The sequence below is a fragment of the Marinitoga okinawensis genome, assembly GCF_055387075.1.
Map to the genome: position 1 here is coordinate 1,268,774 of NZ_AP042422.1, position 57,671 is coordinate 1,326,444.

Annotated in this window: 57 protein-coding genes (2 of these 57 running past the window's edge); 25 read left to right on the forward strand and 32 right to left on the reverse strand. The window is 26.8% G+C overall.

Translation table 11 applies throughout. The features are described 5' to 3' along the window. Together ACZ5CK_RS06285 and ACZ5CK_RS06290 are read right to left on the reverse strand one after the other, a co-directional pair. Nucleotides 1–153 carry the 5' portion of a hypothetical protein gene (locus ACZ5CK_RS06285; protein WP_464580982.1) on the reverse strand. It extends 24 nt beyond the left edge of the window, so the window shows 153 of its 177 coding nt (coding positions 1–153); it begins with the start codon at nucleotides 151–153; its stop codon lies off the left edge, out of view. A 210-nt stretch (nucleotides 154–363) separates the two neighbouring features. Next, nucleotides 364–774, reverse strand: a complete 411-nt coding sequence (locus ACZ5CK_RS06290; protein ID WP_464580983.1) for a phospholipase D-like domain-containing protein — start codon at nucleotides 772–774, stop codon at nucleotides 364–366. Nucleotides 775–1,006: 232 nt separating this feature from the next. Here ACZ5CK_RS06290 and ACZ5CK_RS06295 point away from each other — a divergent pair, with 232 nt between their 5' ends. From ACZ5CK_RS06295 to ACZ5CK_RS06355, 13 genes are all read left to right on the forward strand, one after another. After that, complete coding sequence (locus ACZ5CK_RS06295) at nucleotides 1,007–2,026, forward strand: GntR family transcriptional regulator (RefSeq protein WP_464582966.1); 1,020 nt, start codon at nucleotides 1,007–1,009, stop codon at nucleotides 2,024–2,026. Nucleotides 2,027–2,276: 250 nt separating this feature from the next. Continuing rightward, complete coding sequence (locus ACZ5CK_RS06300; protein WP_464580984.1) at nucleotides 2,277–3,578, forward strand: extracellular solute-binding protein; 1,302 nt, start codon at nucleotides 2,277–2,279, stop codon at nucleotides 3,576–3,578. 50 nt (nucleotides 3,579–3,628) lie between these two features. Further along, nucleotides 3,629–4,498, forward strand: coding sequence for a carbohydrate ABC transporter permease (locus ACZ5CK_RS06305; RefSeq protein ID WP_464580985.1), 870 nt, complete (start codon nucleotides 3,629–3,631; stop codon nucleotides 4,496–4,498). After that, on the forward strand, nucleotides 4,498–5,301 hold the full coding sequence (locus tag ACZ5CK_RS06310; protein WP_464580986.1) for a carbohydrate ABC transporter permease: 804 nt from the start codon (nucleotides 4,498–4,500) through the stop codon (nucleotides 5,299–5,301). The genes ACZ5CK_RS06305 and ACZ5CK_RS06310 overlap by 1 nt, the downstream gene beginning before the upstream one ends. 28 nt (nucleotides 5,302–5,329) lie before the next feature. Further along, on the forward strand, nucleotides 5,330–7,960 hold the full coding sequence (locus tag ACZ5CK_RS06315) for a glycoside hydrolase family 38 N-terminal domain-containing protein (RefSeq protein WP_464580987.1): 2,631 nt from the start codon (nucleotides 5,330–5,332) through the stop codon (nucleotides 7,958–7,960). A 172-nt stretch (nucleotides 7,961–8,132) separates the two neighbouring features. Beyond that, nucleotides 8,133–8,957, forward strand: coding sequence for a DeoR/GlpR family DNA-binding transcription regulator (locus ACZ5CK_RS06320; protein WP_464580988.1), 825 nt, complete (start codon nucleotides 8,133–8,135; stop codon nucleotides 8,955–8,957). A 14-nt stretch (nucleotides 8,958–8,971) separates the two neighbouring features. Next, nucleotides 8,972–9,817 carry a PfkB family carbohydrate kinase gene (locus ACZ5CK_RS06325; protein ID WP_464580989.1) on the forward strand — a complete coding sequence of 282 codons (846 nt, stop codon included), beginning with the start codon at nucleotides 8,972–8,974 and terminating at the stop codon, nucleotides 9,815–9,817. Between the two features lie 28 nt (nucleotides 9,818–9,845). Next, nucleotides 9,846–11,198: an ABC transporter substrate-binding protein gene (locus tag ACZ5CK_RS06330; protein ID WP_464580990.1), complete on the forward strand. Its 1,353-nt coding sequence runs from the start codon at nucleotides 9,846–9,848 to the stop codon at nucleotides 11,196–11,198. A gap of 69 nt (nucleotides 11,199–11,267) precedes the next feature. After that, entirely contained in the window at nucleotides 11,268–12,191 is a 924-nt protein-coding gene (locus ACZ5CK_RS06335) for a carbohydrate ABC transporter permease (RefSeq protein WP_464580991.1), read from the forward strand. Then, complete coding sequence (locus ACZ5CK_RS06340) at nucleotides 12,188–13,054, forward strand: carbohydrate ABC transporter permease (RefSeq protein WP_464580992.1); 867 nt, start codon at nucleotides 12,188–12,190, stop codon at nucleotides 13,052–13,054. The genes ACZ5CK_RS06335 and ACZ5CK_RS06340 overlap by 4 nt, the downstream gene beginning before the upstream one ends. A gap of 11 nt (nucleotides 13,055–13,065) precedes the next feature. Further along, a complete protein-coding gene (locus tag ACZ5CK_RS06345; RefSeq protein WP_464580993.1) occupies nucleotides 13,066–14,166 on the forward strand; it encodes an ABC transporter ATP-binding protein in 1,101 nt (366 codons plus the stop codon). Nucleotides 14,167–14,174: 8 nt separating this feature from the next. Continuing rightward, nucleotides 14,175–14,885, forward strand: a complete 711-nt coding sequence (locus ACZ5CK_RS06350; protein WP_464580994.1) for a glycerophosphodiester phosphodiesterase — start codon at nucleotides 14,175–14,177, stop codon at nucleotides 14,883–14,885. After that, entirely contained in the window at nucleotides 14,878–15,597 is a 720-nt protein-coding gene (locus tag ACZ5CK_RS06355) for an FAM151A/B family protein (protein WP_464580995.1), read from the forward strand. The genes ACZ5CK_RS06350 and ACZ5CK_RS06355 overlap by 8 nt, the downstream gene beginning before the upstream one ends. A gap of 107 nt (nucleotides 15,598–15,704) precedes the next feature. Here the strand turns inward: ACZ5CK_RS06355 and iolG are convergent, their stop codons facing one another. Genes iolG through ACZ5CK_RS06405 form a run of 10 tightly spaced genes read right to left on the reverse strand, consistent with a single transcriptional unit; the run spans nucleotide 15,705 to nucleotide 26,567 of the window. Beyond that, nucleotides 15,705–16,718 carry an inositol 2-dehydrogenase gene (iolG, locus tag ACZ5CK_RS06360; protein WP_464580996.1) on the reverse strand — a complete coding sequence of 338 codons (1,014 nt, stop codon included), beginning with the start codon at nucleotides 16,716–16,718 and terminating at the stop codon, nucleotides 15,705–15,707. Nucleotides 16,719–16,727: 9 nt separating this feature from the next. Further along, entirely contained in the window at nucleotides 16,728–17,624 is an 897-nt protein-coding gene (gene iolE, locus ACZ5CK_RS06365) for a myo-inosose-2 dehydratase (protein WP_464580997.1), read from the reverse strand. Between the two features lie 14 nt (nucleotides 17,625–17,638). Continuing rightward, nucleotides 17,639–19,513 (reverse strand): 3D-(3,5/4)-trihydroxycyclohexane-1,2-dione acylhydrolase (decyclizing), encoded by a 1,875-nt coding sequence (gene iolD, locus ACZ5CK_RS06370; protein WP_464580998.1) that lies wholly within the window; start codon nucleotides 19,511–19,513, stop codon nucleotides 17,639–17,641. Then, nucleotides 19,514–20,308: a 5-deoxy-glucuronate isomerase gene (locus ACZ5CK_RS06375; RefSeq protein WP_464580999.1), complete on the reverse strand. Its 795-nt coding sequence runs from the start codon at nucleotides 20,306–20,308 to the stop codon at nucleotides 19,514–19,516. It abuts the gene before it with no gap. Between the two features lie 12 nt (nucleotides 20,309–20,320). Next, nucleotides 20,321–21,286, reverse strand: coding sequence for a transketolase family protein (locus tag ACZ5CK_RS06380; RefSeq protein WP_464581000.1), 966 nt, complete (start codon nucleotides 21,284–21,286; stop codon nucleotides 20,321–20,323). After that, a complete protein-coding gene (locus ACZ5CK_RS06385) occupies nucleotides 21,286–22,137 on the reverse strand; it encodes a transketolase (RefSeq protein ID WP_464581001.1) in 852 nt (283 codons plus the stop codon). The genes ACZ5CK_RS06380 and ACZ5CK_RS06385 overlap by 1 nt, the downstream gene beginning before the upstream one ends. 4 nt (nucleotides 22,138–22,141) lie before the next feature. Further along, the gene (locus ACZ5CK_RS06390; RefSeq protein ID WP_464581002.1) at nucleotides 22,142–23,215 is read right to left on the reverse strand and encodes a tartrate dehydrogenase; all 1,074 of its coding nucleotides are present in this window, start codon (nucleotides 23,213–23,215) and stop codon (nucleotides 22,142–22,144) included. 4 nt (nucleotides 23,216–23,219) lie between these two features. Continuing rightward, nucleotides 23,220–24,482 (reverse strand): phosphoglycerate kinase, encoded by a 1,263-nt coding sequence (locus ACZ5CK_RS06395; RefSeq protein ID WP_464581003.1) that lies wholly within the window; start codon nucleotides 24,480–24,482, stop codon nucleotides 23,220–23,222. A 58-nt stretch (nucleotides 24,483–24,540) separates the two neighbouring features. Then, nucleotides 24,541–25,566: a type II glyceraldehyde-3-phosphate dehydrogenase gene (locus ACZ5CK_RS06400; protein WP_464581004.1), complete on the reverse strand. Its 1,026-nt coding sequence runs from the start codon at nucleotides 25,564–25,566 to the stop codon at nucleotides 24,541–24,543. Between the two features lie 17 nt (nucleotides 25,567–25,583). Next, nucleotides 25,584–26,567, reverse strand: a complete 984-nt coding sequence (locus ACZ5CK_RS06405; protein ID WP_464581005.1) for a LacI family DNA-binding transcriptional regulator — start codon at nucleotides 26,565–26,567, stop codon at nucleotides 25,584–25,586. A gap of 318 nt (nucleotides 26,568–26,885) precedes the next feature. Between ACZ5CK_RS06405 and ACZ5CK_RS06410 the strand changes: the two genes are divergently transcribed. Beyond that, nucleotides 26,886–27,917 carry a glycoside hydrolase family 130 protein gene (locus tag ACZ5CK_RS06410; RefSeq protein WP_464581006.1) on the forward strand — a complete coding sequence of 344 codons (1,032 nt, stop codon included), beginning with the start codon at nucleotides 26,886–26,888 and terminating at the stop codon, nucleotides 27,915–27,917. A 402-nt stretch (nucleotides 27,918–28,319) separates the two neighbouring features. Here ACZ5CK_RS06410 and ACZ5CK_RS06415 read toward each other — a convergent pair whose 3' ends face one another. The 5 genes from ACZ5CK_RS06415 to ACZ5CK_RS06435 form a co-directional block, all read right to left on the reverse strand. Continuing rightward, the gene (locus ACZ5CK_RS06415; protein ID WP_464581007.1) at nucleotides 28,320–29,861 is read right to left on the reverse strand and encodes an ATP-binding protein; all 1,542 of its coding nucleotides are present in this window, start codon (nucleotides 29,859–29,861) and stop codon (nucleotides 28,320–28,322) included. A gap of 232 nt (nucleotides 29,862–30,093) precedes the next feature. Further along, nucleotides 30,094–33,879 carry an NACHT domain-containing protein gene (locus tag ACZ5CK_RS06420; RefSeq protein WP_464581008.1) on the reverse strand — a complete coding sequence of 1,262 codons (3,786 nt, stop codon included), beginning with the start codon at nucleotides 33,877–33,879 and terminating at the stop codon, nucleotides 30,094–30,096. Next, nucleotides 33,872–34,657 carry a hypothetical protein gene (locus tag ACZ5CK_RS06425; RefSeq protein ID WP_464581009.1) on the reverse strand — a complete coding sequence of 262 codons (786 nt, stop codon included), beginning with the start codon at nucleotides 34,655–34,657 and terminating at the stop codon, nucleotides 33,872–33,874. The genes ACZ5CK_RS06420 and ACZ5CK_RS06425 overlap by 8 nt, the downstream gene beginning before the upstream one ends. Before the next feature lie 216 nt (nucleotides 34,658–34,873). Further along, nucleotides 34,874–35,074 carry an IS3 family transposase gene (locus ACZ5CK_RS06430; RefSeq protein WP_464582967.1) on the reverse strand — a complete coding sequence of 67 codons (201 nt, stop codon included), beginning with the start codon at nucleotides 35,072–35,074 and terminating at the stop codon, nucleotides 34,874–34,876. Then, a complete protein-coding gene (locus tag ACZ5CK_RS06435) occupies nucleotides 35,032–35,625 on the reverse strand; it encodes an IS3 family transposase (RefSeq protein ID WP_464582968.1) in 594 nt (197 codons plus the stop codon). The genes ACZ5CK_RS06430 and ACZ5CK_RS06435 overlap by 43 nt, the downstream gene beginning before the upstream one ends. A gap of 87 nt (nucleotides 35,626–35,712) precedes the next feature. Here ACZ5CK_RS06435 and ACZ5CK_RS06440 point away from each other — a divergent pair, with 87 nt between their 5' ends. The 3 genes from ACZ5CK_RS06440 to ACZ5CK_RS06450 all read left to right on the forward strand — a co-directional run bounded on the left by ACZ5CK_RS06440 (nucleotide 35,713) and on the right by ACZ5CK_RS06450 (nucleotide 36,721). Next, complete coding sequence (locus ACZ5CK_RS06440) at nucleotides 35,713–35,910, forward strand: transposase (RefSeq protein ID WP_464581010.1); 198 nt, start codon at nucleotides 35,713–35,715, stop codon at nucleotides 35,908–35,910. Beyond that, nucleotides 35,870–36,124 carry a hypothetical protein gene (locus ACZ5CK_RS06445; RefSeq protein ID WP_464581011.1) on the forward strand — a complete coding sequence of 85 codons (255 nt, stop codon included), beginning with the start codon at nucleotides 35,870–35,872 and terminating at the stop codon, nucleotides 36,122–36,124. Before ACZ5CK_RS06440 ends, ACZ5CK_RS06445 begins: the two co-directional genes overlap by 41 nt. A gap of 99 nt (nucleotides 36,125–36,223) precedes the next feature. Continuing rightward, entirely contained in the window at nucleotides 36,224–36,721 is a 498-nt protein-coding gene (locus ACZ5CK_RS06450) for a hypothetical protein (protein ID WP_464581012.1), read from the forward strand. A gap of 72 nt (nucleotides 36,722–36,793) precedes the next feature. On the opposite strand, the gene ACZ5CK_RS06455 is transcribed toward ACZ5CK_RS06450, so the two are convergent. From ACZ5CK_RS06455 to ACZ5CK_RS06485, 7 genes are all read right to left on the reverse strand, one after another. Beyond that, a complete protein-coding gene (locus ACZ5CK_RS06455) occupies nucleotides 36,794–37,318 on the reverse strand; it encodes an IS3 family transposase (RefSeq protein WP_464581013.1) in 525 nt (174 codons plus the stop codon). A 95-nt stretch (nucleotides 37,319–37,413) separates the two neighbouring features. Beyond that, the gene (locus ACZ5CK_RS06460) at nucleotides 37,414–37,626 is read right to left on the reverse strand and encodes an IS3 family transposase (RefSeq protein WP_464581014.1); all 213 of its coding nucleotides are present in this window, start codon (nucleotides 37,624–37,626) and stop codon (nucleotides 37,414–37,416) included. 41 nt (nucleotides 37,627–37,667) lie between these two features. After that, nucleotides 37,668–37,943 carry a transposase gene (locus ACZ5CK_RS06465; protein WP_464581015.1) on the reverse strand — a complete coding sequence of 92 codons (276 nt, stop codon included), beginning with the start codon at nucleotides 37,941–37,943 and terminating at the stop codon, nucleotides 37,668–37,670. Nucleotides 37,944–38,049: 106 nt separating this feature from the next. Then, entirely contained in the window at nucleotides 38,050–38,880 is an 831-nt protein-coding gene (locus tag ACZ5CK_RS06470; protein ID WP_464581016.1) for a hypothetical protein, read from the reverse strand. Between the two features lie 56 nt (nucleotides 38,881–38,936). Next, entirely contained in the window at nucleotides 38,937–40,241 is a 1,305-nt protein-coding gene (locus ACZ5CK_RS06475) for a hypothetical protein (protein WP_464581017.1), read from the reverse strand. Next, nucleotides 40,242–40,574 (reverse strand): hypothetical protein, encoded by a 333-nt coding sequence (locus tag ACZ5CK_RS06480; protein ID WP_464581018.1) that lies wholly within the window; start codon nucleotides 40,572–40,574, stop codon nucleotides 40,242–40,244. A gap of 407 nt (nucleotides 40,575–40,981) precedes the next feature. Then, on the reverse strand, nucleotides 40,982–42,115 hold the full coding sequence (locus tag ACZ5CK_RS06485; RefSeq protein ID WP_464581019.1) for a phospholipase D-like domain-containing protein: 1,134 nt from the start codon (nucleotides 42,113–42,115) through the stop codon (nucleotides 40,982–40,984). 109 nt (nucleotides 42,116–42,224) lie between these two features. Here ACZ5CK_RS06485 and ACZ5CK_RS06490 point away from each other — a divergent pair, with 109 nt between their 5' ends. Both ACZ5CK_RS06490 and ACZ5CK_RS06495 read left to right on the forward strand, forming a co-directional pair. Beyond that, nucleotides 42,225–43,472, forward strand: a complete 1,248-nt coding sequence (locus ACZ5CK_RS06490) for a putative DNA modification/repair radical SAM protein (protein ID WP_464581020.1) — start codon at nucleotides 42,225–42,227, stop codon at nucleotides 43,470–43,472. Between the two features lie 2 nt (nucleotides 43,473–43,474). Beyond that, nucleotides 43,475–44,215 (forward strand): TIGR03915 family putative DNA repair protein, encoded by a 741-nt coding sequence (locus ACZ5CK_RS06495; protein WP_464581021.1) that lies wholly within the window; start codon nucleotides 43,475–43,477, stop codon nucleotides 44,213–44,215. Here the strand turns inward: ACZ5CK_RS06495 and ACZ5CK_RS06500 are convergent. After that, nucleotides 44,202–45,359, reverse strand: coding sequence for a hypothetical protein (locus tag ACZ5CK_RS06500; protein ID WP_464581022.1), 1,158 nt, complete (start codon nucleotides 45,357–45,359; stop codon nucleotides 44,202–44,204). The genes ACZ5CK_RS06495 and ACZ5CK_RS06500 overlap by 14 nt on opposite strands. Nucleotides 45,360–45,420: 61 nt before the next feature. On the opposite strand from ACZ5CK_RS06500, the gene ACZ5CK_RS06505 reads away from it, so the two are divergent. Continuing rightward, nucleotides 45,421–45,786: a chorismate mutase gene (locus tag ACZ5CK_RS06505; protein ID WP_464581023.1), complete on the forward strand. Its 366-nt coding sequence runs from the start codon at nucleotides 45,421–45,423 to the stop codon at nucleotides 45,784–45,786. Nucleotides 45,787–46,068: 282 nt separating this feature from the next. Here ACZ5CK_RS06505 and ACZ5CK_RS06510 read toward each other — a convergent pair whose 3' ends face one another. The 7 genes from ACZ5CK_RS06510 to ACZ5CK_RS06540 all read right to left on the reverse strand — a co-directional run bounded on the left by ACZ5CK_RS06510 (nucleotide 46,069) and on the right by ACZ5CK_RS06540 (nucleotide 53,230). Continuing rightward, nucleotides 46,069–47,316 carry an IS256 family transposase gene (locus ACZ5CK_RS06510; protein ID WP_464581024.1) on the reverse strand — a complete coding sequence of 416 codons (1,248 nt, stop codon included), beginning with the start codon at nucleotides 47,314–47,316 and terminating at the stop codon, nucleotides 46,069–46,071. Nucleotides 47,317–47,426: 110 nt separating this feature from the next. Then, on the reverse strand, nucleotides 47,427–48,410 hold the full coding sequence (locus ACZ5CK_RS06515; protein WP_464581025.1) for a LacI family DNA-binding transcriptional regulator: 984 nt from the start codon (nucleotides 48,408–48,410) through the stop codon (nucleotides 47,427–47,429). A 49-nt stretch (nucleotides 48,411–48,459) separates the two neighbouring features. After that, nucleotides 48,460–49,329, reverse strand: coding sequence for a D-ribose ABC transporter substrate-binding protein (locus ACZ5CK_RS06520; protein ID WP_464581026.1), 870 nt, complete (start codon nucleotides 49,327–49,329; stop codon nucleotides 48,460–48,462). A 14-nt stretch (nucleotides 49,330–49,343) separates the two neighbouring features. Further along, entirely contained in the window at nucleotides 49,344–50,264 is a 921-nt protein-coding gene (locus ACZ5CK_RS06525; RefSeq protein WP_464581027.1) for an ABC transporter permease, read from the reverse strand. Beyond that, nucleotides 50,264–51,742 (reverse strand): sugar ABC transporter ATP-binding protein, encoded by a 1,479-nt coding sequence (locus ACZ5CK_RS06530; protein ID WP_464581028.1) that lies wholly within the window; start codon nucleotides 51,740–51,742, stop codon nucleotides 50,264–50,266. Before ACZ5CK_RS06530 ends, ACZ5CK_RS06525 begins: the two co-directional genes overlap by 1 nt. Beyond that, complete coding sequence (gene rbsD / locus ACZ5CK_RS06535; RefSeq protein WP_464581029.1) at nucleotides 51,742–52,122, reverse strand: D-ribose pyranase; 381 nt, start codon at nucleotides 52,120–52,122, stop codon at nucleotides 51,742–51,744. Before rbsD ends, ACZ5CK_RS06530 begins: the two co-directional genes overlap by 1 nt. 169 nt (nucleotides 52,123–52,291) lie before the next feature. After that, nucleotides 52,292–53,230 carry a PD-(D/E)XK nuclease family protein gene (locus ACZ5CK_RS06540; RefSeq protein WP_464581030.1) on the reverse strand — a complete coding sequence of 313 codons (939 nt, stop codon included), beginning with the start codon at nucleotides 53,228–53,230 and terminating at the stop codon, nucleotides 52,292–52,294. Nucleotides 53,231–53,314: 84 nt separating this feature from the next. On the opposite strand from ACZ5CK_RS06540, the gene ACZ5CK_RS06545 reads away from it, so the two are divergent. The 5 genes from ACZ5CK_RS06545 to folK form a co-directional block, all read left to right on the forward strand. Next, a complete protein-coding gene (locus ACZ5CK_RS06545) occupies nucleotides 53,315–55,273 on the forward strand; it encodes an IGHMBP2 family helicase (protein ID WP_464581031.1) in 1,959 nt (652 codons plus the stop codon). Between the two features lie 85 nt (nucleotides 55,274–55,358). Further along, a complete protein-coding gene (queD, locus tag ACZ5CK_RS06550) occupies nucleotides 55,359–55,715 on the forward strand; it encodes a 6-carboxytetrahydropterin synthase QueD (protein ID WP_464581032.1) in 357 nt (118 codons plus the stop codon). Between the two features lies 1 nt (nucleotide 55,716). Next, nucleotides 55,717–56,463 (forward strand): GTP cyclohydrolase FolE2, encoded by a 747-nt coding sequence (folE2, locus tag ACZ5CK_RS06555; RefSeq protein ID WP_464581033.1) that lies wholly within the window; start codon nucleotides 55,717–55,719, stop codon nucleotides 56,461–56,463. Beyond that, nucleotides 56,457–57,653 (forward strand): dihydropteroate synthase, encoded by a 1,197-nt coding sequence (gene folP / locus ACZ5CK_RS06560; RefSeq protein WP_464581034.1) that lies wholly within the window; start codon nucleotides 56,457–56,459, stop codon nucleotides 57,651–57,653. Before folE2 ends, folP begins: the two co-directional genes overlap by 7 nt. Nucleotides 57,654–57,658: 5 nt before the next feature. Then, nucleotides 57,659–57,671 carry the start of a 2-amino-4-hydroxy-6-hydroxymethyldihydropteridine diphosphokinase gene (gene folK, locus ACZ5CK_RS06565; protein ID WP_464582969.1) on the forward strand. It continues 458 nt past the right edge of the window, so the window shows 13 of its 471 coding nt (coding positions 1–13); it begins with the start codon at nucleotides 57,659–57,661; its stop codon lies beyond the right edge, outside the window.

Sequence of the window (57,671 nt, forward strand, 5' to 3'; positions counted from 1 at the left end):
TGCTATATAATTAATAATTTCAGGAAGAATACCTTTGATTTTACCATTTTCTGCAAACATGATAGGCGGAGTTTCATATACTATAATTTTTAAATCTATAGAATATCCTACAATAAAAATGATTAAAAATATAAATAATAATATTTTTTTCATTTAATCACCTCAAAATCCAATTGGTGATTTGATTCCCCATATTCATTAAAAGTTAATGTGCCAAATGATGTTGAAAAGAAGTTATTTAATAAATAATTTTTTATTTTTTCAATATTTTTTCCGACATTTCTATAACTTTCTTCGATTATTTCTAAAGCTTCATAGGTTCCAAAAGCATAAATGTTAGGTTTTTCGATATATTTTTATTACTTATTGACTTTTTAGAGAATACACTCTACATATTTTATTGAACAAGCTAATATAATTCATTTTAATTTTATCATTAAATAAAAAAATAATATATTCATCATTTTTTTCTCGGGCTCTATATGTTAAGTTATAACTACCAAGTAACACACCTTTTTCATTAATCAACATTTTTAAATGCATATTTCCATCATTTTTTTTAATAATTTTTACTTCTATTCCTTTTAAATACTTCAATAATGAAAAATTTTCACTATTCCATTTGTCTACAACTATTTTTATATTTTTTGAAAGATGTGTTTTTTCTTTTATAAAATAAAAAAGTTCATGTGAAGGAGTTATGAAGATTTTATAAGAGAAAATATATGATGAAATGCATATTGTGACGAAAAATAAAAAAATTTTACCTTTCACAAAACCATCCTTTCTTTTCTTCAAAAAATATGGATAATTTATTAAAGCATTTATTTATATTTTATCAATTTTTTATAGTAATTACTTCATTTCTAAAAAATTTATACATAAATTATTTTGGAATATTTATTTATATTTATAATTTTTAAATAGGTTATGCTATAATATAAGTAAAAAGGTATAAAAAAATGGAGGTGATTTTATTCAACCCAAAGCTCCGTATCAAATAATTATTGAATATTTAAAAAGAAAAATAAAAAATTTATCTCCCGGAACCAAAATAATGTCTGAAAACGAACTCGCCAAGAAATTTAATGTAAGCCGTTTAACTGCTAGAAAGGCTATTGAAAATCTTGTGAATGAAGGCCTTCTTGTAAGAGTACAGGGAATAGGTACTTTTGTATCTGATATTGAAAAAGAAAATAAAAAGAAAAATAAATATATAGGAATTCTTATAAAAAACAGGTTTGATACAAGAGGATGGTCTATGATTTCAGGAATTGAAAAAACATTAAAACAATTCAATTATAAAGCTTTAATACTTGATTTAAAAACAGATTCACCTCAACAAATATCAAGGAAAATACATTCTTTACTAAGTCAAAATGTAGAAGGTTTGATAATAACGCCTACTCATAATTTATCGAATAGTAAAGTATTTGAAAAGCTAGTAAAACAAAATTTTCCAATAATTTTTGTTGATAGAAATATAGAGGGATTAGATATTTCAACAGTTGAATCGAGTAACTATCATGGTGGAAAAATTTTAGGTGAACATCTTAAAAATGTACATAAAATAAGAAATGTTCTTTTTGTAACTGAGGAAACTATGGATTTAACTAGTGTAAAAGAAAGACTTGAAGGATTTAAAAAAGGGTTAGGAAGCGGGAAAGTTGATGTTTTAATATTAGAAAAAAACAGAGAAAATAGAAGAAAATTACTTAGTACTTTAAAAAAGAAAAATTGTGAAGCAATTTTTTTCTGTCATGATTTGTTGGCGGTTTATGGAATAAGCATTTTGCTAAGAGAAGGGTATAAAATTCCTGAAGATATAAAAATAGTAAGTTTCGATAATAATCAAGTATCTAAGTATATATTACCAAATTTAACAACAGTGGAACAAAATTTTGAAATACTTGGTGAAAATGTTGCAATGATGATAATAAAATTGATAAATGGAGAAAAAATTCCTAAAATTAAACATATTCCAGTTCATTTAATAATTAGAGAATCATGTGGATGTAATTTATGATAAAAGTATAAAACATTAAAACCCCTCGTAAAAGTTAACGAGGGGTTTTAATGTTTTATACACATATTTTTAACATCTTATGGATTTACTTGTATATTCAAGTATAATCATCTATAAGTAATTGGAATTGCTTATAATATAATATAATCGTATTTGGATAATTATTAAATATATGATAACATAAAATTGTTTTAAAATATAACAGATGTATAATCAATATTAATTAATCTTTTAATAGGAGGGGATATGGATGTTAAAAAAAGTGTTATTAGTGTTGGTTATTATGCTGGGTATCGTTATTTTTTCAAAAACTATTTCTATTACTTATGGGGAACCATGGAAGGAGTTAATTCAAAGTGCTATTAAGGATTTTGAAAAAGAAACTGGAGTAAAAGTAGATGCAATGATGATACCTTACGGTGTAGATTTGATGCAAAAACTGACTACAGATTTAGCAGCCGGTGCAGGTAGTGATATTATGATGGTTGATAGCTATATGATTCCAGCCTGGGCAGAAGCAGGGTACTTATATCCACTAGATAATTATGTAAAAAAATGGAAAGATTGGGATTATTACTATTCGGGAATGAAGGAAATAGTTGAATTTGATGATGAAGTTTATGGAATAATGCTGGATTCTGATGTAAGAATGCTATGGTATTCAAAAGAAATATTTAAAAAAGCTGGAATAGCAATTCCGTGGGAACCTAAAAACTGGCTAGACGTTTTAGAAACAGCATTAAAAATAAAAGAAAAAGTACCTTCTGTTGATGCTCCATTATTTATCCCAATGGGGACAAAATGGGGTGAAGGCACTACAATGCAAGGTTTTTATATGCTGCTTTTAGGTGGAGATGTAGAAAAGGATTATAGAAATAGACTAAGAGACTGGAAAGATAAGAAATGGATTGTAAACAGTCCTGCTATTGAAAATGCATTAAGATTTTATAGAGATGTTTTTGTTACTTATAAACTTTGTCCTACAGATCCACATTATGTTCCAGATGTTTGGGGAAAATGGAGAGAGTTAATGAGAAATGGAGATATAGGGATAGGACTAGGTGGTTCCTGGGAATGGAGAGAATTTTGGCCTTCGAATAGACTACCTTCAGTTAAAGAACGGGAAAAATTAGTAGGTTGGGCTCCAATGCCAGGAATTAATGGAAAAACTGTATCAGTATCAGGTGGTTGGGCTATCGGTATAAATGCAGATACAAGATTTCCAGACCTTGCATGGAAATTTTTGGAAATATTAAATTCTAAAGAAAGACTCGTAAATTGGTTGGTAAATGCAGGTAAAATAAGTCCTAGGGAAGATGTTGTAAGAGATCCTCGATATTTAAAAGATGATTATTTGAAAAAAGCAGTTTCATTAATGAAATATACATCTTACAGAGATACATATCCAGGATACTCTATGGTTTCACAATTTATTCAGCAAGCTACAGAAGAAGTTTCAGTTGATGAGTTGAGTGTAACTACAGCTATGGAGAACCTGAGAAAGAAAATGATAAATGAATTTGGTTTGAAAAAAATAAAAGTAATCCCATAGAACTAAAGGGCGATTAACTCAATCGCCCTTCAATATAAGAGGTGGTGAGTTTGAGGAATTCTAAAAAAATTTTATTATATGCTTTACCTGCATTTGTTTTGATTTTGTTTTTAATTATAGGTGTATTGTATGCTTTTTATTTAAGTTTTACAAATATGTCATTAATTGGAAGAGCAGCAAAATTCCCAAGATTTATAGGAGTGGAAAATTATTTAAAGATTTTTAGAGATGCAGAATTTCTAAATTCTTTAAAAGTTTCTTTTATTTTTACTATTTTTTCAGCATTAATTGGGCAAACAATTCTTGGATTATTGTTAGCTGTATTTTTAAAAAATAAATTGAAATTTAAAACTGTAATTGTTTCTGTAGTAATGTTATCCTGGATTATTCCTGATATGGTAGCGGTATATATTTGGGGGGCTTTTACAGCTCCGTCTGGAACATTGAACACAATTCTAAATATTTTTAATTTAGAATCTGTAAGATGGTTAAGTGACAAACCGCTATTAACTGTAATAGTCGCGAATATATGGAGGGGGACAGCATTTTCTATGATGTTGTTTTCATCAGCATTGGAAACCATACCTCAACATTTATATGAGGCTGCATCTATAGACGGAGCAAGCAAATGGAGGAGATTCTGGAATATAACCTTACCTTTATTAACACCTACAATATTGGTTGATTTAATATTGATTACGATGTGGACTTTTGGTTACTTTACTTTAGTTTATGGCTTAACGGGTGGGGGGCCAGGGCATTTAACTGAGATTTTCCCCGTGTTTATTTATAATCAAGCATTTTCACATTATAAAATCGGTTATGGCAGCGCTTTGTCCTTTGTGATGATGTTTATATTAGCATTAATTTCATCTATTTATTTTATCTTATTGAAGAAAGCAGAAAGGATGACAGAATAATGAAAAATAAAATTATTATTTATATAATTTTGTCTATAGTTTTTTTATTTATGTTTATACCTTTACTATGGCTTTTTGTGGCCTCAATAGATCTTGAACCAATACAAGGATTGAGAATACCAGAGCATATTACTTTTATTAATTTTAAAAAGGCATTGTCAAGTAGGTCTGCAGTTTGGATCTTGAATAGTTTAATAATAGCATTATCAACTTCCGTTTTAGTAGTTATTGTTTCTATACTTGGAGCATATCCTTTTTCAAGGTTAAATTTTCGTGGTAAAAATGCTATTCTATATGGAATGGTTTTATTGAGAATTATACCAATTTCGACATTTATGGTTCCTGTTTATATTCTTTTTGTAAAATTAAGGCTTATTAATACATATTTAAGTGTAATTATTTCTTTGACGGTTTTAGGGTTACCTTTTGCTTTTTTATTGATGAAAGGCTTTTATGATACTGTACCGATTGTTTTTGAAGAGGCCGCATGGATTGATGGATGTAGTAGATTGAAAACAATTTTTACTGTGATAATTCCTCAATTATGGCCTGGAATAGCGGTGGTATGGTTTATGACATTTATGTTTGCATGGAGTGAGTTTCAAATACCATTAATTTTATTGAGAAGAATAAATTTAATGCCACTTTCTGTTGGTATATTTACTGCTTATGGAGAATATGGAGCTGTGGATTATGGCTTTTTGTCCGCATTGTCTATGTTATATTCTTTGCCTCCAGTCATTATGTATATATTTATCAGAAAATATATGGTTAAGGGTATGGTAGGCTATGTAAAAGGATAAATTGATATTAAGAAAAGGTGGGAATTATATGGAAAATATAAAAATTCATATTATAACACATACCCATTGGGATAGAGAATGGTATTTTACGTTTGAGATATTTAGAGGTAGATTAATAAGATTAATAGAAAAAGTTTTGAATTTGATGAATAACAATCAAAAATTTAAACATTTTTATTTAGATGGTCAAATGATAATACTTGAAGATTATTTTGAAATAATAAAGGAGAATGAAGATTTATTAAATAAAATTAGAGATAAAAAAATATTGGTTGGACCGTGGTATATTTTACCTGATGAATTTTTAGTTATGGGGGAATCTTTAATTAGAAATTATCTTTTAGGAATTCAAGTGGCAAAAAAATTCAACATACCGCTCTCGACAGTTGGTTACTTGCCAGATATGTTTGGACATAATGCTTATACTCCTACCATTTTAAAAGAATTAGGATTGGATGTTGCGGTTCTTTGGAGAGGTGTAGATGAAAAAATTAAAGAAACAGAGTTTTATTGGGAATCACCAGATGACAACAAAGTTTTAGTAGTTTATTTGCGCAATTCTTATTCTAATGGAGCACACTTTGGAGAAAATATCAGGGAAGTAAAAGAAAGATTGAAAAATGAAATTTCGAATTTATCAAAATGTTCAACTACAAAAAATATTTTGATTATGAATGGAACTGATCATGAATTTCCCAATTCAGAGTTTTTTGAAATGATTGAAGAATTAAAAAAGGAATTAAATGTTGAGATAGAGAATTCAACAATAGAAAAATATATAGATGAAATTAATAAAGAAAATTTGCAATTGAAAAAACTTGTAGGAGAATTAAGAAACCCAAAAGTTGCACATATTTTGAAGGATATTACATCTACAAGAATTGAGCTTAAATTGCTAAATTTTGAAAATCAAATAATATTTTTAAGATATTTAGAACCATTAAAGGCATTCTTGAAAATGTCTAAAAAATCCGAATTAACGAATACCACAAAACTTTGGAAAAATATTTTAAAGTCACAACCACATGATAGTATTTGTGGATGCGGAATAGACGAAATACATATGGATACGGAAGTACGTTTGAGAAATTCTTTGGAATTAGGGATTTCAACGACTGCCGGCTCTATAAATGATTTAATGAAAGGTTCATCAAATAATCAAAACATAGAGCTTGTTGTTTTTAATCCTTTTGAACATGAAAATGAAACACTTATTAGTGGATTAATTAAATTTGATAAAAATTTTGGAAATATTGAAGTTTTTGATGAAGAAGGTAACAGGATAGATAGTTATATTGAATCAATTGATAAAAGTATAAATCCTTTTAAAAATAATAGGTTTCAAGGAATTGGCGGAAGTGATTATTTAAATAAAATTTCATTTTTAATAGATTTTCAAAATATTTCAAATCCAAAAACGGTTTTAGAAAGTGATTATATAAACTTAAATTTTTTTGCAAAATTAAAACCATTATCTTTCACAAAGTTTCAAGTTAGATCTGTAGTTTCAAAAAAACATGACAATAAACAGGTCCTTTCTCCAAGTTTTGAGAATGATTTTTTTGTTTTTGAATTAAACAAAGATGGCAGTTTTAATCTTTTTGATAAACTTAATGAAATAAAATATGAATCTGTTAATTATTTTGAAGATATTGGAGATATTGGAGATGAATACAACTTTTCGTATATACCAGATGATGTTCCAATAAAAAGTTTAAATTATCAATATGAAAATTTAATTATTAAAGATTTTTCATTCATGAAGATTATATCATTTGATTTAAATATGAAAATACCTGAATCTTTTAATATTGCAAGAAAAAGCCGAAGTTTTAAAAAGAAAAATTTAAAATTTTCAGTTACATATAAACTATATAAAAAACTTTCACGAATAGATGTTAATGTCAAATTATTTAACGATTCAAATGATCATAAAACAATGTTTGTTGTAAATATTCCTGAAAAAATAAAATATGTTGAAAATAACGGATATTTTGGAATAATAAATCATCCAGTTGATATAAGGAAGTTTTCAGAAGATTTTTCAGAAGAAAATGTATCTCGATATGCAGCTGAATCATTTGTTGTATTTAGGGGTAAAAAATCTAAAATTGCTATTGTTACAAGGGGCATTCATGAATATGAAACTCATTATGAAAACAATGGAATAAAAGCATCTTTTACATTATTAAGATCAATAGAATATTTATCAAGGGATGATCTTTCTACAAGGAAAGGACATGCTGGCCCATTTCTTAAAACTCCAGGTGCTCAAGAACATGGAATCTATGAACTGGAATATTCATTTATTTTGTTGGAAAATGCAATAAATAAAGAAATTTATAAAAAAGCTTATCAATTTTTATTGAAACCAATTTTAGCAATTTCTAAAGGTATGTCAGAATTACCACATTTTGAATTTGGAGAATCAATTTTTTTAACTGCTTTTAAAATTGCTGAGAATAATAAAGGAATCATATTGAGAGTTATGAATGTAGAAGAAAATAATGAAAAACTACATATATATCATCAGAAAGAATTGCATATCTATGATTCTAATATGGCAGAAAAGATAAAAAATGAAATTGCATTCGGGAAAAATATAAGTTTAGAGATTGCTGAAAATACTGTTAAAACATTTTTTATAAAAATAGAATAAGATAAATATTATTAAAATGTAGTGCTGGATGGTATTTTATACTATCCAGCTTTCGTTTTATTTTTTTTTATTTTTTTATTTTCTTTTATTACAATTATACGAAATTAAACGAAATTAAAAGATAATCATATACTAAGAATTTTAGTTGTATGTAAATGGATGTTAATGAACTTTGATAAAAATAAATAATGTATTAAAATTAAAATATAAAATAAAAAGAAAGGGAGATATTATGTTTGCTGAAGAAAGACGAAATAAAATTATTTCTCTTATAAAAAATAAAGGGAAAGTATCAGTAAATGAATTGTCAAAAAATTTAGGAGTAAGTGTGGTAACTATTCGGAAAGATTTGTCATATTTAGAAGAAATAGGAAAAATAGTTCGAACACACGGTGGCGCAATTTTACCGAATCATGCTAAAGTAGAATGGAATTTTTTAAATAAAATAAGGCAAATGAGCATTGAAAAAAAAGAAATTGCTAAAAAAGCATATTTGTATATTCAAGAGGATGATACAGTTGTTCTTGATAGTAGTAGTACAAATTATTATATTGCTGAATTATTAAAAGAAAAACACATTAATGGAGTAACTATTATAACAAATAATATATACATTGCAGAAAAATTAATGGATAGTCATTATGAAATAATACTTTTAGGAGGAACAATAAGATCGAATAGTTTTTCTATAGTTGGACCATGGTCTATAAAATTTTTAAAAGAATTAAATTTAGATATAGCTTTTCTCGGTACTACAGGTATTTCGAAAGAAAAAGGGTTTATGGTTGCAAATTTTCTTGAAGCAGAATTAAAAAAAGCAATAATTGAATCATCAGAAAGAAAATTCATTGTAGCTGATTCATCAAAGTTTTCAAAAAAATCATTTGTATCTTTTGCAAATTTCAATGATATTACAGGCATCATTGTGGATAAAAAAATTCCATCAGATTTTCTAAAATTTTTTGAAAAAAATAAAATTAAAATTGATTGTGTTTAATAGGAGGCTATTTTATGTCAATTACTTTTATAGGAGATGTTTCAAAAGATATAAATGTATATATTAAAAATGGAATTAAAGAAAAACAAGAAATACCAGGTGGAGGAGTTTTTTTTGGAGCAATAACATCTTCAGTATTGGGAGAGAAAACAAGAGTTATAACTAAAGTAGCAAAAAAAGATAAAGATTTCTTTAATGAACTGGAAAAAAATAAAGTAATTGTTAAATGGATATTTTCTAAAGAAAGCACTTCTATATGTAATACTTATCCAACAAATAATCCAGATCATAGAATTAGTAGAATGGTATCTAAAGCAGATTTTTTCACAAAAAAAGATATTATTGATGTTAAAGATGATATAATACATATTTCGGCACTTTGGCATGGTGAATTCCCTGAAGAGTTGATACCCTTTATACGTGAAAATTCAGAAATCTTGGGACTTGATGCTCAAGGTTTTTTAAGAAATGTTATTGACGGGGGAAAAATGGATTATTCTGATTGGAATATGAAAAAGTTATATTTGCCATTAGTAGATGTATTCAAAGTCGATATTAAAGAAGCATATATATTAACACAAGAAAAAAATCCTATAAAAGCGTTAAAAGTTATACAAGGATATGGTCCTAAAGAGGTGTTATTGACTCATAATAAAGGGATTCTTTTAGGAATAGAAGATAAGATTTATGAGTCGTTTTTTGGGGAATATAAAATTGAAGGAAGAACAGGAAGAGGTGATACTTGTGTAGCAGCGTATTTGATTGCAAGAAATAAAATGGATTATCAGAAAGCATTGGATTTTGTAGCTAAAATTGCAACAAAAAAAATGCAATATAAAGGTCCTTATAAAGGAATTTAAAACTATACTATTTTAGGAGGGGTTTAGGATGAAAAAGATTGGGGTTTTGTTAATAGCATTACTTATTGTTACGACATTGGCATTTAGTGTAAGAACTATAAAATTGGTAGCTTGGACGATTGGGCCAGATGATCCATCTATTAATAGAAAAATTAATTTAGAAAAGGCTGCTGAGAGATTAAACAAAATGCTTGAAGCTGCAGGATCGGATATAAGAGTTGATTTAGAAGTTAGTTTTGACTCGACTGATTGGGGATCCTATAAACAAAGAGCATTAATAGCGTTTAAATCAGGAAAACAACAAATAGATATTATAACAAGTGGTCATGAGGACATTGGAATGTGGGCATCAGCAGGTTATATTCTTCCTATTGATGAATATGTAGAAAAATACTGGGACTTAGGTTTGTATGACATTTTTGAATCATTATGGGAATCAACAAAATTTAAAGGTAAAATTTACGGTATTCCTCAAGATACGGAAGCAAGGCCATTATATGCAAGGAGAGATAAATTAAGAGAATTAGGTTATAGTAATGATGAAATAGATGAAATGATGAATAAATTCAATACAGGAGAATACACATTATACGATATCGTAAGAATTTCACAAGAAGCTATAAATAAGGGAGTCGTTAAATGGGGATTGTGGCACAGGCCATCAAAAGGAGTTGACTATTTTCAAATCTTTACATCATTTGGTGCTCAAATTTATGATCAAACAAGTAACAAACTTGTTTTTGATGAACTAAATATGAGAAAAGCATTCCAATTCTTCTATGATATTTCTAATAAATATAAAATTACACCAAAAACATTAATTGGAACACCTTGGAATTCAGTTCATAGCTCATTTGCAGGACCAGAAGGAAATGTTTTATTCCATATGGGTGGAACCTGGAATGTAGCTGAATGGAAAAAAATGTTTGGATATACAAATGAAGATATAAAAGAAAAATTCGCATTTTCATTAACTCCAAGTGCATATAAAGGTAAACATGGAAATACTTTATCACATCCAGTAGTTTATATGGTAACTGCAAGATCAAAATATCCAGAATTAGCAACTTTACTTATAACCTTAGCTTCAGCAGCTGATTTAAATGCAAAGCACGCAATAGATAGTGGTCACTTAGCTATTAGACACGAAGAAATGAGTAATCCATATTATTCAAAAGATGAATTCACAAAGAAAGCAACGTTATTACTTCCATATACAAAGTTTGTACCTAACAACGATAGATTTGATGAATATAATAAAATAATTTTTGATGCTCTTACAGCATTAGAAGCAGGAAAATTTAATGCAGATCAAGCTGTGAAATTTGTTGAAATGAGTTTGAAATCAAGATTAAAAGATGCAGTAATAATAAAAAAATAGTTAGTATTTTTATTTCCCCTCTCCAATAAAACGGGGAGGGGTTTATTGAGAAGTTAAGGAGATGATAAAATGAAAACTTATAATTTAAAAAACTATAAAAAAGGAACCAAACTTTCTCTTTTTTTCTTTTTATTTCCAGGTATATTGTTAGTAATAGTTTTTTTTATTATTCCTGCTATTTTAACAATAGTTTTGTCTTTTACCAATATGGATTATTCTTTTAATTGGGATTTTCACGGTTTTACCAATTTTATAGATATGTTTTCAGATTTTTTGATACCGTTGGTATTGAAGAATACATTTGTATATGTATTGTTCACCTTATCTTTTTTTAATGTTGGGTTAGCTTTATTGATATCACTTTTAACTACAACTATAGATGATAATGGTGGCTTAATATTTAGATTAATTTGGATGTTACCAAGATTAACTCCTTCAGTAGTATATTCTTTACTATGGTTATGGATTTTTGATCCTACAAAATTTGGTATGATTAACGGAATTAGAACAGAAATTTTTGGAAGGGATCCTATTAATTTCTTAAGTTCACATCCTATGATGATCGTTGTTTTTGCAAATGGATTTGTTGGAGCTTCTTTTGGTATGATACTTTTTACTTCAGCAATAAAATCTATTCCACGTGATTATTTATATGCTGCAAAAGTTGATGGAGCAGGATATTTTTTTACAGTAAGAAAAATTATTTTACCAATTTTAAAATGGCAAATTTTATTTACTACAGCTTATCAGACATTATCATTATTAACGTCTTTTGAATATATTTTAATATTAACAGATGGCGGTCCTGTGTTTTCAACAGAAGTTTGGTCATTATATACATACCATACTGCCTTCGAAAATTTCAGATTTGGTTATGGTGCATCATTATCATTAGTTTTGGTTATTTTGGGATTTGTTGCTTCGATCATATATTTAAAGGTATTTAATTTTGAAAAAATGATGTCAGATCCTAGAATCGAGGTTGATTCATGATGAATGAAAGAACATATAAAATAACATATTTTCAAAGAAAAAAAGAAAAAATAGTTCGTTTAATTATCTATTTAATATTAATATTTATTAGTTTACCAATAATATTAAGTTATTTATGGCTTATATTAAGTTCTTTTTCAAAAGGAATGAAGTATGGAATTATTCCTACAGAGTTTACTTTAGAAAACTGGAGATTTTTATGGCAATCTGTTGAAGGATATCCAAACATTTGGGAAGTAACGTGGAATACGTTTGTAGTAGCATTATTGGTTATGGCATTTGAAGTTTTTATATCAAGTTTTGCTGGTTATGCGCTTTCAAGATTTAAATTTAAAGGACGTGTAACTATTTTAAAGAGTATCTTAATTTTACATTCTTTTCCTGCAGTTTCGCTTTTGGTTGCCATATATTATGTATTAAACACCTTAAATCTTATCAATTCATTATGGGGAGTAATTTTGCTAAAAGCAGCTTTGGAAATCCCATGGGGTTCATGGATTATGAAAGGCTTTTATGATCAATTACCCTGGGAAATAGAATGGGCAGGACTAGTAGATGGATATACACGTATACAAGTTTTTAGGAAAATTATTTTACCATTAGTTAAACCTGGTATAGCAGTTGCCGCAATTTTTGGATTTTTATCAGGATGGTCAGAATTTGTTTTTATTAATACTTTTATTTTAAATCAACAAACATGGACATTATCAAGATATATAAAAGGCATAATAGGAGATTTTAGATTTGTTGATTATGGATTGTTAACCTCAATTTCTTTATTCTATATTATTCCTACATTGATATTTTTCTTATTTACAAATAAATATCTGTTAGAAGTAAATATAACAGGTACTAAGGGTTAAGGGGTGAGATTATGGCCAAAATCGAATTAAAAAATTTGAAGAAGTATTTTGGAAATGTTAAAGCTGTAGATGATGTGTCTTTAAATATAAATGATGGAGAATTTGTGGTTTTTTTAGGACCCTCAGGTTGTGGAAAAACAACAACGCTTTTAATGTTAGCGGGAATTTATAAACCGACAAGTGGTGAGATTTTATTTGATGATCAGCTTGTGAATGAAGTTCCACCAAAAGATCGAGAAATCGGAATGGTTTTTCAAAGTTATGCCTTATATCCCCATATGACTTTATATGAAAATATAGCTTTTCCTTTATTGGCAAAAAAAATGCCAAAAGATATTATAGATAAAAAAATAAGAGATGTAACAAAAAACTTAGATATTGGAAAACTGCTTGATAGAAAGCCTAATCAAATTTCAGGTGGTCAACAACAAAGAGTTGCAATTGCAAGGGCTTTAGTGAAGGAACCTAAAATATTATTGTTTGATGAACCATTATCTAATTTAGATGCAGCATTAAGAGCTTATATGAGAGCTGAGATAAAAAAATTACAACATGATTTAGGTATAACATCTGTTTATGTTACTCATGATCAAGTTGAAGCTATGACAATGGCAGATAGAATAGCAGTTTTTAATAAAGGTAAATTAATGCAATTTGATACACCAAATAATATTTATAATGAACCTAAAAATGTTTTTGTTGCCAAATTTGTAGGAACGCCATCTATGAATATATTAGATGTTGAAATTGAGAATTTACATAATAGAATTTTTATAAAAATTGAAAAAGATATTTTGTTTGAAATAGAAGATGAAAACATGAAGAATAAAATTGAAAAAATAAATACAAAAAAAGTCGTTATGGGAATAAGGCCAGAAGATATAAAAATTTCTTTTAAAAAAGAAAATAATAATTCGTTTAGGTCAAAAGTCTATATTTTGGAACCTTTGGGAAGAGAAATAATTTATAATATAAAGTTAGGTAATAATATTTTCAGAATAATTAGTGATGAGAAATATGATTTAAAGCTTGAAGAAACAGTTTATTTAACTTTCCCAAAAATAGGATTTCATCTTTTTGATAAAGAAAGTGGAAAAAATCTTCTTTTTTAGGAGGAATTATGAGAAGAATATTAATTACAGCTCATTCTGGATGCAATAATACAAAAGAAAATTCTTTTGAACATATAAATTCTGCAATTGAATCAAATGTCGATATTATTGAAATTGATATTGACATTAGTATGGATAAAATCCTGGTACTTTCTCATAATCCATTTATTTATCAGCATTCTGGACATTTTGAAAAAACTTCGAATATTTCAAGTGAAGTTTTAAAATCAAACGGTATTATCACTTTGGAATCAGTATTGAAAGATATTAATATGACAATACCTCTTAATTTAGATTTAAAAAGTGAATATGTTATAGAGTCAGTTATAGAACTATTAAAAAAGTTAAATTACACAAATAATATTATTTTCACAGGATGTAATTCTAGATGGGTTACTAAATTAAGGAGTTTATCTGATGAATATGGAGTTTTTCTTAACTCACAAGAGTTTGAAATTTTAGCAAAGGAAGAATACAATAATTTCATAAAAATATTTATTAAAACAGCTATCAAAACAGGTGCTATAGGACTTAATTTAAACTACAATTTATGTAATGAAGAACTTGTATATCGAGCACATTTAAACGGGTTATTTGTCCAAGTATGGACTATTGATAAAGAAGAAGATATGAAAAAGATGATAAAAATGGGTGTAGATGGAATAACTACTCATAATCCATTATTATTAAAAAGATTGGTAGATGATTTTTATGGATAGTATATTAAAATTTTTTAATTTAAAAAGTTTATGGGAAGTAAAGTGGGCTCATGGAGTTAATTCCAAAAATGATTTAAAAGAAGCATGTTCTTCTGAAGTAATGATGATTGAAGGTGATGTGAAATCAGATCCATTTGGCAATATAATAATGGCACATCCCCCTAAAGAAACAAGTGATATTACATTTTTTGAGTGGATAGATCAAATAATTTCGTGTAAAAAAGGAGCAAAAATTGATTTTAAAGATAAAAATTCTATTTTACCTACCATTGAATATTTGAAAATGATAAAACCAAAAATTCCAATATTTTTACATGCTGATATTTTAAAAGGGGCTGGAGGTTCGGAAAGCGTTTTTAATCCTTATGAATTTATTGGTACATGTAATAAATTGTATCCTGAAGCTATTCTTTCTTTAGGATGGACTACAGGCCCTAAAGAAAATGGGTATTTTTCAAAAGAACAAATAAACGAAATGATTTTTTATGCAAATAAGAGTATAGCGAATCATATAACAATATCTATAAGGACATCATTTTTAATAAATTCTTGGAATAATATAAAAGAAATATACAAATATGATAGATTTTCTATAACTCTTTGGAATGTAGAAAAAATAACAAATGAACTAAAAAATTTTATTGTTAATAATATAAATATAGAAAAAACGTTGTTAGATTTAAGAAATGATGAAGTATTTCGTTTGAATTAATATTATGTTGAGTTGGATATAATATCTGAAAAAATTTAGAAAACTAAATATATTGAAATATAATTATTAAACAAAAAAAGTGGCGTGAAAACGCCACTTTAATAATATTAAAAAATTTCACTCATTCTTACAGGACGTCCTTCTTTGGCTGATAATAAAGCTGCTTTTGCTATTAAAGTTGCTTTTAATCCATCTTCACCAGAGACAGGAACTTTTTTATTATTTAAGATAGAATCAACGAATACTTTTATCTCATCTTTAAATGATTGCATATATCTTTCAAGGAAAAAGTATAAAGGTTTATCTTCTATAACTCCATTTTCATTTAATAAAATAGTGTTTGTAGGTTTATCATTTTGAGCTATAGCGCATCCTTTAAGCCCAAAATATTCAACTCTTTGATCGTAACCATAAGAAGTTTCACGGCTATTATCAATTATGCATACAGCATTATTTTTGAATTTTAATGTGATTACTGCAGTATCATAATCACCTAAATTTTCAATTTCAGAATTTATTAAAACTTTCCCAATTGCAAAAACTTCTTCTACTTCTGATCCTGCAAGATATCTTGCCATGTCAAAATCGTGTATAGTCATATCCATAAATATACCCCCAGAATTTTTTACATACTCTACAGGAGGAGCTTTTGGATCTCTTGAGGTTATTTTTATTATATGAGGATTTCCCAATTTGTTTTCTTGTGCTAAATCTTTTATTTTTTTGAAGTTATGATCAAATCTTCTATTAAAACCTATTTGTAAATTCACACCATTTTTTTCAACAATATTTAAAGCTTCTTTAATAATTTCAATATTAAAATCTATAGGTTTTTCGCAAAAAATATCCTTTCCTGCATTAGCACTTTCTATTATTAATTGTGCATGTGTATTTGTTGGAGAACAAATAATTACTGCATCAACCTCATCATCATTTATAACTTCCGAAAAATCAGAAAAATACTTTTTTGCCCCTACCTTTGTAGCTAACTCCCTTGCTGCATCAATATTAATATCTGCAATACTTATTAATTCAACATTACTTAATTTTACAATATTCGTTGCATGAATTTTTCCAATTCTACCCGCACCAATTATCCCAATTTTAAGTTTTCTTTCCATAATTTCACCTCAAAATCCAATTAATTTTTTTATATAATTTCTAGCTTTTATAGCATATTCCAACGGTGGAGCTTTCTGAGGATCTTGTTCAGCTTCCACCACAAGCCAACCTGTGTAATCAATTTCATTTAAAATATCAAAAATTGGTTTGAAATCAATAATTCCATCGCCAGGTACAGTAAATACTCCTGCTTTAACAGCCTCTAAAAAGCTCAAATCTTCACTATATGTTTTTTCTAATATTTCTTTTCTTAAATCTTTTAAATGGACATGTTTAATTCTGTTTGGGAATTTTTTAATTAATTCCACTGGATCACCGTTTGCAAATACCATATGACCTGTATCAACCAATAAAAATACCTTTTTAGGGTCTGTCAATTCCATTAATTTAACAGTTTCTTCATAACTTTGAACACCTGTACCCATATGGTGATGATATACTATTTTCATATCTTTTTCTAAAGCCAAGTCTCCAAGAATATTCAAACCTTCAGATAATTTTTTCCATTCATTTTCGTTGAAAATTGGTTTATTTTTGCATAACGGAATATTTATGTTCCCATGAATAGACTTACCACATTCAGCGACAACAATAATCTTAGCTCCGACTTCTTTTAAAAAATCTCTATGTTTTTTAAAATTTTCAATAGTTTTATCAAATTTTCCTATAGTAAAAAAAGTACTAAACCATTGACTTGCTACTTTTAAATTTCGCTTTTCTAATTCTGATTTTAATATTTTTGGATTTTTAGGGTATTTATTTCCTATTTCAGTGCCTTCAAAACCAGCTTTTTGCATTTCATTTATGCATTGTTCAAATGATATTTCTCCCCCTAATTCCGGCATATCATCATTTGTCCAAGCAATGGGAGCAATACCTATTTTTATATCTTCCCTTCTCATCATGATTTTTCCCCCAATCAGTAGTCTTTAGAATATTTTTCTAAATAAGCATCATGCTTTTTCTGAGCTTCTATCACTCTTTTATTTTCAGAATGATGAGATATTCCAACTCTCCAAAAGGATTCGTAACCAGAAGATTGTGTACCAGGTATAACCTTTATGTGAATTAATGTACTGATTTCAGATTTTTTAGCTTCTTTTAAAGCTCTTTTTAAATCTTCAATAGAGTTTACGATATAAGATTTTGCTCCATAACTTTCGGCATTTTTTGCAAAATCAATATCTATATAATCACCGTCAAGTTCATTGGTTTCAAGATTTCTGTACCTCAATTCATTTCCGAATCCATTTTTACTTCCATGCCCCTTTTGCAATGAGTTTATAGATTGGAACCCGCCATTGTCAAACATAATGATGTTTATTTTTTTTCTTTCTTGAATAGTTGAAACTAATTCTGAATGTAACATAATATAACTGCCATCACTAACCATAGTCCAAACTTCTTTTTCTGGCTCAGATAATTTTACTCCGTAAGATCCTGCTATTTCATAACCCATGCAAGAAAATCCATACTCAAGATGATAAGTTTTTCTTCCTTTACATCTCCAAAGTCTGTGCAAATCACCTGGTAAACTTCCTGCAGCACCTACAATAATATCATTCTCATTCAAAAATTCGTTAATTACTCCCAAAGCTTTTGTTTGAACAATACCTTTTTTAGATTCTAAAGAATATAATCTGTCAACTTCATTTTTCCATTCATTTTTTAAAGAGGAAATATAATCTTTTTTGTAGGAAGCTTTATAATTATGTTTTTCAAGTAAGTTTTTTAATTCCTTCAAAGCGAGTTTGGCATCTGACAAGAGTAATGTCGAGTCCATTTTTATACCGTCAAATCTTGAAACATTAATACTTAATATTTCGACTTCTGGATTCTGAAATTGTGTTTTTGATGCGGTTGTAAAATCCATTAATCTTGTTCCTATGGCTATAATTAAGTCTGCTTCTTTTGCTAATTTATTTGCTACCAAAGTTCCTGTAGTTCCAATTCCTCCCATATTCAATGGATGATCCCAAGAAAGTATACTTTTTCCTGCCTGAGTAAATCCAATAGGAATATTAAATGCTTCGGCAAATTCTTTTAATTCATCATATGCAAATGAATAGTGGATGCCACCACCTGCTATAATTAACGGTTTTTTCTTATTCAAAATAACTTTTAAAGCTCTATTTAAACTCTCCGGATTTGGTTGTCTTCTTTCAATTGTCCATACTCTTTTTTTAAAAAAAGATTCTGGATATTCATATACTTCACCTTGAACATCTTGAGGTAAAGCCAATGTGACAGCACCTGTTTCTACAGGATCAGTTAAAACTCTCATAGCATTTATTGCAGCTGTCATTAATTGTTCAGGTCTTTCAATTCTATCCCAATATTTACTTACAGATTTAAATGCATCATTAGCTACCATTTTGTAATTGTTAGGAAATTCTAATTGTTGTAATACAGGATCAGGTTGTCTTGAAGCAAAAATATCTCCGGGTAAAAGTAACACTGGAATTCTATTAACTGTGGCAGTTGCTGCAGCTGTTACCATATTTAAAGCACCAGGCCCAATTGAACTTGTACAAGCAAAAATTTCTAATCTATTTTTTTGTTTAGCATAAGCAGTGGCTGCATGAACCATCCCTTGTTCATTGTGGCCTTGATAAAATTTTAATGATAAATCATTCATGTTTTCCAGAGCTTCTGCAATTCCCAATACATTACCATGCCCAAAAATACCAAAAACCCCTTTTACAAATTTATATATTTTTCCATCAAGTTCAACGTATTGATTATCTAAAAATTTTAATAAAGCCTGTGCCATCGTTAATTTTATTCGTTTCATTTATTTCTCCTCCTCTGGCCAAATGAACGCATTTTCCTCCATTACCCACATATGTTCTTTTACAAAAACAGGTGTAATATATGGATTATTTTCTAAGTGTCTTATTGCCCATATATAGTACATTGCATAACCAGGAGCAGAAACTTGTGGATGTACCTTATCATTTAATATTTTTATCGTATCACCGTCAAATACTTTATAAGCATCATCACCTAATATAGATATTCCAAATCCATGTTTGGGATATATTCTATAATGATAGATCTCCGGTTGCGGATGATGATGTGGAGGATAACTTGACCACTTTCCTGGATAATTTACAACTTCACCAAGCACTAAGTTGGCATATGGAGCATTTGCTTTATCAAAAATAGTTCTAACTATTCTTGTTGATGTTTCTTTCATTGTACCTTTTCCGCGTTGTTCAGATCTGGTATCTTCGGGTTTATAAAATACACTTTTGAAATCATTACCGTTTTTTGTTGCAACATAGCAAATTTCACACTTGCTAGTGGCAGTTAATTTTACTTTTGTATTTTTTGAAACATGTAGTGTGTATGGTAGTTCATCAAGTAAAGAATTTCTTCTAACACTATATGAAGCATCATCGAATTCAAAAGTAACGTCTCCACTCATTAATAAAAAGGCTCTTTCTTTTTTTTCATCATTCGTGTAAACATCATTTTTTTCTAATATTATTATTCCAAAGTCCATCATTGTGTTGTTATCTTTTTCATCTTCAGAAGTTATTTGATTATATCCTCTTCTAAATTCATTTTTTTTCTTTATTAACAAAAATATCCCCCCTTATTTTCTACTTATAACTTTTTTTACCTTTTGAATAATATCTTGTGCAGTTAGATTAAAGCGTTTTTTCAAATATTCAACATCGCCTACTTCACCAAATTCATCATTTATTCCAACCATTTCCATGGGTATTGGATAATTTTCTGAAACTATTTTAGCTACAGACATTCCCAAACCGTTAATTACCGTATGATTTTCAGCAGTTACAATTGCACCAGTTTTTTTTGCACTTTCAATTATCAACTCTTTATCAATAGGTTTTAATGTAAACATGTCTATTACGCGTACATTTATACTTTCATTTTTTAACTGTTCAGCAGCTTTTAAAGATTCTTCAACCATAATTCCGCTTGATATTATGGTTGCATCACTTCCATCTAAAAGCAAAACACCCTTGCCTAATTTAAATTTACTACCTTCTTCATATATTTTTGTTGGGAATTTACGTAATAGTCTAATATAAAACGGTGCTTCAGTATAAGTAATTTGTTCAACTAAATTTTCCATCATAACACAATCTGTAGGTTCAACTACATACATAGTTGGTATTGATAACATAACTGCAAAGTCTTGTAACGCCATATGGGTTCCACCATTATATGCTGCTGTTATTCCAGGGTCTGTAGCAACCAATTTAACATTTAATCTTGCATAAGCAACTGACATATAAACTTGATCGAGAGCACGTCTTGACATGAATGCAGTAAAAGTATGAGCAAATGGAATTTTATTTGTTGCAGCTAATCCCGCAGCTATCCCCACCATATTTGATTCTTGAACACCTATGTTAAAAGCCCTTTCAGGAAAAACGTTTAAAAATTTCAATGTTCCATTTGAATTCATTAAATCAGCATCTAAAACAACAATTCTTTCATCATTCCTTGCCAATTCTATTAATTTATCTATATATGCATCTCTCATCATTTTTGTATCGTTTTTTCTATTATTCAAAATTTTTATATCCATTAAGACTCACCTTCTTCAAGTATCTTTAATTCTTTTTCAAGTTTTTCAATTGCTTCTTCAATTTCACTTTGTTTTACTTTTACATGATGCGCCACTTTCCCCTCCAAAAAAGAAACACCTTTTCCTTTGATTGTATTTAAAATAATTACAGAACTTTTATTTTTAATATTTTTAGCTTTTATTATTGCGTTGTATATTGCTTCAATATCATGTCCATCAACTTCAAGTGAATACCATCCAAAATCTTCCCATTTTTTTCTTAAATCTCCTAAATCATTTATTTCATAAGTATATCCATCTAATTGTTGTTTATTATAGTCAACAAAAACCGTTAAATTATCAATTTTTGCGTTACCACCATATAAAGCCCCTTCCCAAACTTGTCCTTCTTGAGTTTCGCCATCGCCTAACATTACGTATACATAATTATCTTTTTTGGAAAGTCTATGCCCTAGAGCCACTCCTAAAGCTGTTGACATGCCTTGACCCAAAGAGCCAGTTGTCATATCGATTCCGGGTGTTAAATTTTTATCCGTATGACTTGGCAATAATGTACCACCTTTATTCAAAGTTAAAAGCCAATCTTTCGGAAAATATCCTTTTAAAGCCAAAGTTGCATATAATGACGGACCTGCATGACCTTTTGATAAAATAAACCAATCCCTTTCTTCCCATTTTGGATTTTGTGGGTTTATTTTCATAATTTTTCCATATAATACGGCAAGTAATTCTACAATGGACATGGCTCCTGGTAAGTGCCCGAAGCCCAAATGTCCGATTTCTTTTAATGTTTCGATTCTTATTTGAATGGCGAATTTCTTCAATTCTTTGATATCTTCTTTTGAAAGCATAATTTCACCAACCTTTTTTTACTAATTCTTTGATTTTTTCATTAATTGCATCTCCAACTTCGTTAGTTTTTGCATTTCCGCCAATATCTTTTGTAAGATATTTTCCTTCCTCTGTAACTTTTTCCATTGCTTCCATTATTAATTTAGCTGAATCACTTTCACCTAAATGCTCTAACATCATACTTGCTGTCCAAATGGCACCTATAGGGTTTGCTATTCCTTTTCCGGCTACGTCCGGTGCAGAACCGTGTACAGGTTCGAACATAGAAGGATATTTTTTTTCAGGATTGATATTTGCACCTGGGGCTATACCTATGCTTCCTTGCATTGCAGATCCTAAATCTGTTAATATATCTCCAAATAAATTCGAAGCAACTACTACATCAATATTTTCTGGATGTAGCAAAAAATATCCTGATAAAGCATCTACATGCATAATACGAGTTTCAACTTCAGGATAATTATTTTTTAGTTTATTAAAAACTTCATCCCAGAAAACCATACTATAATTCAGAGCATTTGATTTCGTTGCAGATATTAAATTCTTGTTTCTCTTTAATGCTATTTCAAAAGCATATTTCATAACCCTTTCCGTCCCTTTTTTGGTAAAGATAGAAGTTTGGATTGCAACTTCATCTTCTGTTCCTTGATTAATGCGACCACCAGTTCCGGAATATTCACCTTCCACATTTTCTCTAACAACTATAAAATCTATTTTTTCATTTCTTAAAGGTCCTTTTATACCTTTTAATAACTTTACAGGCCTTAGATTTATATATTGATTGAATTCTTTTCTTATTGGTAATAACAATCCCCACAATGAAACATGATCGGGAACCCCTGGAAAACCAACTGCTCCCAAATATATCGCTTCAAAATCCCTTAAAATTTTTATTCCATCTTCAGGCATCATCTTTCCTGTTTTTAAATAATATTCACAACTCCATGGAAATGTTTTAAATTCAAAATCTATTCCGCCGTGAACATCTCTTATAGTGTTAAGTACTTTTAACCCTTCGTTTATTACTTCAACGCCAACACCATCACCAGGTATTACAGCTATTTTATATTTTTTCACAAAATCACCTCTTTTTATATGCTTTTTTTAACGCTTTTATCAGCGGTAATTCTTTTCCAGATAAAAACCTAACCATTGCCCCACCAGCTGTACAAATATAACTGAACTTTTTTTCTGCATCTTTTACCAATTTGTTGGCTGCACTTACAGAATCTCCGCCGCCTACTACAGAATAAGCAGATGAATTCGCTACAGCATTCCATATTTCATATGTTCCTTTTTCAAATATTTTATTTTGATCGTAAGCTCCTGCAGGACCGTTAACAAATATTGTTTTTGCATTGTTTATTTCTTTTTTAAATAATTCAATTGTTTTTGTACCAATATCTAAAAATAAAGCATCTTCAATAGGTAAATCTTCTAAATTTACCTCAACTCTTTCATCATTATTTCCATATGCAAAATCAATTGGGTTAATAAATTTATCTCCCCATTTTTCCATGAACTCTTTAGCAGGTTCAAAAAACTTGTTTAAAGATCGATCATATATAAATTTTTCTTGCTTTTTACCAAAAGATTTCCCTTGAGACATATGCATAATTATTCCTGTCACACCACATGTTAATATTTTATCCGCGGTACCATTTTCTAATACTTGTTTCATCATTCCAAAAGCATCTGAAACTTTTAGTCCACCTAAAATAAAGATAGAAGGTTTTTTTGGTTTTTCCATTACAGTAGTTAATGCCTTGATTTCAGAAATTAACAATCTACCACCGGCAGTAGGTAAAATTTCTTCAAATGCAACCATTGAAGGAGCATTTCTATGTGCAGCTGCAAAGGCTTCATTTACATAAATATCTCCAAGAGGTGCTAAATGCCTAATTAAAAATGTATTTAACATTTCTTTTGGAGTTAATTTAACAGCTTCTTCAAATGTTGATATTTCTTCACTTAAATATCTAAGATTACCTAAAATAATTCCCTCGCCTATATTTAAATTTTTAACAGCTTCCTGAGCAGCGGGACCAGCAACATCATCAATATATTTTATTTCTATACCGAGTTTCTCTGAAAGTTTTTTTGCATGTTCTTCAAGTGGAATTAAATTAAAGTAATCTAACGAATCCCCCTGATGAGCTATAATTGCTAATTTAGCTCCTTTTTCCAATAATTCTTTTATTGTTGGGATACTTTTGTTGATTCTGTTTTCATCTACTATTTTCTTTGTTTTTGGATCAAGTGGTGAATTAATATCAACTCTTAAAATAACGGTTTTGTCATAAAAATTAAAATCATCTAAAGTATTTATCTTGAGATCTATCATATTATCACCTCACTTTATAAAATTTGTACGGCGACTAACAGTCACCGCACAAAAATTATCAATAGTTGATATTTTTAATGTTTAAATATTTGTTAGTTAAAGAAACAGCTTCTAACCTATCTTTTTGCATTTCCATAGCAGCTCTTATTCCATCTATTGTTTCAGGAATCGTAACAGATTCTTGTGGGATATGAATAGAATATAATATTCTATCATCAAATACGGTAATTGTTTCTTCCCAGATAAATACTTCGTATAAGTCTCCTCTTGGATGTCCTAAATCGCGAGCAAATTTAAAAATCGCAGCATTTCCTAAAAATCCATCTTCGATTTTTACAACACGAATTCTTGGATGCTCTTCAAATATTTCTATTACTTCCTGTGTAGTAACAGATTTTTTTGGTTTAGCAGCAACTGTTATAAAATGGCCATGAGTAACAGGAGTGTGAACTAACGTTCCTGTAGCTTTTACATGAGGCATTACAAGCATTAAGTCCACTGCTTGATGATTTGGAACTTTATCTACTTTTAAGGCATTTGTAAGCCCTCTGTGATAATCACCAGGATCTGCAACTCTTCTAACTATTGTAATTATTACATTGTCTATCCCGAATACTCTATCCAAAGCATCTACGGTTCTAATTAAACCCGTGGTATTACACGAAGTAAGTTTTAAAAATTGTTTTCCTAACCCTTTTTCAAAATTTGCGTACCCATGGAAGAAAACGTCTGCTATTTCTGTTTTTTCACCACCTTGAAAAATAGCTTTTTTACCATATTTTTCATAGAGTTTTTTATTTTTTGCTCCAATTCCGGCACTTGTTGCATCTAATATTATGTCACATTTCTGTATTAAATCTTCTAAAGTACCCGAGATTGGAATACCATATTTCTCTAATTTTTCTCTGTTTTCAGGAAGAGCTAAATAAAAATCATATGGCATTCCCTTTTCTTTCAAAGCTAACACGGGTAATGTTGGTGAAACATCAGCAATTCCGATTAACTCCATATCTTTTTGTAAAGCAACTCCATCAGCCAACCTTTGACCAATTGTACCATAACCTACTACCCCCACCTTTACCATACTTAACAACTCCTTTCTCAAAGTTTCACACTTTTCCTAATTATTGGTTTTGTAAAAAGAGAAATCATTATAGGATGCAGATTAATTCCATTCATTAAATTAAATAATCTCCCTGCAGACAAATTTCCCATTTCTTCTCGTGGAACTCTAACAGTTGTAAGTTGAAACTGTTCAGCAACATTCAAATCGTCAAATCCAATAATTCCAATATCTTCTGGTACCTTATAGTTATTTTTTTCTAAAACTTTTATTATTTCTATAGCACATAAGTCTTTACTTGTTACAATAATTTCCGGTTTTTCTTTTACCACATTCAATGTTAATTTTTTTAAATCCGAAATTTCTATAAAAGAATAAACTTTTGGTGTTAAACCTATTTCGATCATAGCTTTTTCGTAACCTAATTTTCGTTGTTCAAAACTGTAATGTTCTTCTTTATAATGAAAATAAACTATTTTTTTATAACCTTTATTTAAAAAAGTTTTTACTATATTATATGTTCCTAAAAATCCGTTGCTTACAATACTATCAACATCAAGACCCCAAATATATTCATCAACTACAACAACAGGTTTATCAAAATTTAAAAAGTATTCGATATCTTCCTTTTTTAAACCACCGCCAACTAACATGAATCCATCAATTTCATCAAAGGATATATTTATTTTTTTATCTTCAATTGAAAAAATAAACAAATTTGATTTTAATTTTGAAAAATAATCTTTAATACCAGACATTATAGGAACATAGAAATTGTTTTCAGAATTATGAAGTCCATCGAAAACTTCATCAGTGCATCCAATTCCTATATTCCACTTATTTTTCTTGGCTAAATTTTTTGCAAATAGATTTGGTTCATAACCTAATGATTTTATAGCCATGATTACCTTTTTTCTGGTTTTTTCGGAAACATTGGGATTATTATTCAAAACTCTTGAAACTGTAGCTATTGAAACATTCGCTATTTTAGCAATATCTTTTGTTGTAATTATATTAATCACCCCCATTTTGAAAACGCTTACAATTTTCATATATTTAATTATACATTATTATTTAGTTAAAAAACAAATAATAACAGATAGTATTAAAGCACATTATATATGATTATATAAAATTATAATTGATTATATATATAAATTTAAGTTTATTATAATATGAATAATAAAAAACATAGAATTTAATTTGTAATCAATTATATAATAGTATAATTGTTATTTATCGTATAAAATTAGATTTTTTTTAAATAAAAAAAAATGGTAATATTTTAAAGAAATTATTTTTGAAAACGCTTACATAAAAAATAAAGAGGAGATGAAATTATGAGCATTAGAGATTCTTTAGAGAAAAAAAGTAAAGATTTTTTAAGTAAAAGAAAAAAAATCAGGAAAAACACAATGAAAAATATATTTGGTAAAAGATATTATATTTTTCCAAAAAATATAAATTTACTAAATTATAATAAAAGACCTATTGCTGTATTTAATCCTGGTACAATATTAAAAGACAATATATTAAGTATTTTCCCTAGATTAATATTTGACTACTATAAATATACGTCTAGTATAGGTTATTTTGAGATAGAAATTGAAAATATATTAGAAGGAAATTTAGATAAACATATTGATACAAAAATAATTTTGTATCCGGAATTTTTATGGGAATTTTTGGGGAGTGAAGATCCAAGAATAATTGAAAGCCATGGGGAGTATTTGATGTTATATACTGGCAAAGGGTATATTGATTTCCGAAAAAAAAGAAGAGATGTTTTAGCTTTTGCAAAGTTAGATAAAGATTTCAAAATAAAAAGAAAAGATTATTTTAGAATTTTTGATGGAAATGAGTATTATTTACCAGAAACAATGAAAGACAGTGCTTTTTTAAATTTCAAAGGAGAAAACGCTTCTTTACTTACCAGAATTCAAGTGAAAGATAAGTTCTTTTGTTGGAGAGGATTGGCGAATGTTAATAAATCAACTATTGATATAGAAACATTAAATCCAGTTTTTGCAATGGAAAGTTGGGAAACAAAGGTAGGTTGGTCTACTAATTCTATCAAGTTGTCTGATGATGAATACTTAGTAGGTTGGCATGCGGTAATGAAAAGTAATCTTTCTTATAAAAATGGTTTTGCTATAGTAAGTGGAAAAGGCGAATTATTAGGAATCAGTGATTATTTATTATATCCAGAAGGGCTGGATGAAAATTATGGAGATAGGCCTTTTGTTATTTTCGGTGATGGGCTTGTAAAATATAAAGAATACGTTATTTGGGTAGGTGGAATTTCGGATTATGCAATAGGAATTTTTATTACAACATTGAAAGAAATAACTAAAAATATGAGAATAATATAAAAAGGATAAAAAATTGTTCTAAATGTTTGGTAACGTATAAAATTTGTGTCATCCATCACTTTAGCTCCTCTATCGAGCTATTCATCTTTTTTAAGAAAGAATCACAAAATACGTCTATAATCCTTGATACAACTAAATCCAAAATGTGCAATAATTAATAATACATAAAACTAATACTAAAAACAAATTTTAAATTTAATAATGTTAAATCTTGTAGTTAAAAATTACAAAAGGATTTTTATTCCAAAAATTCATATAAAAAATTACAGAAATTGCTACTAAAGCATATTACGTTACAGACGATAATCAATATGAAATAATTTAAGAATAATAATCCAATTTCATTACCATCCAAGAAGAGGTATTTACACAAAATATTATATGCTACCGTTAAAGCTGTGGTTATAATTTTTCTACTATATATTCATCAATATTTCTTTTTTCTGAGTTGATATTTATTCCTATTATATATATTTCTTTATTTTCACTTATGTATTTTTCATAATATTTCTTTTCTTTTATTTGTTCTATTGCTTCTTTTGCGCTTTTATCTAATTTTATTTCAAAAAGATATATTTTATTATTATGTTCTAATACTAAGTCACTTCTCCCAAGATTTGTTAGTTCTTCTGCTGTTATGTTTAACCTTGCTGATGCTAATATTGTATATATTAATGAGTGATAATAACTTTCTCTTTTTTGATGTAAGTTATACGGTATTGCACTTATTATCCTTTTTATTTCTTCTATTAATTCTTTTATTTCATTTTTTTCTACTAATTCATATATTTCATATATTTTTTCATATGTTTCTTCATTTAGACCATAATTTGCTTCTAATATTAGTTTTGAGAAACTATTTTTTACTTCTAAATTTGGATAGTCTAATATATATTTTTCTGTTATTCCATATTTTTTTATTCCTTTAAAGGTTAAGTATCCTGCTTGTGCAAAGAATATATTTGCATTTGCATCTTCTATTTCTCTTGTTGTAAAGTCTAATGAATCTACTGTGTATTTTACTAAATCCTCATATTCTATTTTTCTTCCTTTTACATATTCGTATATAAATGATGGGGATCCACTTTCAAACCAATAATTTTGAAATTTTCTTTCATCAAAGAATCTTAATACTGAGAATGGATTATATACAAAGTGTTCCCCGTCAAATGAGAATCCATTATAATATGTTTTTATTTCTTTTAGTAATTCTTCTTTACTTATCCCCATTTCCTTTGCTGTTTCTTCTATATGTTTTTTAAAATAAAATTCAAGTTCTTTTTGGGTATAACCTAACATTTGAGAATATTTTCTGTTTAGAGATATGTCATTTAAATTATTTAATGCTGAGAATACTCCTGTTTTGGTGAATTTCGTTATTCCTGTTATGAATACAAATTTTATGTATTCATCATTAGATTTTACCGTTACATAGAAATCTCTTAGTATTTCTCTGTATTTTTCTGCTTTTTCTTTGTTATTTATATTATCTAATATTGGCTTTTCATATTCATCTACTAATATCACTACTTTTCCTTTTTTAGATAATTTATATATTAATTCATCAAATGCATATTTATAATGATTACTCTCTATTTTTATTTCATTTTTCATTGCTTCTTTTTTTATTATTTTCAATAATCCTTCTTTTAATTCTTCCTCTGTATTGCTTGTTGTATCCAATAAGCTTATTCTTATTATTGGATATTCTTTAAATTCCCATTTGTCATATATGTATGTATTTTTAAATAATTCTTTTTCTCCTTTGAATATGTAATATAATGTCGAGATGGTCAAACTCTTTCCAAATCTCCTTGGTCGAGATAAAAAATAATATTTTCCATTATCTATTAAATCGAAAATATATTTTGTTTTATCCACATATATGTAATTTCCTTTTATTATTTCCTTATAATCCTGTATTCCTATTGGTAATTTTTTCATCGTTTCACCCCCAAAACTATCAATACTACTCAAAATATCATCTCATAATTGAATTATATCACAATTCAGCAACTTTACTTTCCAATAATTCATCAACTATTCCTATGCAAAAATAATATTTTATATTACTTCAAACTCTTCAATTTTATTCAATAATAAAATCAGGCTCAACTCCTGATTATAAATTTTGATTTCACAAAACTTTTTATGGTCTTTTTAAGAGTTCTATCAATTAGTTTTCATTTTTTGAATCCTTTTTATTGTGTCTTCTCAAATCAATTAGTTTTACAACTACTTTTTCCTTCCAAGTTGCTGGAATTTGGGCTTCAATTTCTTTTTTTAATTCTTTAATTTCTTTCTTATTATCCCCAAAATAAAATATCAAATAAATTCCATAATTTGCTTCTCTATTTTCTAAATATTTTTCTATAAGCTGTTTTTTTACAGATGAAATTAAATGAGGATTTTTATCTAATTTACATTCAATTCTTACTTTCCAATTATGTTTTTTTTCAGTAATTTCTATATCAGCTCTATATTTTTCTATCAATGCTTCTCTTGTAAATAAATCATTTGATTTCCAAAGGTTAATTAATCTGTTTCTACTATCTTCTTCAAGAATATGTCTTTCTGTATCATTTTGAACTTCCCAAAACATATCTTTCTCTTGGGTTTCATTTCTTTCTATTCGTTTTATTAAATAATCTAACTCAATTTCAACCTTCTTAAAAAACTGATACTCGTTTATCGGATGAGATTCAAAAACAAATTGCTTTAACTTTTTTATCTCCAAAATGTCAAAATCTAATTCTTCTTTACTTTTTTTGACAATAGCTCTTTTAATTATCTTATTCCAGTACTCAGAAATATCTTCATTATCTAATTTTTTTAATTCATCTACACTTAAAAAATCTATTAATTTATACCTAACAAAATTAATTGTTAAATCTAAATTCGATTGGTATCCAGAATGAATTGGCATTTTATCCTCAGAATCAAATTCTTTCAAAAAATTCCATACTAATCTAATTCTTTCGTCTTTTGATAAAAGATTGAAAATTTTTGAAGAATTACTATATTCATATACTGAAACATATAGCTTCACTAACTCATCCTTTGTTAAACTTTCTTCATTATAGATAAACTTATAAAAAATACTTAAAAGTTCTGAATCGTATTCTTTTTTTAATTCTTCCAATGTTTCTTTCTCAATCCTAAAATTATATACTTTCAAAAAAGCATCAATATTTTTATCTTTCGACAAATTTAATATATTTAAAAATTCTTTTAATTCTGAAAGTTCTGAATCTTCAAAATATTTTTTTAAAGTATTATAAAATTTCTCATCTATTGTTTTTATTGCCTCCAACAATGTTTCTTTAGCTAATTTTTCTTTTTCTTTCTCAAATCTATCAATAAAATTTTTGTTCGAAACTCCATTTGCAACCTTTTCCTCTTTAATTGATAAAAAATACAAATACTTTAATTTCTCATTAGAAAGTTTGCTTAAAACTTCTTTTATATTATCCTGGTTTAAATACAAGGATACTATAAAATCTATATCAATATACCTTATATTATTGAATTCTAAAAATACATTCTCTAAATCAATATATTCATCATAAAACTCAATAAAAATAAGTCCTTTTAAATACTCTTTTAATTTTTCAAATGTTTCCATACTAATATAGTCTTCTATTTCTTTGTCAAAATATATTAACTCTGATATAAAACTTATTGCTTTAAAATCTTTCAAAAAATCGTTTTCTTCCATTTCTCTAAAATATTCCTCATTTTTTTCTATTATTTCTCTTTTTTCATTTTCTTTACTTTTTTCTCTTTGTTTTATTTCTTCCTGAATCTTAAAAAATTGTTTTTTAAATTCTTCAAATATTTTTTCCATTTTATACTTTTTTGCAACTTCATCTAATCTTTCTAGATTTTTTTTATTTGCAAATTTAAGAATAACCTTAAAAAGTTCTTCTCTCAACTTTTCATTATCAATTTTTTCCATTTTTTCATCACACAAATCAATTATATTTATTGGAGTTTTTAATGAAAAAAAATATTCAAAATTAAGTATTTTAACAAGCAAATTTCCATTTTTTTCCTTCAAAATATCTTCTAAATAAAGTTTAAATATTTTATTTGCTAATTCGTTTAGTTTTTCGTCAGGCAATTTTTCAATTTTACTATTATATGGTTCTACTTCAATAGTTTCCCACGGTTTGTAATATTGTCTTACTTGCTTTAAAATACCATATATTTTTTTTGCATTTTTTCCATTATATCCGTTAATTAACTCATAATAAAAATTAGAAATAAAATACTTTACACAAAGAATTTTAGAAGAGTAATTATCTCTTTGATATTCCATTATTTTCTTTTCTAAAAGCTCAACTAATTCAATTTCTTTTTCTTTTGGGGTTTTAAATAAAAAATCACATGTATTTATAACTGAAGTTTCATTAAATGTTCCAATAATTTCAACAACTTCTTTAATTCCAACATTTTCTGGATAAATTTTATTTAAAATAGCAACTTGTATTCTATTATCCTCATCCTTAACCTTATTTTCCTTTAACGCATTTAAAAGTTCCTTTAATTTTACAACATCAAAATCCTGACTATATATAACACTAACTTTAAATCCATAGTTAAGATTATTATCATATAACTTCTCAAATAAAAACTTTTTAAGTTTTTTAGAAACTATATTATCCCTTATTATAAATTCAAAAACATATAAATAATGATTTTTCATTTTTATTGCTTCTTCTATTTCATCAATTATAAAATCATCTAATCCCTCATTATAAAATCCTTTTAATAAACCTCTAAGATAAAAATCTTCGGGATTAATAAAGTAAGGATTGATTTCTTTAGAGTATTTTTTTATAGACAAAAGAATTTTCTTCTTAAACTCAATTCCAAAATGATTATTTTCTCCATAAAGTAATTGATAAAAAGGATCAAAATCAATAAAATATTCATCCATACTAATAGAACAAAGCCATGCATATGTTCCTCTAAGCTCTGTATAAACATAATTATCATTTAAAAATAAACCTCTTATAATTTCTTTTGGAATTTTTCTTTTCTCTATTAAATAATGAAATATAAAATACGCTGCCAGGTATTCAGCAAAAATTCTATGTATAAATGTTTTATTTTTAAATAGTTTTGCATTTGAAACTAATTCTTCCAAAATTTCATATTCAAATCCTTTTTTATCACTGGATATTTTTTTTAAACACTCCTCTTCAAAACTTTCAATACTTGAAAACATATAAAAAAATGCCAGATATCCTAATTTTTCAATTAATTCATCATTGCTCTTTTTACTTAAATGTAATCTTTCCTTATGATAATTATTTTCTTCTAAAATTGCTTTTTCTATAAACTCTTCATATAGATTTATCTTATTATCAATATTTTTATTCATTAATTCTGTAGAAACTCTTAATAATTGAGGGGTAGATAAAAAACCCTTATCTTTAAATTTAGAAATAAACTCTTCTTCGTTTTCTACATTGTACAACTTAGAAAATTCTTCGATTTGTTCATCGTCAAGAGATTCTATATAATAAATTTCCACATTTAAATCTAAGTATTTTTCCAGAGTTTCTTTATTATTATCGCCATACCAATCCAGTTCTCTACAGGTCATAATAATTTTTAAACCATCAATAGCTTCCATTACTTTCTTAACTTTTCTTGCCAATTTTTTACTGGTATCCGTCTTTGATACTTCGAAAATTCTATATTCATCAAATCCATCTAGTAACAAAATAGAATTTTTAGCATTTTTATTAATCTCTTCTATAATTTCTTTTTCACAAAATTCCATAAAATCCTTTACAGAGAAAAAGGTTCCATTAAACTTTTCCTTTAAATGTTTTGCCAACCAACTCTTTCCGCTTCCAGGACTACCTAATATAATAGAAAATTGATTATCCAACAGTTTTTCATACTTTTTTCCTATTTCCGTCAAATTTATTTCAATAAATTTATCCATAAATTTCATCTCCAGTAATTGAAATAAGATAATCATTAGAAAGTGATTCTTCTATTTGTTTCATTTTTTTCATATAATACTTTAACAACCAATAATATTTTTCAAATATACGTTTTTGACCTTTGTATTCCTTAATGCTATTTTCTAGAAATTCTTCAAATTTAACCCTTTTTTCAGATGAAATATTTTCTAAAAAATCAACAAAATATAAAATACTCCCTTTTCCAAACATACGCTTTAAACCAAATAATTCATTTTTATCAGAATGATTAAATTTCCTTATTCCATTTAAAATTTCCTCAGTAGTAGCAATAACCGGCCATATTATATATTCAGATTCTAATTTATAAGCATTTGCTAACCCATTACTAATTAAAAAAATATCACTTTTTCTTTTTTCATATTTTTCATTTTCATATAATTTTTTCGAAATCGTTCCTAAAGATATTGCTCCTCGAATTAATTTTTTCTTTTCCAGTATAAATTCCATTTGTAATTTTGAAATAATCTCTATTAATTTTTTAAAATTAATCGTCGTTTCACAAACAAAAACAATACCATCAGAAATTTGAAAACTTTCTTTCGTATATACTTTTAATTCTTGAAATTTATCAAAAAATTTATCTCTAATATCAAATAAGTCATTATATATTTCTTCATTTCCTTTTTCTAATTCATTTCTAAAACCCAAGATATCGAGCCAGATATAAATATATTTATATTTATCATATGCATTTAAAAAATTATCTGAAGGATTTATTTCTCTCAACTTTTCCACTTTATCATCCCCCTATTATAATTTATAAAAAATAGTGTGTAAAATTGATCTCCTTTTATTCCTATTAAAAATTCTTCTTCCTAAATTGAATTTATTTTTTTTAAAGAATTTTTTAATATTCATTTATTAAAAAAATTTATTACATATAATATATTTTATCTCTTGGTGTTACCCAAGAACGGTGGGCAGCCTAAGTTTAACTAAAAAAATAGCATTTTAAGCAATGTAACTTTTTTCTAACAATTTTAAGGCTTCATCTTCTTTTTCTTGTGGAGTCATGTAATTGATAGAACTATGTATTCTTTTTCTGTTGTAAAATGATTCTATGTATTCAAATATTTTTATTTTTGCTTCTTCAAAGGTTTTATAGTTGTTTATATATATATTTCTTCTTTTTTTATTATAGAATGAAATGATTCTATTTTTGCACTGTCATATGGAGTTCCCCTTTTACTGTATGAATGTTGAATGTCTTTTTCTTTTAATAATTCATTGAATTCTTTACTTGTATACTGAGTTCCTAAATCACTGTGGAATATGATTCCTTGCGTTTCTTTTGTATTCATACATGCATTTTTCATTGCTTTTATTACTAGTTCTTTATCTATTTTTCTAGAATATGAGTATCCTATTATTTTGTTTGTATGCATATCCATTACACTTGCTAAATATGTCCAACCAGTTCCTTGTATATGTATGTACGTTATATCTCCACACCATTTTTGATTTATTGTAGTTGTTTCAAAATCTCGATTTATTATGTTTGGTAATTGTTTGATTTCTTCTTTTGTTTTGTGATTTTTAAATTTTTTTATTACTATTGAGTGGATTCCTAATTTTTTCATCCTTTTTTGAACTGTTTTTATATTAACCTTTATACCATTTTTTTCTAGTACTTTTTGTATTTTTGGTGCTCCATAACGTTTTTTACTATCATTATATATCTCTAATATTTTTTGATCCAGTATTTCATTGCGTAATCACCCCTTAGAATATTTGGAGAAAAAATAAGAAAATGATATCATTAAACTAAAGAAATGAAAGGGGTGTTTGGTATGAAAAATAGAAATAAGTATTCTCCTGATTTCAAACTTCAAGTTGTTAAAGAATATCTTAATTCTGATAAGTCTTTATCTGATGTCGCTAGTAAGAATGGTATCCCTTCACCTCATACTTTACATAAATGGGTTAAAACATATGAGGAATCCGGTTATGATGATAATGTCTTCAATTCTAAGAAAGGAAGACCTTAAGTCTATTATTTCTGATATTTCTAAAGTTCCACCTTTTATTTATGAGTCTGCTGGTATTATTAGAAATAATTCTGATGATTCTGCTGTTATGAAGAAAAAAATTGAATATTATGAACGTCTTCTTATTGAAAAAGAGTTGCTTATTAAAATGCAAGAAGACGAGATTAACTTTTTGAAAAAAAACACAGTCAGAAAAAGTAACTTTTATTGGTGATTTTTTACTTATTTTTAAATATAGAGATTTTGGTGTTTCTACTTCTTTTTTACTCTATCGTTATAACATTAGTCCCAGTTCTTTTATTATAATACCAGGTTGTTTTTTGTTGTCAAAAGAACCAGAAAATCTTCTTTTAAAGGTTATTCTTATACTAATGACGGTAAAAAAGTTTCTGATGATTATATTAAACAATTATTGATGGAATTATTATCTGTTAATGATTCTTTTAACCCTGAGTTCTTTTACAAAACTCTTGGCTCTAAGAAACTATCTGCTATATTCAGACAAAGGTTTAATATTATTATTAATCACAAAAAGATTCACAGATTAAGAAAGGAATTAAACCTCGTTAGATATTATCATTGTCATTCTAAACATCCAAGAAAAAGACCTAAAAATCACGATATTACCAGACCTAATCAATACTGGGAATCTGATATTAAGTTTATTCCTACTAAATATGATGGTTATATTCCTATTCTTAGTATAATTGATGCTTTTGATAGATCCATTGTTGGTGTTTATATTGGTAATTCTATTAAAGCTAAGCATCGCTTCGCGAAATTTAGGATGATAATATTATTTTTATTATAATAAAACCTTATCTCCTTAATTGGTCTTACCCAAGAACGGTGGGCAGGCTAAGTTTAACTAAAAAATAGCATTTTAAACAATGTAACTTTTTTCTAACAATTTCAATGCTTCATCTTCTTTTTCTTGTGGGGTCATGTAATTGATAGAACTATGTATTCTTTTTCTGTTATAAAATGATTCTATGTATTCAAATATTTTTATTTTTGCTTCTTCAAAGGTTTTATAGTTGTTTACATATATTTCTTCTTTTTTTATTATTGAATGAAATGATTCTATTTTTGCATTGTCATATGGTGTTCCCTTTTTACTGTATGAATGTTGAATGCCTTTTTCTTTTAATAATTCATTGAATTCTTTGCTTGTATACTGTATTCCTAAATCACTATGAAATATGATTCCTTGTGTTTCTTTTGTATTTATACATGCATTTTTAATTGCTTTTATTACTAATTCTTTATCCATTTTTCTAGAATATGAGTATCCTATTATTTTGTTTGTATGCATATCCATTACACTTGTTAAGTATGTCCAACCAGTTCCTTGTATATGTAATAAGTTATATCTCCACATAATTTCTAATTTATTGGGTTGTTTCAAAATCTCGATTTATTATGTTTGGCAATTGTTTGATTTCTCTTTTGTTTTGTGATTTTTGAATTTTTTTATTACTACTGAGTGGATTCCTAACTTTCTCATCTTTTTTGAACAGTTTTTATATTAACTTTTATACCTCTTTTTTCTAGTACTTTTTGTATTTTTGGTGCTCTATAAAGTTTTTTACTATCATTATATATCTCTAATATTTTTTGATCCAGTATTTCATTGAACTTTTCTAGATTACTTTTTTTATGATTTTTTGCTTTGTAATATGTGCTCCTTGCAAATTTTAATACTTTACATATCATTTTTATTGGATAATATTTTTTGTATCTTTCTATGAATTTTACTATTTCTCTTGTTGTTTTCGTGCAAATATGGCTGTAGCTTTTTTTAATATTTCATTTTCCATTCTTAATTGTTGTAATTCTTTTTTCATTTTTTCATATTCCTTTTTGCTAAATTCACCGTTTGCTACTGGTTTTGTTTCTTTTATCCAATTATATATTGTTACTGCACTTATGCCATATTCGTCACTTAATTCATATACTTTTTTCCCCATTTCATGCAATTTTACTATTTGCTCTTTAAATTCATCACTATATCTTTTACCATTTCTACTCATTTGGGTCACCTTCTTTCTATTTTTATTATACTATTCTTTGTTAACTTTTTGGTGCCCACTTTTTTTGGTTAAATCCAATTAAATCTTTCATAATAAATAAAGTGATCTAAGGAATATTTTTATTTAAAATATTATTATATATTAATTCAACAATATCTTCTCCAGCTTTACCTAAAATTTTATTTGCAAAACTTTTTGATAAGGAAATTAATATATCTTTAAGATCTTTTTTATTAACTAGATTTATAATTTCATTGTTACTCTTAAAATTTTTCTTGTTTTTATTAATTATTTCTTTCAAATTCTCCATTAATTCATTATTACCTTTATTGTTATATTCATTATTAAAAAATAATATTCCAAGATGGAATAAATCGATTTTTAATAAGTCTTTATTGAATGAATAATCTGGATAAATTCCGTTTTCATAAAATAAATTTATTAATTCATCTTTAAATAATTTATTTTCCACTACAATAGTGATTTTTCCAGTTTTTTTAATTTCATCAATTAGAATGCTTTGCTCTTTCATTAATTTTATAAATGTTTTTAATATTTTCCCTTTTTTTAATTCCATTTTCTCATCTATATGCCACATATTATAAGATTTTTTAATTAAGTTTTGTGCTGTATTTCTATCTGTCTTTAAAATATAAGTAATAATGTCTAATACATCTTTATTATTTTGTTTCTCTTGATTTCCAATATCTTTTTTTAATTTAAAATTGCTAAAATAAATAGATGGAAAAACATTAAGATTGTTATCAGATAGTTTTTTCATTAGTTCATCCACTATTATTAAATTTATGAGAGTTTTAGAAACACCTATATAACCATTTAAATCATATAATTTTAAAATTCTTTCACCAATATCTTTACATAATTCATTATATTTATCTTCAGATATATCTAGTATATCTTTAACTGTAATGTTCATTATAATGTCCTCCTATTCAAAAAATAATTTTTGGATAATATATAAACTTCAAAAAGTTATTCCATATCACCTTTCAAAACTTCATTAACCATATCACACGAAATGCTATTTCCTGCTAAAAATGCTTCCATACCTCCAGAAAAATTAAATTTCACATTTTCTTCACCAAATATACCTTCATACTTCTCTATTAGATTTGTTTTGTCTTTAAATTTCTCCCTGGCATCTTTAGCATCATACCATCTATTGCTTTTATTATTTTGAGAATAATCAATAACATATGCTTCTCTTTTTCTTCCATCACTAAATACATTAAAAAAGATTCTCCTTATTTGTAAATCATCTTCTGGAAATGAATAACCTATAAATACATATCTCTTTGCTTTCCTTAAATAATTAATAGTTTCTTCTTCCCATTTCTCTATTAAATATACAAAATTTCTTTCTACATAACTTTGATAATATAATGGCGAATCTACTATCCTTGTTTCAGTCCCACAATTTGGACATTTAAGATAATCTTTATTTAACATCTCATAATGCTCATCTTTGAAATCTCCAAAGTTTCCAAAATAAGTATTACAATGCGGACATACTCTTGTTCCAAACATTCCATGTAATGCTATATATTTCATAATTCTATACGGCTTTTCATTTCTTTTATTATTTCTTTGAATAGATCCTTCATCCATACTATATATAAATTTATTTTCTTTTTTTATAAGAAGTTCTCCAAAATCAAGATATAACCCTACATCATTTGATATATGATTAAACTTATTATTTAACTTCATTAACTCATAAAAAATTATTCCATCCCAATTTGGTGTAATTACTCCAAATGATGAAATATAATATTCTGGTTCATATGGTTTGTATTTTGTTATTTTTTCATAATGTTCTTCTATCATAAACTCCTGTAAACATTCACAAAATTCTCTATAATGATTAAACTCATTAATTTTATTCTTAAACCCTTCATATTGTGCTTTTTGAACCATATATTCAACTGTTTTTTTTATCCTATATAGTTTATCAACATCAAAATATTCATTTTTAATCTTCAATCCTTTTTTCTTTTCTAAATTATAATCAAGCAATGTAAATAGATTAGGTAAAAAATAATTATCATTTCCTCTTATAATTTCTGAGATTTTTTTTAATGATTCTATTTCTAACATTTTACCTATTTTATTATCATAAACAGCTTTATCAATAGCTAGAAAATCTTCTTCTCCATCCAAATATCCTTTTATCTTTTTAGATAAATCAAATGTAGTTAATCCTCCGGCACTTCTTGAAAAACCAGCACCAATAAATAATATTGTTTCTGGCAAATCTATATTTTTACTTAAACTCATTTATATTACACCTATCCAATTGATTTCAAAAATTTCAGGGAATTTTTTGATTAAAATGTTGCAATTGCTAACACAATTTTTATATTTTATATCAGCTTTTATTTTTTTCCCTTTCAATTCTAATAAAGCTCTAAAAGATATCTTAGGATCGACACATATTATAATTTCTCTCGATTTTTTTTGAAGAATTTTTTCATTGTTAGTACTATCATCTTTATTATTTAGAGGGATTTTTTCATCAATAATTTCATATTCTTCATCTAGTTCAACTTTTAACAACTTACAATTAGAATTTTCATAATAAACTTCTACAACTCTTCCTTTTATTTCCATATTTCCACCCACCCTTTCATTAAAAATTTTAGTATATAAATTTTATCTCCCATATTTAGTAATTTCTAAAGTTTATATTTAAATTATATCATAAATAAAACAAAAAATTCACTTTATAACAAAAGTAATATGTTTTTTCTACTATTAATTAATCATTTAAGTAATTAATTATATAAAAAATTTATTTCATTTCCCCAGATTGCCCTTCAGTAATGATATTTGCCAATAATTTCTTAATTATTATCATACAATAATAATATTTTATACTCCATCAACAAACACTTTGATTTAATTCAATAATAAAAACCGGGCTTCTGCCCGGTTCAAATTATAATTAAAGTACTTGCATTTTTTTATAATATATTCATCAATATTTCTTTTTCTGAGTTCATATTTATTATTACAACTTACTTTGTATATTTTTTCCACAATCTATTAAATTCTTTTTCGTATTCTTTAGAAATATAATCACTATGTATGACAAGAGAATTTTCATCATTATTATATTGTGCTGAATTAGTAAAATTAAATGATCCTGTTAATGTTATCTTATCGTCTATTATCATCGTTTTATGGTGAAATGTTTTATCATTTTTATCTAAAATTACATTAACTCCATTTTCTTTTAAATAATTTATTTGTGCCCAACTGTAATTTGACTGATATTCTTCTGCTATTACTTTGACATCAATACCTCTATTCTTAGCTCGTATAAGAGCATCTGCTATTTCTCTTTTGCTAAATGTAAATATCATAATATGTATTGATTTTTTCGCATTGTTGATTAATTCTATAATTCTATCTGTTAAATCATCTTCAGGTGTAAAATATGGTTCTATTAAACCACTATCAAATTCTACCTTTTTATATGGCTTATTATCCAATGATTGTTTTCCGTAATATCCTTTTTCAAACATTTCATTAAATTCATTCATATAATCCTGAGCTAATTCATTTGAAAATATAACTATAGAATTATTAGAATTATATCCAAAACCATTATTTGTAAAATTAGTACTACCAGTTATTACACAATATCCATCAATAATCAAAAACTTATTATGCATTAATTTATAATTTTTGTCATGTTTGGTCTTTATTCCAACTTTACTTAATCCACTTATATATGAATTTATATTATTTGTTTCATAAACTAATCTTACATCAATACCTCTTTTATTTAATTCTTTCAATTCAGTTATAAAAGGATAATAATTGACATCATAAATTGCCATCCATACAAATTTTTTTGCTCCATCAAGTAATGATTTTATATATTTCCAATTAGCTTTTTCGTTATTTCCTTCATCAAAAAACAATACTGTAGAATCATCTGTAATATGATGAATCTCTAATGATATAGATGTCGCATTTTTCAAATCCTCAAGATGATAATCTGCTCTCCAAAAATAATTTTTACCATCAAAATATTCTCCTGGTAAATTTAAATCTTTTTGAGTAATTATCCATTTTCCTTCTGAAATAGAAAATGCACTTATAAATAACAAGAAAAACATAGATAAAAATATAATCTTTTTCATACATAGACCTCCTATAACATAATTTTTACATTAAAAAGTTGACTATCATACAATTATGTAGTATAATTTTAGTATCTACAAAAAGATATAATAGTCGAGTGGTGATACTATGGATTTAAAAGAAAAATTAAAAATTTTATCCGGTGCTGCTAAATATGATGTTTCATGTTCTTCCAGTGGAAGCAAAAGACAAAATACAAAAAAAGGGTTAGGTAATGCTGCCAGTAGTGGTGTATGCCATAGTTGGACCAGTGATGGAAGATGTATTTCCCTTTTAAAGATTTTATTTTCAAATGCCTGTATATATGATTGTGCTTATTGTATTAATAGATCAAGCAATGATATTAAGCGTGCAACTTTTACTGTCGATGAAATAGTTAATTTAACTATAAATTTCTATAAAAGAAATTATATTGAGGGATTGTTTTTAAGTTCTGCAATCATAAAAAACCCAGATTATACAATGGAACAAATGTTAAAAGTTGTAAAAAAATTACGTTTAGAAGAAAATTTTAACGGATATATACATTTAAAAGCTATACCCGGAGCTGATTTAAAACTTATAAGAGAAGCTGGATTTTATGCTGATAGACTAAGTGTAAATATTGAGCTTCCCAGTGAAAAAAGTTTAAATTTGTTAGCTCCTCAAAAAAAGAAAGAATCTATAATAAAACCTATGAGTTTTATTGGGCAAAACGCACTCGCTAATACCGAAGAAAGAAAAAAATATAAAAAAGCGCCTTTATTTGTACCAGCAGGGCATAGCACTCAATTAATAGTTGGCGCATCACCAGAAAGTGATTTTCAAATTCTTAAACTTGCAGAAGGATTATATAAAAAATTCAATATGAAAAGAGTTTATTATTCCGCTTTTATAAGAGTTAACAATGATAAAAGATTACCAAATATCAAACCTCCGTTGAGACGTGAAAATAGGCTTTATCAAGCTGATTGGCTTTTAAGATTTTATAAGTTTTCTGCTCATGAAATCCTTGATGAAAAACATCCCTTTTTAGATGAAAATATTGATCCTAAAACTTCTTGGGCTTTAAGAAATTTCAACTATTTCCCTGTCGAAATTAATAAAGCTTCTTATGAAACCTTACTCAGAGTACCTGGAATAGGTGTTAAATCCGCTTTAACTATTGTAAAAGCAAGAAAATATGCTCCTATTACATTTGATGAATTAAAAAAGATGGGAGTCGTTTTAAAAAGAGCAAAATATTTTATAACTTGTAATGGAAAATACTATTCAAATCAGTTTTTGACTCCTGAAATAATAAGAGAGGAATTAACAAAAAACAAAGAATACCAAATCCCATTATTTCCATTAACTGCAATTGAAAAGGCGGTGTAAAAATGAAAATAGTTTTGTACGATGGTTCTTTCCAGGGTCTTCTAACCATTATTTTTAATACCTATAATGAAAAGAAAATACCTGATATGATTTTTAGGCAATATAATCCAAGTATATTTAATATAGATAATATCCAAACAGATTATAAAAAAGCTGCTATTGTCAATGAATTCATTATAAGAAAACTTAACAAAACTATTTTAAAAAACATTTACCTCGCTTATTTATCGGAAATAGAAAATATAGAAGTTGATATTATAAAATATTTTAATCTTTCATTAAAGATTAATAGCAATGCAGAATTACATATTGAAAAAGATTACATTATAAGGATTAAAAATGCTATATCTAAGGTAATAAATGAAAAACATAAATTTCTTGGATTGATTAGATTTAGAAAATTATCAAATGGTATATTATATGCACCATTTGAACCAGATCATAATATAATCACATTGCTTTCAAAACATTTTATTAATAGATATCCTAATAATAAATGGATTATCCACGATATTAAACGAAACCTGGTTCTTTCATATAACAAAAAAGTAGAATTGTCCAAAATCAATGAATTTGATAATGATTTCTACTTAAAAGAAGAAAATTTATCTTATGAAGAAATTTCTTTTCAAAATCTTTGGAAAACTTATTTTAATAACACAACCATTACTGAAAGAAAAAACAAAAAATTGCAAAGGCAATATATGCCAACACGATATTGGAAATATCTTATAGAGATTTAACCAGCTCAATATATTCTTTTTGTTTCTTTTTATATTCTTCAAATCTATTTATCTTTGAATGTTTATCAAAATATTCCAGAATTTCTTTTTCAAGCTTATCAGCATTTTGATATTTTCTCTTTAGTTCATTTAATATTTCTTTTATTTTTGCTCTAAAATCTTCATAACCTATCATTTCATAAAGATATAAAGAATACTTTTTTAAATCTTCAAAGGCAAATGTATTTTGCCCTTTTATCATAAGCCATTCTAATATGAATCTTTTTAAATTTTTTTCTACATAGAAAACAAAATCTTCAGCTGGAACATATGGAGGTTCATGTATTATTGTTATATCTTTTTCAGGACAATAATATGTTTTAAACATACTATTTTTAGGTTCAATTTTTGCATACTCATTCCCATTTTCATATATTAATCTTGAAGCTAATAATAATGCAAAATCTTCACCACGAGGTATTTCTAAAGGATAAAACATCTTTTCAGCATATTCTTTTCGAATTATCATATTTCCACCAAATCCAAAGATAGATTCTTTTAAAGAGTTATCCTTGGATAATCTTACAATATCTTCATCCATAGATTTAGACTTTTTCCAACTTTTTAATTCATCTTCGCCAAGTATCCTTATCGTACCATCTTTTTCATATGGTGCTGTTATCAAGTATTTATCAGGGTTATTATTAAGAATTTCTTTTGTTTTAATAATATAATTTTCTCTCAATAATTCATCATCATCTATCTGTATAATAACATCTTCATTATTCATTATGGGAAATAAAAGCCCTTGATTTCTTATTTCCGAATATCCTTTTGTCGAAAAAAATTCTGAATTATACTTTTTTCTATATTCTTTTATATCTGTGTTTGTATATATATAATATTTAAATTTTGATTTTTTTAGTATTTTTTCTGTTTTTTCTCTAATCTCATCATCTTTGGATGTATCTTCATGTGCTGCTATAGAAAAAACATAAACACTTAATTCATCATCTAAATCTAAATTTAATTTATTAATACTTTCTATTGTTTTATGCAAAGTATTTTGTTCTTCAAACTTTTCTAATAAAGTAGGGTGATCGAAGTAATCAATTATATCTTTATTTATTCGCACATATGTGTTTATAACAATTGCAAATTTCACTAAATTCCCCCTTATGGTATAATATGTGTTAGAATACATTTTTATTACTCAGAGGTGAATTATGATTGGAATTAGAGGTGCAACTTCAATAGAAAAAAATGAAAAAGAACATATCATAAATCGTTCTATAGAATTATACAACAAAATTATAGAAAATAACAATATAAAAAATATAATTGCTATATTAGGTTCTGTTACTTCTGATATAACTGCATATAACCCAATAAAAGCTATTAGAAAAGAATTTAATCTAAAAAATATCCCATTAATGACTTTTCAAGAAGCCATGTTCGAAGATTCAAAAGAAGGTATTATAAGGTTTTTAATATTATGCGAAAGTGAAACACAAAATTTTATATATTTACACAAAGCTAAAGAGCTCCGAACAGATCTTTTTGAAAATTTTAGTAATTCAAGCGATTGGTAGCATGTAATTTTTTGTGTAAATACCTCTTCTTGGATGGTAATAAATTAATTAAATTGGATTATAATTCTTAAATTATTTTCATATGAATTATCGTCTATATTGTAATATGCTTTAATAGTAATTTCTAGAAGTTTTTAATGTGAGTTTTTGAAAACAAACACCTTTTTGCAATTTTCACTGCAAGATTTAACATTGTTAAATTAAGAATATATTTTTGGCGTTAGTTTTTAGTATTTGTTTTTATGTATTATTGATTATTACAGGTTTTGGAATTTAGTTGTATTAAGAATTATAGACGTATTTTGTGATTCTTTCTTTGAAAAAGATGGATAGTTCGTTTAGGACTTTACTCCAGTTTCTATATCGAGCTGTCCATCTTTTTGTTGCATCTATTGTTGCTAAATATAATATTTTTAATAATGCATCATCATTTGGAAAAGATGTTTTATTTTTAGTCACTTTTCTATATTGCCTATTCAATGATTCTATTACATTTGTTGTGTACATTATTTTTCTTACTTCATCACCATAATCAAAATATGGAGATATTGTTTCCCAATGTTTTTCCCAGCTTTCTAATGCCAATTTGTATTTTGTCCATTTGTTTTCTTTTAAATCTTGTAGGTTTGAATAAGCTATATCTTTATTGGGTGCTTTATATACTTTTTTTAAATCATTTACAAGTTCTTTTCTATCTTTGTAATTAACATATTTTAATGTATTTCTTATTTGATGTATTATACATCTTTGTACTACAGTATCAGGAAATGCTGCTTTAATTGCTTGTGGAAATCCAGTTAATCCATCTACTGAAGCTATTAATATATCTTTAACTCCTCTATTTTTTAAATCATTTAATACTCTTAACCAGAATTTTGATGATTCTATTTCACCTATATATATACCAAGAACTTCTTTAAATCCATCAATATTTACACCTATTACAACATATGCAGTCTTTTTAATTATCTCACCATCATCTTTTACTTTAAATACTATTCCATCCATGAAAACAAAAGTGTATATCTCTTCTAATGGTCTGCTTTGCCATTCTCTAATTTCTGGTAATATCTTATTAGTGATTTTACTTATCATTTCAGCTGATAATTCTACACCATATATATCTTCAACATTCCTAACTATATCTTTCGTACTTAATCCCAAACCATACATTCCTATTATTCTACTTTCAATATCTGAAATATCTCTTTTATACTTCGGTATTATTTTCGGTTCATATTCACCTTTTCTATCTCTGGGTATTTTCAATTCCATCTCACCCATGCTTGATCTTACCTTTTTTGAGCTGTATCCATTTCTGGAGTTATCCGTTTCTTTATTTTCCTTATCATATTTCTCATATCCTAATTCATCTTCTAATTCCGCTTCTAACATTTCTTGTATTATTGGTCCCATCAATTCTTTAATCTTGTCATATACGTCTTTCATTGTATTTACTTCAGGATCTCTTGCTATTAACTTTGCTAATTTTTCAATGTTACTTTCTTCCTTTTTCTTTCTCTTTGCCATTTAAAATACCCCCTTCTTGGTTTTATTTTACCATACCAAGAAGAGGGTTACCTATTTTTTCTACTTTTTATTTACACAAAATTTTTTATGGTCTCAAGCGATTTATAAGCTCATATTGTCGAATTTCTAATAATTAATTGTGGTTTTAATATTATTCCTTTAATTTTATTTTGTTTACCATTAATTATTTTTAACATTAATTCTGCAGCTTTGTATCCCATTTCATAAATAGGTTGCCTAACTGTAGTTAATGCTGGTTTATAATGTTTACTAAAAAGAATATCATCAAATCCTGTAACACTAACATCTTCAGGAACATTTATTCCTCTTTCTTGAAGCGAATCACTTATTCCATATGCTATTAAATCATTTCCACCAATGATAGCTTGAGGTATTTTTTTTATATTTTTACCAAAATTATATCCTGCTTCATACGAAAAATTAGTAAATATATGTTTATAGTCTTCTATATTTTTTTCCTTCATAAATTTTATAAATGCTTCATATCTAATTTTAGCACTAAAAGTATTTTCATTACCATTAACAAAATAAAAACTTCTTATTCCTCTTGAATATAAATATTTTAATAATTCCAATATTCCATATTCATTGTCACAAATTACATATGAAGCATTTACCCCTTCCAATATTCTATCAAGAAAAACTATTTTTGTTCCTTTTACAATTACTTTTTCTAAAAGCGGATTATATAATCCAGTACCAGTAAATATAATACCATCTATATGTTTAGAAATAAATGTATTTATTATCTTTATTTCCATATCTAAATCTTGATCAGAATTACTCAACAAAAGAGTATATCCTTCTTTTTTTAAATAATCTTCTACTCCCTTTACTATATTTGGAAAAAAGGGATTAGTAATATCAGGAATAACAAAACCAATAGATTTTGTTTTTCCTTTTCTTAAACTTTGAGCAATTATATTAGGATTATAATTTAATTTTTTTATTGCTTTTTCTACTTTAACTCTTAATTCTTCTTTAACATATGCACTATTATTGACCACCCTTGATACAGTCGAAATAGAAACACCTGCTTCTTTAGCTACATCTTTGATACTAACTTTTTTCATAATTATCCCCTCTCAATAAAAACGGGGGAAATAAATCCCCCATTATCTATTATTTTACCACAAGTTTTAAGTTTACTGGAATATAAATTGTATGTGTTTTTAAATATTCTACTGCTTTTTTAACTGCTAATTCACCCATCAAGGATGGTTGTTGAGCTACTGTTGCTGCCATTTCACCATTCTTAACTGCATTTACTGCGTCTGGTATTGCATCAAAACCAACAACTACTATTTTACCTAATTTACCTTCTGATTTTATTGCTTCTACAGCACCTAAAGCCATTTCATCATTTTGTGCAAATACAGCATCAATATTTGGATAAGCTTGTAAAAGATTTTCCATAACAGATAATCCTTCTGCTCTATTAAAGTTTGCTGTTTGTTTTGCAATTAACTTTAATCCAGGATATTTTTTTAATTCTGTTTCAAAACCTAATCCTCTGTCTCTTGCTGCTGATGTTCCAGGAATACCTACTAATTCAACAACATTCCCTTTTCCATTAAGTAGTTTTGCAATGTAGTCTGCAGCCATTGCTCCACCTGCTACATTATCTGATGCGATGTGCAATACAACCTTTCCACCGTTAGAAGCTCTATCTACTGTAATAACGGGTATTCCTGCATCATTTGCTTCTTCTACTGCTGTAACTATAGCGTCACTATCAGTTGGATTAACTATTATGAAATCAACTTTTTGTTGAATCAAATCTTCGATATCATTTAGTTGTTTATATGGTTTATCTTGTGCGTCTACAACAACTATATCTACTCCTTGATTAACTGCCTCTTGCAATGCACCATTTCTCAATTCTACAAAAAATGGGTTGTTTAAGGTTGATAAAGATAATCCAATTTTAATACTAAATGCAGACAAAGATAAAATGATAATAAATACTACTAACCATACTGCCTTTTTCATAAATACACCCCCTATTAGTCTTCCCTTTCCAGCAATACTGCAATAAGGATAACCGCACCTTTAACAGCTTGCTGATAAAAGGGAGATACGTTTAATAAATTTAAACCATTATTAATTACGCCCATTATCAAAGCACCAAAAATTGTTCCTACAACACTACCTCTTCCACCGGATAAACTTGCTCCCCCTAATACAACTGCTGCTATTGCATCTAACTCATAACCACCACCAAATGTCGGTTGGGCACTATTAAGTCTTGCCGTTAATAACATTGCACTTACCGCAGATAAAATACCACTTATCATATATATGATAATTTTATATTTTATTACTTTTACACCACTTAACTTTGCAGCAGTTTCATTTCCGCCAATAGCATAGGTATATAATCCCAGTTTAGTATTTTTCGATATAAACCATATTAAGATAAATATACTGAGCATTATAATTATAGGATAAGGCAATCCTAAAAAATCTCCTCTTCCTATAACTCTAAAAGATTTTGGAAGTCCTGTTATTGGCATTCCTTGAGTATATACTAAAGTCAAACTCCTTCCTATTGCCATTGTTGCCAAAGTTGCAATAAAAGGCTGTATCCTTCCTTTAGCTATAATAAATCCGTTTATAAAACCCATTAGTGCTCCAACAGCTAATGCTACTATAACTCCTAAAAATACTGAGCCACTTTTTAAAACAGATGCCATGATAACTGCAGACAAAGCAAAAACTGAACCAACTGATAAATCTATACCTCCAGATATAATAACCATTGTCATACCAAAAGCTATAATTGCTTGAATTGATACCTGTCTAAATACATTTATGATATTCGGTATAGTCAAAAATCTATTACTTAAAATAGAAAAGAATATAGATATCCCAATAAAACCAACTATTGCTGGATAATCTTTCATTTTTTTCAATACTTTATTCATTATATATCAACTCCAGTGGCTAATTTTAATATATTTTCTTGGTTAATGTCTTTCTTACTTAAAATTCCCATACTTTTCCCTCTATGCATTACTAAAACTCGATCACACAAACTTACTATTTCTGGTAACTCTGATGATATAAAAATCACACCATTTCCTTCATTAGCTAATTTATTTATAATATTGTAAACTTCTACTTTTGCTCCAACATCTATACCTCTTGTAGGTTCAACTAAAAAAACTACTTTAGGATTTCTTTTTAAAACTTTAGATAAAACAACTTTTTGTTGATTACCTCCAGAAAGATTTTTTATTTTTTGTGTATAAGACGTTGCTTTTATAGAATATTTTTCTATTTCTTCTTTAGCTATTTTTTTTGCTTTATTCCAAAATAAAATTCCTTTTTTTTCTACTAATTTAGTATTTTGAATAACAATATTTTTCATAATATCTAGTTCTAATACTAATCCCATACTTTTTCTATCTTCAGGAACTAAAGCAATTCCATCTTCTAATGCCTTAGAAGGATCTCTAATTTTTTTTATTTCTTTACCATTAACTATTAATTTTTTCCATTTAGCAGGCATATAACCATATATACCCAATGGAATTTCTGACTTTCCAGATCCAACTAAACCAGCTATACCAAAAATCTCTCCTCTTTTTACATTAAAAGATACATTTTTAACCATTTTACCAATATTCAAATTTTCTATAGAAAATATTATTTCATCTTCTAATTTATTATATTTAGGAAACATATCATCAATTTTTCTACCAACCATCATGTCGATCAATTTTTCTTGATCAAATTCACTCACTAATCCACTTCCAATATATTTTCCATCTCTTAAAACTGTTACTCTATCTGCAATATCAAAAATTTCTTCTAATCTGTGGGATATAAAAATAATACCTATCCCTTTACTTTTCAATTGTTTAACTATTTTGAATAAATTTTGTGTTTCATGCTCTGTTATAGAAGCAGTTGGTTCATCCATAATAATGATTTTTGATTTTATAGATAATGCTTTTGCAATAGCTACTAATTGCTTTTCAGAAGTATTGAGTTTTTTAACTATGGTATCAGCTTTTATATTAAAATTATTTTCTGAGATTATTTTTTTGGCTTGTTTTATCAACTCTTTCTTATTAATTATTGATTTATTTATATTACCCACATATATATTTTCTGCTACTGTTAAATCTTCAAAAAGATTCAGTTCTTGATGTATAGTTGCTATGCCATTCCTAATAGCTTCAGATGGACTTTGAAAAGAAACTTCTTTTCCATCATAATATATTTTTCCATTATCAGCTGTATGAACACCGCCAATAATTTTAATCAAAGTACTTTTCCCTGCACCATTTTCACCTAATAAAGCATGAACTTCTCCTTTATCTAACTCAAAATTTATATTATCTAAGGCTAAAACACCTGGAAATTTTTTTGTTATATTTTCTAACTTTAATAACATTAAAATATCACTCCTGAAACAAATATAGCATTATAATAAGGTCTTACTTCTCCAGTTCTAATTATAGCTTTACTATTATGGGATAATTTTTTTAAATCTTCATGAGGTATTATTTCAATATTATCTGTTATTTTTTTTATCATATTAATGAATTCTTCACTTGACTCTTCAGCTATAATAACTTTTTCAACATAAAGCTCCTTTAACAACGTATTCATTACTATATCAAATTTTGGTATTTCTTTATCTACAACTAAATCTATTTTTTTTACATTATCTGGGATAGGAAAACCCATATCTACAATAGCAATTTTATCTGTATGTCCCATAGAAGCTACTATTGCAGAAATCTCAGAATTAAAAATTCCCGTTTTCTTCATTTATATCTCTCCTTCCAGAAAACGTTTTCGAAAACGTTTTCTGAAATAAGAATAACACAATTTACATATTATACAAAATTTAGTTATGTTTTTTTAAAGGTCATTAAAGAGAATTATATTTAATTATCAAATTTTTTCTTGCAATATTAAAAAATAGCCTCTTGGAAGGCTATTTTGAATTTAATATAAAATTTTCATTATACTCGGGGCAAATTTCTTTAAAATTACACCATTTACAATTATATTTAGAAGGCCTTGCTGAAAAATATTTTTCTTCTTTTGGAATATTTTTTTCTTTATCTTTCAAATAATGTTCCATAATATCTATTCTTTCTTTTATATAATTCTCTACTTCCAATAATTCTTCTTTTGTATATTTTCTTTCTTCAAAATCTCCTTCATATAAATATTCGTTAATTAAATAAACATTGTTTAAATCAATATTATAATTTTTATAGGCATATAATGCATATAATTTCAATTGAAATTCATCATCTTTAGATCTTTTCCCTGTTTTCCAATCAATTATATATGTATTTCCATTTTTTTCGTACATAAAATCTACAATAGAGTATATTTTATAATTATTTACGAAAAATGATGTGAAATTATTTTCTCTATCTATTTCTATTATTCTTATTCCACTTTGTATATCTTTTAGTGTTCTGGAATTATAATAATTCTGAAGTAATAATTTTGTTTTTTCTTTTATATCTTTTCCAATATTACCTTCAAATAAATTCCTATTTTTATAATAAACAGAATAAAACATTATAAAATTTTTTGGATTCATTTCCCATTCCTTTTTAAATTTATATGAATAATATACCGCTTTATTAAATTCTTTCCCAATATAATTTATTACACTATTAAAATCTTCTGTTTTTAAAGCCGTAATATTATTTGCTATATAGTTATGAACCAAAGAACCTAAAAATTGCTCAATTGTAGTTAGTTTTGTCAGTCTATATGCCTTTCTTACTCTTTCAGGAGCATTTTTATCCCATCCGCCCCACATTAAAAATCTTGCATAATAATACGCTCTTGGGCATCTTGTTAATAATTTATCCTTAGAAAAAGACCATGATTTCTCTGGATATTCTGTCATATTATCACCTCATTAAGATTATACAGAATTTAATTAAATTATTCAATATATATAGTATAATATAGTGAAAAAAGGAGGGAGAATATGGGTTTTTTAGAAGAATTATATGAAGCAATAGAATTAGAAAAAGAAGCTGAAATTAAATCTATGATAAACGAAATAAAGCAATATGGGAAAAATAGAGAAAAAATAGGCAGAGCTATAAATAATTTAAATGGGAAATATATTGGAAAAGAAATGGGAGGATTATATTTAATCAAGTTTGGAAGAAAAGAAAGCATCAAAACAGATATTAGCGTTGGTGATGTAGCATTGGTTAGTAAAGGCAATCCTTTAAAAAGCGACTTAACAGGTTTCGTTACTGAAGTAGGAAATAAATACATTATAGTTGCCTTTTCAAATAAACCTCCGTTTTGGGTACAAAAATCCAAAAATATAAGAATTGATTTATATTTAAATGAAGTTACTTTCAAACGTATGCAAGAATCTATTTTAAAGCTTCATTATGCAGAAGGTAAATTAAAAATATTAAAATCCATTATTTTAGGTAATAAAAAACCCAAACTCCCTAAAAAAATAAATATAGATTTTTTTGATAAACATTTAAATTCATCCCAAAAAGAAGCTGTTTCAAAAGCTGTTGGAAGTGATGATGTTTTCTTAATACACGGACCACCTGGCACTGGAAAAACCAGAACTTTAACTGAAATTATTCTTCAAGAAGTTAAAATGGGAAAGAGAGTATTAGCCACAGCCGACTCTAATACTGCTACAGATAACTTATTATACAATCTTGTAAAATATAAAGATTTAAAAGTGTGTAGATTAGGACACCCTACAAGAATAGATGAACAATTAATACATCATTCATTATATCACATAGTTGAAAATCATTCAGATTATAAAAAAATTGATGAAATTAGAGAAAAAGCCATAAAACTATCAGAAGAAAGAGATAAATATAAAAAACCTACACCACAATTTAGACGCGGATTAACAGATGAACAAATAGAAAAATATGCTTTAAAGGATCGGGGCACAAGAGGTATATTTCCTGAAGATATGAAATCAATGTATAACTGGCTCAAACTAAATAAAGAAGTACAAAAATTATTTGATGCTGCAAAAGTAATGGAAGAGGCTTTAATAAAAAAAGTTATAATGGAAAGTAATGTTGTAGTTAGTACAAATGGTTCTGCTGGAATAGAAGAATTAGAAAAAATAAGATTTGATACTGTCGTTATAGACGAAGGTTCTCAGGCAACAGAACCTTCATGTTATATACCAATTGTTCATGGCGAAAAAATTATTATGGGTGGAGATCATAAACAATTACCTCCAACTATTTTAAATCAAAAGGCAGAAAAAATATTATCAAAAACATTATTCGAAAAGTTGATTAATAAATATCCTGAAAATTCTTCTATTTTGACCATACAATATAGAATGAATGATAAAATAATGCAATTTTCTAATAATAAATTTTATAATGGTATTTTAAAGAGTGATAAAAATGTTAAAAATAGAACTCTAAAAATATATACCAAAGATATGTCATATCCATACAATGAAATTTTAGATAAAACACCTATTGTATTTGTAGATACTTCATTAATTCCAGAAAAATTTGAAATAATTAAAAAAGGGTCTTCATCTAAATACAATCCTTTGGAAGCTAAAATTGTTATTGAACTTTCAAAAATTTTAAGTGAAAAAAATATTGATTTTGGTATTATTTCACCATATAAAGATCAGGTAAAATTTTTAAAAGAACAAATTGATGGAACAATAAATACTGTAGATGGATTTCAAGGAAAAGAAAAAGAAGTAATAATTTTTTCTTTAACTAGAAGTAATGAAGAAGGATTAATTGGTTTCTTAACTGATGAAAGAAGATTAAATGTTGCTATTACCAGAGCAAAGAAAAAACTAATAATAATTGGAGATAAAGAAACTATTATTAAATATCCTCTTTTCAAAGATTTTATTGATTATATAGATAAAAATGGAAAAATTATTACTCTTGTTAATTCGGATAAATAAAGTTATATTTCTGAAATATATTTGAAAAAGTTATATTGTGCTATTGTGATATAATAATTTTGAAATTATTAGAAAGAGGTGTTTTATGCTAGTTAAAAGAATATTCAATTTTGCAGCTGCACATAATTTAATTAAATATCATGGAAAATGCGAAACTTTACACGGGCATAACTACAGATTAGAAGTTACAGTAGAAGGTACTCCTAATGAAGAAGGAATGGTTATAGATTTTCTCGAATTAAAAAAAATTGTTAAAGATGAAGTATTAAATATATTAGATCACTCATATATAAACAATATAATAGAACAACCTACAGCTGAAAATATTTCTATGTGGATTTGGAATAAATTAGAAGAAAAGCTTAATAGAGATAATTGCAAATTATATGAAGTAGCACTATATGAAACAGAAAATAATGTCGTATATTATAGGGGTGAATAAATTGAAAGATGTACAATCTGAATTAGACAATAGAGGAATATATTTACATGGTGTAGGGATTTCAGATTTAGAATATCCTATAATTTTTAATGGAAATCATACCATTGGAAACTTCACATTGTTAGTAGATTTAGATAAAAATATTAGAGGAACACATATGAGTCGTTTTGTTGAAGTTCTTAATAGATATCATGATAATCTATCAGAGAAAAGATTATTGGAAATGAGCATAGAATTAAGAAAGGTTTTAGAAGCTAAAAAATCATACATAAAGGTTTCATTCCCTTATTTCTCATTAAGACAAGCTCCTATAACAAAAATGGAAAGTTATACTAAATGTGATATTACTTATGAAATAATAAATGAAGAAGTTAGATTATACTTAGCTATACCAATTATTACTCTATGTCCTTGCTCAAAAGCTATTTCAAATTATGGAGCACATAATCAACGTGCTTTAGTAGAAATAGGCCTTAAATTAAAAGAGGATATTTCTATAAAAGAGATAGCTAAATATGTTGAAAACTCTTCAAGCGGTATGGTATTTTCATTATTAAAAAGAGAAGACGAAAAATATGTAACTGAACATATGTATGATAATCCACATTTTGTCGAAGATGTAGTAAGAGATTTAAGCGTATTTTTAGAAAAAGATGATAGAGTAGAAGGATATAAAGTGAAAGTTATAAGTTATGAAAGTATACACAATCATAATGCTTTTTCTGAAAGAGAGGGAAAAGCATGGTAAGAGTTAGAATGTTAGAAGACATAGATTTAGAAAAGGAAATAAATGTAGATTCAGCAAGTATTCCTATCTTTAAATCTAAAATGCAAAACTATTATATACTCATAGAAAATATTGATGTAACAAGTGCGAATATTATAAAGCAAGAAATGCTATCTCGTGGTGGAGATGTTGCTATTCACAAATATGCTATTAATCACAAGGTAGATAAAACAAATATATTACTAATCGGATCAAAAAAGCAATATAATCTTTTAATCCAAAAATTAAAAACAATGAATTATTGGGATATTCCAAAAGTAAGAGAATTAATAGAAAAGACTTTTAAAAATATAAATATACGCAAATGGGAATATACATTAAACGCTGGTAAAAAAATGCTACTTGGAAACAACTCAAAAATAATGGGAATTTTAAATATAACTCCTGATTCATTCCACGCTCCAAGCAGAATAAAAAGCGTTGATCAGGCAATTGAAAATGCAAAAGATATGATTGAAAATGGCGCCGAAATACTTGATATCGGTGCTGAATCAACAAGACCTGGTTCTGAAAGCGTTGAATTAAAAGAAGAAATCGAAAGAGTTATACCTGTTATTAAAGCTTTAAGAAAAGAATTCCCAAATGTAATTCTAAGCGTTGACACATATAAATCTGAAGTAGCTAAAAAAGCAATTGAAAATGGCGTAGATATTATAAATGATATATCTGGTATGCAGTTTGACAAGAATATGGTTCATGTAGTTGCAGAATCAAAGTTACCTATAGTTATAATGCATATAAAAGGAACTCCTAAAGATATGCAAAAAAATCCATATTATGAGAATTGTATAAGTGATTTGTTAGAATATTTCGAAGAAAGAATAGATTATGCACGCAAAAATGGTGTGAATCAAATAATAATAGACCCAGGTTTTGGATTTGGTAAAAGAGTTCAAGATAATTTAAATATTAGCTATAATATTGAAGAATTTAGAGTATTAGGATATCCAATATTAATGGGACACTCTAGAAAAAGTACAATAGGAAATGTTTTAAGTATTGCTGATACAAAAGATAGATTAGAAGGAACACTTGCATTAACTTCATATTATGCTTTAAAAGGTATTGAAATAATAAGAGTTCATGATGTAAAAGAAAATTACAGAACAATAAAAATGATTGAAGCATTAAGGGGGTATAAAAAATTTTAAGTGCTATAGCATTAGGTT

Excerpts from the sequence above, each read along its gene's own strand:
- ACZ5CK_RS06300 (WP_464580984.1), top strand. The coding sequence starts at position 2,277 with ATGTTAAAAAAAGTGTTATTAGTGTTGGTTATTATGCTGGGTATCGTT.
- ACZ5CK_RS06310 (WP_464580986.1), top strand. The coding sequence starts at position 4,498 with ATGAAAAATAAAATTATTATTTATATAATTTTGTCTATAGTTTTTTTA.
- ACZ5CK_RS06315 (WP_464580987.1), top strand. The coding sequence starts at position 5,330 with ATGGAAAATATAAAAATTCATATTATAACACATACCCATTGGGATAGA.
- ACZ5CK_RS06325 (WP_464580989.1), top strand. The coding sequence starts at position 8,972 with ATGTCAATTACTTTTATAGGAGATGTTTCAAAAGATATAAATGTATAT.
- ACZ5CK_RS06330 (WP_464580990.1), top strand. The coding sequence starts at position 9,846 with ATGAAAAAGATTGGGGTTTTGTTAATAGCATTACTTATTGTTACGACA.
- ACZ5CK_RS06335 (WP_464580991.1), top strand. The coding sequence starts at position 11,268 with ATGAAAACTTATAATTTAAAAAACTATAAAAAAGGAACCAAACTTTCT.
- ACZ5CK_RS06340 (WP_464580992.1), top strand. The coding sequence starts at position 12,188 with ATGATGAATGAAAGAACATATAAAATAACATATTTTCAAAGAAAAAAA.
- ACZ5CK_RS06345 (WP_464580993.1), top strand. The coding sequence starts at position 13,066 with ATGGCCAAAATCGAATTAAAAAATTTGAAGAAGTATTTTGGAAATGTT.
- ACZ5CK_RS06350 (WP_464580994.1), top strand. The coding sequence starts at position 14,175 with ATGAGAAGAATATTAATTACAGCTCATTCTGGATGCAATAATACAAAA.
- ACZ5CK_RS06355 (WP_464580995.1), top strand. The coding sequence starts at position 14,878 with ATGGATAGTATATTAAAATTTTTTAATTTAAAAAGTTTATGGGAAGTA.
- iolG (WP_464580996.1), bottom strand. The coding sequence starts at position 16,718 with ATGGAAAGAAAACTTAAAATTGGGATAATTGGTGCGGGTAGAATTGGA.
- iolE (WP_464580997.1), bottom strand. The coding sequence starts at position 17,624 with ATGATGAGAAGGGAAGATATAAAAATAGGTATTGCTCCCATTGCTTGG.
- iolD (WP_464580998.1), bottom strand. The coding sequence starts at position 19,513 with ATGAAACGAATAAAATTAACGATGGCACAGGCTTTATTAAAATTTTTA.
- ACZ5CK_RS06380 (WP_464581000.1), bottom strand. The coding sequence starts at position 21,286 with ATGGATATAAAAATTTTGAATAATAGAAAAAACGATACAAAAATGATG.
- ACZ5CK_RS06385 (WP_464581001.1), bottom strand. The coding sequence starts at position 22,137 with ATGCTTTCAAAAGAAGATATCAAAGAATTGAAGAAATTCGCCATTCAA.
- ACZ5CK_RS06395 (WP_464581003.1), bottom strand. The coding sequence starts at position 24,482 with ATGATAGATCTCAAGATAAATACTTTAGATGATTTTAATTTTTATGAC.
- ACZ5CK_RS06400 (WP_464581004.1), bottom strand. The coding sequence starts at position 25,566 with ATGGTAAAGGTGGGGGTAGTAGGTTATGGTACAATTGGTCAAAGGTTG.
- ACZ5CK_RS06410 (WP_464581006.1), top strand. The coding sequence starts at position 26,886 with ATGAGCATTAGAGATTCTTTAGAGAAAAAAAGTAAAGATTTTTTAAGT.
- ACZ5CK_RS06415 (WP_464581007.1), bottom strand. The coding sequence starts at position 29,861 with ATGAAAAAATTACCAATAGGAATACAGGATTATAAGGAAATAATAAAA.
- ACZ5CK_RS06420 (WP_464581008.1), bottom strand. The coding sequence starts at position 33,879 with ATGGATAAATTTATTGAAATAAATTTGACGGAAATAGGAAAAAAGTAT.
- ACZ5CK_RS06440 (WP_464581010.1), top strand. The coding sequence starts at position 35,713 with ATGAAAAATAGAAATAAGTATTCTCCTGATTTCAAACTTCAAGTTGTT.
- ACZ5CK_RS06445 (WP_464581011.1), top strand. The coding sequence starts at position 35,870 with ATGATGATAATGTCTTCAATTCTAAGAAAGGAAGACCTTAAGTCTATT.
- ACZ5CK_RS06460 (WP_464581014.1), bottom strand. The coding sequence starts at position 37,626 with ATGATATGTAAAGTATTAAAATTTGCAAGGAGCACATATTACAAAGCA.
- ACZ5CK_RS06465 (WP_464581015.1), bottom strand. The coding sequence starts at position 37,943 with ATGAGTAGAAATGGTAAAAGATATAGTGATGAATTTAAAGAGCAAATA.
- ACZ5CK_RS06470 (WP_464581016.1), bottom strand. The coding sequence starts at position 38,880 with ATGAACATTACAGTTAAAGATATACTAGATATATCTGAAGATAAATAT.
- ACZ5CK_RS06475 (WP_464581017.1), bottom strand. The coding sequence starts at position 40,241 with ATGAGTTTAAGTAAAAATATAGATTTGCCAGAAACAATATTATTTATT.
- ACZ5CK_RS06480 (WP_464581018.1), bottom strand. The coding sequence starts at position 40,574 with ATGGAAATAAAAGGAAGAGTTGTAGAAGTTTATTATGAAAATTCTAAT.
- ACZ5CK_RS06485 (WP_464581019.1), bottom strand. The coding sequence starts at position 42,115 with ATGAAAAAGATTATATTTTTATCTATGTTTTTCTTGTTATTTATAAGT.
- ACZ5CK_RS06490 (WP_464581020.1), top strand. The coding sequence starts at position 42,225 with ATGGATTTAAAAGAAAAATTAAAAATTTTATCCGGTGCTGCTAAATAT.
- ACZ5CK_RS06495 (WP_464581021.1), top strand. The coding sequence starts at position 43,475 with ATGAAAATAGTTTTGTACGATGGTTCTTTCCAGGGTCTTCTAACCATT.
- ACZ5CK_RS06505 (WP_464581023.1), top strand. The coding sequence starts at position 45,421 with ATGATTGGAATTAGAGGTGCAACTTCAATAGAAAAAAATGAAAAAGAA.
- ACZ5CK_RS06510 (WP_464581024.1), bottom strand. The coding sequence starts at position 47,316 with ATGGCAAAGAGAAAGAAAAAGGAAGAAAGTAACATTGAAAAATTAGCA.
- ACZ5CK_RS06515 (WP_464581025.1), bottom strand. The coding sequence starts at position 48,410 with ATGAAAAAAGTTAGTATCAAAGATGTAGCTAAAGAAGCAGGTGTTTCT.
- ACZ5CK_RS06520 (WP_464581026.1), bottom strand. The coding sequence starts at position 49,329 with ATGAAAAAGGCAGTATGGTTAGTAGTATTTATTATCATTTTATCTTTG.
- ACZ5CK_RS06525 (WP_464581027.1), bottom strand. The coding sequence starts at position 50,264 with ATGAATAAAGTATTGAAAAAAATGAAAGATTATCCAGCAATAGTTGGT.
- ACZ5CK_RS06530 (WP_464581028.1), bottom strand. The coding sequence starts at position 51,742 with ATGTTATTAAAGTTAGAAAATATAACAAAAAAATTTCCAGGTGTTTTA.
- rbsD (WP_464581029.1), bottom strand. The coding sequence starts at position 52,122 with ATGAAGAAAACGGGAATTTTTAATTCTGAGATTTCTGCAATAGTAGCT.
- ACZ5CK_RS06540 (WP_464581030.1), bottom strand. The coding sequence starts at position 53,230 with ATGACAGAATATCCAGAGAAATCATGGTCTTTTTCTAAGGATAAATTA.
- ACZ5CK_RS06545 (WP_464581031.1), top strand. The coding sequence starts at position 53,315 with ATGGGTTTTTTAGAAGAATTATATGAAGCAATAGAATTAGAAAAAGAA.
- queD (WP_464581032.1), top strand. The coding sequence starts at position 55,359 with ATGCTAGTTAAAAGAATATTCAATTTTGCAGCTGCACATAATTTAATT.
- folP (WP_464581034.1), top strand. The coding sequence starts at position 56,457 with ATGGTAAGAGTTAGAATGTTAGAAGACATAGATTTAGAAAAGGAAATA.